General features: G+C 37.3%; 49 protein-coding genes and 11 tRNA genes (1 of these 60 running past the window's edge). 33 read left to right on the top strand and 27 right to left on the bottom strand.

All coding sequences use genetic code 11. The features are described 5' to 3' along the window. The 3 genes in view from CVT05_RS07950 to CVT05_RS07940 are tightly spaced (at most 12 nt apart) and all read left to right on the top strand, a layout consistent with a single transcriptional unit that may run on beyond the window. Nucleotides 1-4: the 3' portion of an OmpP1/FadL family transporter gene (locus tag CVT05_RS07950; RefSeq protein WP_107698408.1), read on the top strand. The gene continues 1226 nt to the left of window position 1, outside the view; 4 of the gene's 1230 nt are visible here — the last part of the coding sequence; its start codon lies beyond the left edge, outside the window; the stop codon is at nt 2-4. A 12-nt stretch (nt 5-16) separates the two neighbouring features. Then, the gene (locus CVT05_RS07945) at nt 17-1693 is read left to right on the top strand and encodes a fatty acid--CoA ligase (RefSeq protein ID WP_107698407.1); all 1677 of its coding nucleotides are present in this window, start codon (nt 17-19) and stop codon (nt 1691-1693) included. After that, nucleotides 1693-3426 (top strand): ATP-binding protein, encoded by a 1734-nt coding sequence (locus tag CVT05_RS07940; RefSeq protein WP_021090285.1) that lies wholly within the window; start codon nt 1693-1695, stop codon nt 3424-3426. Before CVT05_RS07945 ends, CVT05_RS07940 begins: the two co-directional genes overlap by 1 nt. Nucleotides 3427-4231: 805 nt before the next feature. Here the strand turns inward: CVT05_RS07940 and fliI are convergent. Both fliI and folE read right to left on the bottom strand, forming a co-directional pair. After that, nucleotides 4232-5524 carry a flagellar protein export ATPase FliI gene (fliI, locus tag CVT05_RS07930; RefSeq protein ID WP_413784146.1) on the bottom strand — a complete coding sequence of 431 codons (1293 nt, stop codon included), beginning with the start codon at nt 5522-5524 and terminating at the stop codon, nt 4232-4234. 11 nt (nt 5525-5535) lie between these two features. Beyond that, nucleotides 5536-6108 (bottom strand): GTP cyclohydrolase I FolE, encoded by a 573-nt coding sequence (gene folE / locus CVT05_RS07925; protein WP_087579435.1) that lies wholly within the window; start codon nt 6106-6108, stop codon nt 5536-5538. A 138-nt stretch (nt 6109-6246) separates the two neighbouring features. On the opposite strand from folE, the gene tig reads away from it, so the two are divergent. The 19 genes from tig (at nt 6247) to CVT05_RS07830 (ending at nt 15555) form a co-directional block, all read left to right on the top strand. Next, nucleotides 6247-7578: a trigger factor gene (gene tig, locus CVT05_RS07920; protein ID WP_107698404.1), complete on the top strand. Its 1332-nt coding sequence runs from the start codon at nt 6247-6249 to the stop codon at nt 7576-7578. Next, nucleotides 7578-8168, top strand: coding sequence for an ATP-dependent Clp endopeptidase proteolytic subunit ClpP (gene clpP / locus CVT05_RS07915; protein WP_054196008.1), 591 nt, complete (start codon nt 7578-7580; stop codon nt 8166-8168). Before tig ends, clpP begins: the two co-directional genes overlap by 1 nt. Before the next feature lie 8 nt (nt 8169-8176). Continuing rightward, entirely contained in the window at nt 8177-9199 is a 1023-nt protein-coding gene (locus CVT05_RS07910) for a GGDEF domain-containing protein (RefSeq protein ID WP_107698403.1), read from the top strand. A 14-nt stretch (nt 9200-9213) separates the two neighbouring features. After that, the gene (gene def, locus CVT05_RS07905) at nt 9214-9732 is read left to right on the top strand and encodes a peptide deformylase (RefSeq protein WP_103600693.1); all 519 of its coding nucleotides are present in this window, start codon (nt 9214-9216) and stop codon (nt 9730-9732) included. Next, nucleotides 9729-11234, top strand: coding sequence for a YifB family Mg chelatase-like AAA ATPase (locus CVT05_RS07900; RefSeq protein ID WP_107698402.1), 1506 nt, complete (start codon nt 9729-9731; stop codon nt 11232-11234). Before def ends, CVT05_RS07900 begins: the two co-directional genes overlap by 4 nt. A gap of 2 nt (nt 11235-11236) precedes the next feature. Continuing rightward, entirely contained in the window at nt 11237-12640 is a 1404-nt protein-coding gene (locus tag CVT05_RS07895) for an NAD(P)H-hydrate dehydratase (protein WP_107698401.1), read from the top strand. Continuing rightward, nucleotides 12622-13209 (top strand): phosphoribosylglycinamide formyltransferase, encoded by a 588-nt coding sequence (gene purN, locus CVT05_RS07890; RefSeq protein WP_107698400.1) that lies wholly within the window; start codon nt 12622-12624, stop codon nt 13207-13209. Before CVT05_RS07895 ends, purN begins: the two co-directional genes overlap by 19 nt. Next, nucleotides 13202-13924 (top strand): TerC family protein, encoded by a 723-nt coding sequence (locus tag CVT05_RS07885; RefSeq protein ID WP_107698399.1) that lies wholly within the window; start codon nt 13202-13204, stop codon nt 13922-13924. Before purN ends, CVT05_RS07885 begins: the two co-directional genes overlap by 8 nt. A 429-nt stretch (nt 13925-14353) precedes the next feature. Next, a tRNA-Pro gene (locus tag CVT05_RS07880) sits at nt 14354-14431 on the top strand. A gap of 9 nt (nt 14432-14440) precedes the next feature. Further along, nucleotides 14441-14517: transfer RNA gene (locus CVT05_RS07875), tRNA-His, on the top strand. A gap of 6 nt (nt 14518-14523) precedes the next feature. Beyond that, a tRNA-Arg gene (locus tag CVT05_RS07870) sits at nt 14524-14600 on the top strand. A gap of 15 nt (nt 14601-14615) precedes the next feature. Next, a tRNA-Arg gene (locus tag CVT05_RS07865) sits at nt 14616-14692 on the top strand. Nucleotides 14693-14707: 15 nt separating this feature from the next. Then, nucleotides 14708-14792, top strand: a tRNA-Leu gene (locus CVT05_RS07860). A 139-nt stretch (nt 14793-14931) separates the two neighbouring features. Then, nucleotides 14932-15007 (top strand) — tRNA-Lys (locus CVT05_RS07855). Between the two features lie 13 nt (nt 15008-15020). Then, nucleotides 15021-15096, top strand: a tRNA-Glu gene (locus CVT05_RS07850). A gap of 18 nt (nt 15097-15114) precedes the next feature. Further along, nucleotides 15115-15190: transfer RNA gene (locus CVT05_RS07845), tRNA-Val, on the top strand. Between the two features lie 8 nt (nt 15191-15198). Next, nucleotides 15199-15275: transfer RNA gene (locus CVT05_RS07840), tRNA-Asp, on the top strand. A gap of 121 nt (nt 15276-15396) precedes the next feature. Beyond that, nucleotides 15397-15472, top strand: a tRNA-Lys gene (locus CVT05_RS07835). Nucleotides 15473-15480: 8 nt separating this feature from the next. Further along, nucleotides 15481-15555: transfer RNA gene (locus CVT05_RS07830), tRNA-Glu, on the top strand. 581 nt (nt 15556-16136) lie between these two features. Here CVT05_RS07830 and CVT05_RS07820 read toward each other — a convergent pair. From CVT05_RS07820 to rpsU, 25 genes are all read right to left on the bottom strand, one after another. Continuing rightward, a complete protein-coding gene (locus CVT05_RS07820; RefSeq protein WP_107698448.1) occupies nt 16137-18512 on the bottom strand; it encodes a tetratricopeptide repeat protein in 2376 nt (791 codons plus the stop codon). A 22-nt stretch (nt 18513-18534) separates the two neighbouring features. Continuing rightward, nucleotides 18535-20025 (bottom strand): NADH-quinone oxidoreductase subunit NuoN, encoded by a 1491-nt coding sequence (gene nuoN / locus CVT05_RS07815; RefSeq protein ID WP_107698398.1) that lies wholly within the window; start codon nt 20023-20025, stop codon nt 18535-18537. Beyond that, entirely contained in the window at nt 20022-21533 is a 1512-nt protein-coding gene (locus CVT05_RS07810) for an NADH-quinone oxidoreductase subunit M (RefSeq protein ID WP_107698397.1), read from the bottom strand. The genes nuoN and CVT05_RS07810 overlap by 4 nt, the downstream gene beginning before the upstream one ends. Next, nucleotides 21533-23371 carry an NADH-quinone oxidoreductase subunit L gene (gene nuoL, locus CVT05_RS07805; protein WP_107698396.1) on the bottom strand — a complete coding sequence of 613 codons (1839 nt, stop codon included), beginning with the start codon at nt 23369-23371 and terminating at the stop codon, nt 21533-21535. The genes CVT05_RS07810 and nuoL overlap by 1 nt, the downstream gene beginning before the upstream one ends. Nucleotides 23372-23374: 3 nt before the next feature. Beyond that, a complete protein-coding gene (gene nuoK / locus CVT05_RS07800; protein ID WP_085657926.1) occupies nt 23375-23677 on the bottom strand; it encodes an NADH-quinone oxidoreductase subunit NuoK in 303 nt (100 codons plus the stop codon). Then, nucleotides 23674-24210 (bottom strand): NADH-quinone oxidoreductase subunit J, encoded by a 537-nt coding sequence (locus CVT05_RS07795; RefSeq protein ID WP_107698395.1) that lies wholly within the window; start codon nt 24208-24210, stop codon nt 23674-23676. Before CVT05_RS07795 ends, nuoK begins: the two co-directional genes overlap by 4 nt. Before the next feature lie 23 nt (nt 24211-24233). Continuing rightward, nucleotides 24234-24851 (bottom strand): NADH-quinone oxidoreductase subunit NuoI, encoded by a 618-nt coding sequence (gene nuoI / locus CVT05_RS07790; protein ID WP_107698394.1) that lies wholly within the window; start codon nt 24849-24851, stop codon nt 24234-24236. Nucleotides 24852-24859: 8 nt separating this feature from the next. After that, the gene (nuoH, locus tag CVT05_RS07785) at nt 24860-25855 is read right to left on the bottom strand and encodes an NADH-quinone oxidoreductase subunit NuoH (RefSeq protein WP_087585118.1); all 996 of its coding nucleotides are present in this window, start codon (nt 25853-25855) and stop codon (nt 24860-24862) included. Continuing rightward, nucleotides 25848-28148: an NADH-quinone oxidoreductase subunit G gene (locus tag CVT05_RS07780; protein ID WP_107698393.1), complete on the bottom strand. Its 2301-nt coding sequence runs from the start codon at nt 28146-28148 to the stop codon at nt 25848-25850. The genes nuoH and CVT05_RS07780 overlap by 8 nt, the downstream gene beginning before the upstream one ends. After that, nucleotides 28145-28855 (bottom strand): hypothetical protein, encoded by a 711-nt coding sequence (locus tag CVT05_RS07775; RefSeq protein WP_107698392.1) that lies wholly within the window; start codon nt 28853-28855, stop codon nt 28145-28147. The genes CVT05_RS07780 and CVT05_RS07775 overlap by 4 nt, the downstream gene beginning before the upstream one ends. Next, nucleotides 28852-29082, bottom strand: coding sequence for an NADH-ubiquinone oxidoreductase subunit E family protein (locus CVT05_RS07770; protein ID WP_107698391.1), 231 nt, complete (start codon nt 29080-29082; stop codon nt 28852-28854). Before CVT05_RS07770 ends, CVT05_RS07775 begins: the two co-directional genes overlap by 4 nt. After that, nucleotides 29079-30308: an NADH dehydrogenase (quinone) subunit D gene (gene nuoD / locus CVT05_RS07765; RefSeq protein WP_107698390.1), complete on the bottom strand. Its 1230-nt coding sequence runs from the start codon at nt 30306-30308 to the stop codon at nt 29079-29081. Before nuoD ends, CVT05_RS07770 begins: the two co-directional genes overlap by 4 nt. After that, nucleotides 30305-31063, bottom strand: a complete 759-nt coding sequence (locus CVT05_RS07760) for an NADH-quinone oxidoreductase subunit C (RefSeq protein ID WP_107698389.1) — start codon at nt 31061-31063, stop codon at nt 30305-30307. Before CVT05_RS07760 ends, nuoD begins: the two co-directional genes overlap by 4 nt. Next, nucleotides 31060-31572, bottom strand: a complete 513-nt coding sequence (locus CVT05_RS07755; protein WP_012001120.1) for a NuoB/complex I 20 kDa subunit family protein — start codon at nt 31570-31572, stop codon at nt 31060-31062. The genes CVT05_RS07760 and CVT05_RS07755 overlap by 4 nt, the downstream gene beginning before the upstream one ends. Further along, nucleotides 31554-31943 (bottom strand): NAD(P)H-quinone oxidoreductase subunit 3, encoded by a 390-nt coding sequence (locus CVT05_RS07750; protein WP_107698388.1) that lies wholly within the window; start codon nt 31941-31943, stop codon nt 31554-31556. The genes CVT05_RS07755 and CVT05_RS07750 overlap by 19 nt, the downstream gene beginning before the upstream one ends. A 106-nt stretch (nt 31944-32049) precedes the next feature. Then, nucleotides 32050-33684, bottom strand: a complete 1635-nt coding sequence (locus tag CVT05_RS07745; RefSeq protein WP_107698387.1) for a multidrug ABC transporter permease/ATP-binding protein — start codon at nt 33682-33684, stop codon at nt 32050-32052. Continuing rightward, the gene (locus tag CVT05_RS07740) at nt 33684-35048 is read right to left on the bottom strand and encodes a coproporphyrinogen III oxidase family protein (protein WP_107698386.1); all 1365 of its coding nucleotides are present in this window, start codon (nt 35046-35048) and stop codon (nt 33684-33686) included. Before CVT05_RS07740 ends, CVT05_RS07745 begins: the two co-directional genes overlap by 1 nt. A gap of 236 nt (nt 35049-35284) precedes the next feature. Beyond that, a complete protein-coding gene (locus CVT05_RS07735; protein WP_107698385.1) occupies nt 35285-36076 on the bottom strand; it encodes a YegJ family protein in 792 nt (263 codons plus the stop codon). Nucleotides 36077-36346: 270 nt separating this feature from the next. Then, nucleotides 36347-36844: a YajQ family cyclic di-GMP-binding protein gene (locus CVT05_RS07730; RefSeq protein ID WP_107698384.1), complete on the bottom strand. Its 498-nt coding sequence runs from the start codon at nt 36842-36844 to the stop codon at nt 36347-36349. Between the two features lie 16 nt (nt 36845-36860). Beyond that, nucleotides 36861-37619 carry a hypothetical protein gene (locus tag CVT05_RS07725; protein ID WP_107698383.1) on the bottom strand — a complete coding sequence of 253 codons (759 nt, stop codon included), beginning with the start codon at nt 37617-37619 and terminating at the stop codon, nt 36861-36863. Beyond that, on the bottom strand, nt 37619-38554 hold the full coding sequence (locus CVT05_RS07720) for a D-2-hydroxyacid dehydrogenase (RefSeq protein ID WP_107698382.1): 936 nt from the start codon (nt 38552-38554) through the stop codon (nt 37619-37621). The genes CVT05_RS07725 and CVT05_RS07720 overlap by 1 nt, the downstream gene beginning before the upstream one ends. A gap of 2 nt (nt 38555-38556) precedes the next feature. Beyond that, nucleotides 38557-39738 carry a glutathionylspermidine synthase family protein gene (locus CVT05_RS07715; protein ID WP_107698381.1) on the bottom strand — a complete coding sequence of 394 codons (1182 nt, stop codon included), beginning with the start codon at nt 39736-39738 and terminating at the stop codon, nt 38557-38559. 2 nt (nt 39739-39740) lie between these two features. Continuing rightward, nucleotides 39741-40358, bottom strand: a complete 618-nt coding sequence (locus tag CVT05_RS07710; RefSeq protein ID WP_107698380.1) for a UPF0323 family lipoprotein — start codon at nt 40356-40358, stop codon at nt 39741-39743. Next, complete coding sequence (locus CVT05_RS07705) at nt 40355-40987, bottom strand: DNA-binding protein (protein ID WP_107698379.1); 633 nt, start codon at nt 40985-40987, stop codon at nt 40355-40357. The genes CVT05_RS07710 and CVT05_RS07705 overlap by 4 nt, the downstream gene beginning before the upstream one ends. A gap of 103 nt (nt 40988-41090) precedes the next feature. After that, on the bottom strand, nt 41091-41303 hold the full coding sequence (gene rpsU / locus CVT05_RS07700; protein ID WP_009294994.1) for a 30S ribosomal protein S21: 213 nt from the start codon (nt 41301-41303) through the stop codon (nt 41091-41093). Between the two features lie 138 nt (nt 41304-41441). Here rpsU and ccoG point away from each other — a divergent pair, with 138 nt between their 5' ends. The 11 genes from ccoG to CVT05_RS07645 form a co-directional block, all read left to right on the top strand. After that, entirely contained in the window at nt 41442-42767 is a 1326-nt protein-coding gene (gene ccoG / locus CVT05_RS07695; RefSeq protein ID WP_107698378.1) for a cytochrome c oxidase accessory protein CcoG, read from the top strand. A gap of 30 nt (nt 42768-42797) precedes the next feature. Next, nucleotides 42798-43424 carry a TetR/AcrR family transcriptional regulator gene (locus CVT05_RS07690; protein WP_107698377.1) on the top strand — a complete coding sequence of 209 codons (627 nt, stop codon included), beginning with the start codon at nt 42798-42800 and terminating at the stop codon, nt 43422-43424. A gap of 108 nt (nt 43425-43532) precedes the next feature. After that, entirely contained in the window at nt 43533-44693 is a 1161-nt protein-coding gene (locus CVT05_RS07685; RefSeq protein ID WP_107698376.1) for an efflux RND transporter periplasmic adaptor subunit, read from the top strand. Between the two features lie 10 nt (nt 44694-44703). After that, the gene (locus CVT05_RS07680; RefSeq protein WP_107698375.1) at nt 44704-47829 is read left to right on the top strand and encodes an efflux RND transporter permease subunit; all 3126 of its coding nucleotides are present in this window, start codon (nt 44704-44706) and stop codon (nt 47827-47829) included. Next, nucleotides 47819-49201, top strand: a complete 1383-nt coding sequence (locus tag CVT05_RS07675; RefSeq protein WP_107698374.1) for an efflux transporter outer membrane subunit — start codon at nt 47819-47821, stop codon at nt 49199-49201. Before CVT05_RS07680 ends, CVT05_RS07675 begins: the two co-directional genes overlap by 11 nt. A gap of 16 nt (nt 49202-49217) precedes the next feature. After that, nucleotides 49218-49445, top strand: coding sequence for a hypothetical protein (locus CVT05_RS07670; protein ID WP_021090435.1), 228 nt, complete (start codon nt 49218-49220; stop codon nt 49443-49445). A 27-nt stretch (nt 49446-49472) separates the two neighbouring features. Continuing rightward, on the top strand, nt 49473-50198 hold the full coding sequence (locus CVT05_RS07665) for a tRNA 2-selenouridine synthase (RefSeq protein WP_234400582.1): 726 nt from the start codon (nt 49473-49475) through the stop codon (nt 50196-50198). Then, nucleotides 50199-50336 carry a diadenosine tetraphosphate hydrolase gene (locus CVT05_RS07660; RefSeq protein WP_085657902.1) on the top strand — a complete coding sequence of 46 codons (138 nt, stop codon included), beginning with the start codon at nt 50199-50201 and terminating at the stop codon, nt 50334-50336. It begins immediately after the preceding gene. A 106-nt stretch (nt 50337-50442) separates the two neighbouring features. After that, nucleotides 50443-51066: a tRNA 2-selenouridine synthase gene (locus CVT05_RS07655; RefSeq protein WP_107698373.1), complete on the top strand. Its 624-nt coding sequence runs from the start codon at nt 50443-50445 to the stop codon at nt 51064-51066. Then, entirely contained in the window at nt 51067-54612 is a 3546-nt protein-coding gene (locus CVT05_RS07650) for an Mbeg1-like protein (RefSeq protein WP_107698372.1), read from the top strand. 24 nt (nt 54613-54636) lie between these two features. Beyond that, a partial coding sequence (locus CVT05_RS07645) for a hypothetical protein (RefSeq protein WP_199906746.1) occupies nt 54637-57671 on the top strand: 3035 nt, incomplete at its 3' end.

Genomic DNA, 57671 nt, shown 5'->3' with positions numbered 1-57671 from the left:
TTAGTTAGGGTCAATAATGCGATACTCTTATAATAATTTTTATGAAATTTTAACCAAAGTAGCAAAGGAAAATCCAAATCAAGTAGTTCTTTTTGAAGAAAAAGAGAAGCTAAAATATCGCGAATTAAAGCAAAATGTCGATAAAGTGGCAGCTTATTTGCAACTTGCTGGAGTAAAATTTGGTGATAAAGTAGCTATGGCGGTTACAAACTCGAAAGAATTTATCATTTCATATTTGGCTATAACGGCTATTGGCGGTATCGCAGTGCCTATGAATACTTTTTTAAAAGCAAACGAGTTTGAATATATCATAAATGATTGCGGTGCAAAGGTGCTTTTTGCGTCTAGCTCGCTTGCAAAAGAGTTAATCGCATTAAATGAGCTTGAAATTTTAAGAAAGATAATCTGGATCGGAGCAATACCAAAGAAACTTCAAAGTGCCTCAAAAGATGAATATATAGACACTGACGAAGAGTATGGCGAGAGCGCGTATCTTACTTCAACGCCTCAAATTTCAAAAGAGGATATGAGTAAGGGCTATGAAAATAATGGCCTTGTTAAAAACATAAATTTTATAGAAACTCTAAATCATAAATACGCTCTTAGTATCACAAAGTATCCGGTAATAGATGATTTAATGCATATAATTTACACTTCAGGCACTACTGGCAAGCCAAAAGGCGCGATGATAAGCTATAAAAATATCTTTTCAAATTTAATTGGAGCTCATGATCGTTTCATAGTAAAAAAAAGTGATCGTTTCATAGTCTTTTTGCCGATGTTTCATAGTTTTACGCTAACTGCAATGGTGTTGCTTCCGATATTTGCGAGTGCATCTATGGTACTTGTAAAGTCGGTATTTCCATTTTCAAATGTACTAAAACAAACTTTGCTAAAGCGTGTAACTGTATTTTTAGGAATTCCAGCCATCTATACAGCTATCGGTAAGGCTAAAATTCCTTGGTATTTTAGATGGTTTAACCGCATAAGGCTATTTGTAAGTGGTGCGGCTCCGCTTGCAAAGCAGACGATAGATGACTTTAGAGTGAAATTTCCACGCGCGACACTTGTCGAGGGATATGGCCTTAGCGAATGCTCGCCAGTTGTAGCTGCAAATTTATATGATAAACAAAAGCTCTTAAGTGTAGGGCCTGTGCTTGATGGCTATGAGGTAAAGATCGTAAATGATGAGATGATGGAGCTTCCAGTTGGCCAGATCGGCGAGATCATTGTAAAGGGCGACTGCGTCATGCAAGGCTACTATGGTATGCCAAGCATCACTGATGAGACCATAATAAACGGCTGGTTAAAGACCGGAGATCTTGGAAAAGTCGATGAAGAGGGCTTTATCTATATCGTTGATCGTAAAAAAGACCTTATCATATCAAAGGGCATTAACATCTATCCGCGCGAGATCGAAGAGGTTATTTACAAACTTGAAGCAGTTGAAGCAACAGCGGTAATCGGCGTAAAAGACGTGCATGCCGATGAAGAGGTTGTGGCGTTTATTCAGGTAAAAGATGGCATGGATCTTGATGAAAAAACAGTAAGAGAGCATTTGAAGAAAAATTTAGCAAATTTCAAGATACCAAAGAGTATCTATTTTGCCGAAGAGTTGCCTAGAAATGCCACTGGTAAGGTGCTAAAACGTGTATTAAAAGAGCAAATAGAGCAGATGAAGGATAAATTTTAGTGAAATACTTGCTTGATTTTTTAAACCAGGATCTCAAAAAAAGCAAAATTTACGAGCTGATAAAGTGCGGCGACGAAGAGGGAGAAATTTTAAAATATCTAAGTAAAGCTTATGTGCAAGGAACAGCTAATATGAGTGTTTTTGAGCTACTTGGAGCAGTCTTTGGCACGCAAAATGATAAGCAGCTTTTGTATCTAAAATTTATAAAAAATTTGCTTGATAGTGGTTGGATTGTACAAAATTATAGTCTTTTTAAAATACCTGAGAGCACGCAAAGGGCTTCAGCTCAAGGGCTTCTTTCGTTGCTTCATTCTGAAATTTCTCTATCAGCCACATTTTTAAAAATTCTTGAAGATGGCAACGCTGACATAAATTTACCAGAGCTTGCGCCATATGAGGATCATTTGGAGTATTTAAAAGATCAGTTTTTAAAAGTAGAGCTTTACTCAAAGGCTGCTATTTTTGGCGATGGCTCAAGTGATGCAAAAAAGCGCATAAATGAACAAATTTCTGAGCTAACAAAGCGAATCAACGAGCGCGTAAAACTAAGCAAGATCAGCCTAAAGATAGAGCAAATTTTTAAAGAAAATTCGCTTGATGAAAAAGAGCAGATCATATTTTTAGCCCTTTTAAAAGAGGAATACGCGGGCGACTTTGAAAATGGTCGCGATCTAAACACGCTAGTTGGGCTAATAAGCAAAGATGAGCTTGAGCGCATCAAAAATCGCACTCTTTTAGAGGACGGCTCAAGGCTCATAGAGGGTGCGCTCATTGACTACGACGAGGTTTTAAACGCTTATGGCAATGTAAGCAAGAGCTTTTTTATAAATGAAGAAATTTTGCAAAGCATAATGCACCCAAAAAATGATAAAAATAGCAAAAAAATCAAGATCGAAAGCCTAGTAAAAGAGCAAGAAATTTTTGAGCTAATAGAGCCAGTAACTAGCCTAGAAGACGTCGTGCTAAACGAAAAGACAAAGCAGCTTTTAAGCACGATACTAAAGCAAGTCGATAAAAAAGTGCTTGCTAGACTTAGCAGCTGGGGCATAAAAACTAGAAAAAACATAGACGCTAAGATCATCTTTTACGGCGAGCCTGGCACTGGTAAGACGATGAGTGCCGTTGGGCTTGCAAAGAGCCTAAAGAAGCAAATTTTAAGCTTTGACTGTTCAAAAATTTTAAGCAAATATGTCGGCGAGAGCGAGCAAAATGTAAGGAAAATTTTTGATACTTACAAAGAAATTTGCAAAAAAAGTGGCAGCGAGCCGGTGCTCTTGCTAAATGAGGCCGATCAGTTCTTAAGCACGAGAGTGGAGAGCTCGAGCGGGGCTGAGAAGATGCATAATCAAATGCAAAATATCTTTTTAGAGCAGATCGAGCGCTTTGAGGGCGTGCTGATTGCTACGACAAATTTCTTACAAAGCCTTGATGTGGCGTTTTCTAGAAGATTTGACTACAAGATCGAGTTTAAAAAGCCTGATTATAACGGCAGGCTTGCCATTTGGCGTAAAATTTTGCCCGAAAATGCAAGCTTTGAAGATGGCTTTAGCGTTGAAAGGCTGGCTGAGTTTAACCTAAGTGGCGCTCAGATCGTCCTCGCGCTAAAAAATACTGCATTAAAAGTAGCTATAAAAGATGATGGGATTTTTACCTTTGAGGACTTCAAAACCACGATAGAGCGCGAGCTAAACTCAAGCTTTGGCGAGGATAAAAAGATGGGATTTGGCTCTTAAGCCTTCTCTCTTGATTTTATTGTTTGTATAAATTTAAACAAATATAAATAAACAAGAGCCTCTGACATTGGCGAGGAATCTGCTTTTATCTAATTAGAATTTATGCGTTTGCCGCCGCCAAAGTCAGGGAAAGTGTGAGCTAAACTTAAGCTTTGATGAGAAAAAATAGGTTTTAGCTCTTAATCTCTTCCAAATTTTACTATCTCATATAGCATATGCTTTTGTTGCGAGGCGAAGTTTAAAGGGCCAGAGATTACGATCTAAATGTAAAATTTTGCTTTCATAGTTAAATTTACGCAATGATTGCTACCAAAATTTACAGCAAAACAGATATCAGCGCATAATCACTTAGTATAAATTTAACTTGCTCACTTGTCTCAAATTCACTACTGCAGAGTTTGCAAATAAGTAATTTTTGTCAAAAAATCCCAAATTTTAGAATTTGCACACTCTGCGACCGCTGCTTGGAATGTATATTTGCAAGTTTGGTGCTTTAAAAAGAGCTTTCTTAACACTTTGTTATTTTGCGTAACACAAAATAGCCGTCTCACGAAGTCTAAAATAAAAAGCCTCATAAATTTCAAATTCTCTTTCACGATGTTTGTAGTAGCACTTTTTGAAATCAAAAAAGAGAAAATAGAAATTTATAGGTCCTTGAGCGCAATTTTTACATCCGAAGCAAAGAAGTAATGCGTGATCACTTTAGCAATTAGTATAAAAAATTGATTATATTTTTGGCAAGGCCTAAGAAGCTATAAAAATTTTAGTAGCGAAATTTGTCAAAAGGCTTGCAAATTTTAGAAATCTACTGATTGATCTTATCAAGCAGCTCTTCGACCTCTTCAAGCGCAAAGGTTTCTTCCGAGCTTTGTTTTAAGAAGCTCTCCATAAATTCTTTTTTTGAGATCGCAAGATCAAGCTCCTTGTCGCTACCCTTTTGATAAGCACCGATGCGAAGCAAGACCTCATTTTCTTTTAAAAGCGAGTAGAGGCGCTTAAATTTCATCGCATTTAACTTATGCTCTTTACTGATCACATCGCCCATAACACGCGAGGCCGAATTTTGGATATTGATAGGTGGGTAAATTCCAAAGTCTGTTAGCTCCCGGCTTAGTACTATGTGGCCGTCTAGGATAGAGCGGCTTTGGTCAGCTATCGGATCGCTCATGTCATCGCCTTCGACGAGCACTGTGAAAAATGCCGTGATGCTGCCCTTGCCCTCCTCTTTACCAGCACGCTCCATTAGCTGAGGCAAGAGTGTGAGCGAACTTGGTGGATAGCCTTTTGAGGTCGGTGGCTCGCCAAGTGCAAGGCCGATCTCACGCTGCGCCATCGCAAAACGTGTGACGCTATCCATGATGAAGAGCACGTCATTGCCTTGTTGTTTGAAGTATTCAGCTACGCTCATCGCACAAAATGCGCCGTATTTTCGCATGAGTGAGCTATCATCACTGGTTGCTACGATGATGACCGTGCCCTCTAAGTCGCCGCCCAGGTTTTTTTCGATAAATTCGGGCACCTCACGGCCACGCTCGCCTATTAAAGCGACTACTTTTATGGGGGCTAGCGTATTTTTTACGATCATGCCCATGAGCGTTGATTTGCCAACACCTGAACCTGCAAAAATTCCCAGCTTTTGCCCCTTGCCGCAAGTAAGCAGTCCATCTATCGTCTTTATACCAACGCTAAATGGCTCATTTATAAGCCCCCTTTTCATCGCATCTATCGGCGCTCTCATGATCGGCATGTACTCGGTTGTATCAATCGCGCCTTTACCATCTATGGGCTTCATAAATGGATCGACCACGCGGCCTAGCAAATTTGGCCCCACAGGTATGCTCATACCTTGATCGCTCTCATAGACGAAGTCGCCTATCCTAAAGCCCTCTACAAAGCCAAATGGGCTGATATAAGCGCCATCTGTCTTTATTTGCGTAACCATGCCAAGGCCATTTTTGCTCTTATCTTTTGCAACTATTCGCACGATGTCTCCGATGCTTGGACGAAGCCCAGTGATCTCGATAGTCGTAGCTGTGATTTTGGTTATGATGCCAAAGGTGTTTGAGAGTTTCATACCCTCTTTAAGCTTTAAATTTATATGCTCTAAGCTCAAAAATGCGTTTCCCTAGGAGAGTTTATAAGCGAGAAAAATTCTCGTCTTGTGTCCGCGTTTTTGATAAAGCAGCCCCTAAGTGCTGAGGTCGTCGTAGTTGAGTTTATCTTTTGCACACCCCTCATCTCAACGCACATATGTCTAGCCTCGACGACGACTCCAACGCCTTTTGGAGCGATTACGTCCTCAAGCGCTTTTGCGATCTGCTCAGTCATCTGCTCTTGAATTTGCAAGCGTCTTGCGTAGATATTTACCATGCGTGGAATTTTACTAAGGCCAACGACCTTGCCATTTGGGATGTACGCCACATGCACACGGCCGATAATAGGCAACAAATGGTGCTCGCAAAGACTGTAAAATTCGATGTTTCGCATGAGAACCATTTCATTATTTGAGCTAGTAAAAAGTGCATCGCCAAGTACCTCTTTTGGGTCTTGCTCGTATCCGCTAGTTAGAAATTTAAAAGCTTTATAAACACGCTCAGGAGTTTTTAAAAGTCCCTCTCTGTTTGGATCTTCGCCTATTATCGTTAGCATGTTTTTAACCGAATTTTCAAAACTCTCTTGCATAAAATTTTCTCCATAATTTTATTGCCAGATTCTACGTTAAAACGCCTTTTATATCTATAAAAATTTACAAATTTACAATGAAATAAGGAAAATTCTGCTATATTTTGGGCTAAAAATTTGTATTCATAAAGGAATTAGATGGAAATCAAAACAAAAGCTCTAGATAGCGTAAATACCTTAGCAAGCACGACTATAAGTGCGGATGCTATAAAATCTAGCGTAGAGAAACTAGCAAAAAAAGCAGCAAAAACTATGAAAGTAGATGGCTTTAGACAAGGCCATGTGCCAGTTGCTATTGTGCTAAAACGCTACGAGAAAGAGCTAACAAACGACGCTGAACAAGATGTCTTAAGAGATGTTGTTGATGAGGCTATAAAACAAGCAGGCAAGAAAAACGATGACCTTATCGGCGAGCCTATCGTTTCAAAATTTGACAGAAAAGATGGCAAGATCGACGTTGAGCTAACAGTTTCATTTAAACCAAGTGTCGATGTGAGCGGCTATGAGAGTTTAATACCTGAGTTTTCAAACCCACGTGTTTTGAAAAAAGATATCGATGAGAAAAAAACCGAACTTTTAAAAATGATAGCTCCACTTGAAAAAATTGATGGCAAAAGAGGCCTAAAAGTTGGCGACTTTGCTAAATTTGACTTTGAAGGCTTTGTTGATGGCGTTGCATTTGATGGTGGCAAGGCCGAAAACTATGTGCTTGAGATCGGTTCAAATCAATTTATCCCAGGCTTTGAAGATGGTATGGTAGGCATAAAAGCTGGTGGTGAAAAAGATATCGAGGTTAAATTCCCAGAAAACTATGGCGCTGCACATTTAGCTGGTAAAGACGCTATTTTTAAAGTCAAACTTCATGAAATTCAAGAGAGAAAAATTCCTGAAAAACTAGATGAAGAGATGCTAAAAACTTTACTTCCAAATGAAGAAAAACCAACTGAAGAGCTACTTGATGAGCGCATAAAAGAGCAAATTCGCCAAGAGAAAATTTATAAACTCATAAACGAAGAGCTAAAACCAAAATTTGCTGAAGCTGCAGTTGAGAAATTTAAATTTGATGTACCAAAAAATATTGTCGAGCAAGAGATCGATATGCAGTTTAGAAACGCATGGAGCTCATTTACTCCAGATGATATGAAAAAATTTAGAGATGACAAAGATGCTCTTTCTAAAAAACGTGATGAGTTTAGAAAAGACGCTGAAAATAGCGTTCGTTTAACTTTCATTATCGATGAGCTAGCTCGTGTAAGAGGCGTAAAAGTAAGCGATCAAGAGGTCGTTCAAGCTATCTATTTTGAGGCGTATAGAAGCGGTCAAGATCCAAAAGCACACCTTGAGATGTACCGCAACCAAGGCATGCTTCCAGCTATAAAGATGTCAATGATCGAAGAGAAGCTATTTAGCGAGCTTTTCAACAAAGAAAAAGACGAAAAAAAAGCAAATAAAAAAGAGAAGGCCGAGTAATGAGCTATTACGTTCCTGTCGTAGTTGAAAGAACTAGTAGAGGTGAGCGAAGCTATGATATATATTCCCGTCTTTTAAAAGACAGGATCGTTATGCTAAGTGGCGAGATAGAAGATGGCATGGCCGCTTCTATAGTCGCTCAGCTTCTATTTTTAGAGGCTGAAGATCCGGATAAAGATATCTATCTGTACATAAACTCGCCAGGTGGCGTGATAACAAGTGGCTTTAGTATCTATGACACGATGAACTACATAAAGCCAGATGTTTGTACGATATGTATCGGTCAAGCAGCTAGTATGGGTGCATTTTTGCTAAGCTGTGGTGCACCAGGTAAAAGATATGCGTTGCCAAATTCTCGCATCATGATACACCAACCACTCGGCGGTGCTAGAGGACAAGCGACTGATATCGAGATACAGGCTCGTGAAATTTTGCGTATGAAAGAGATTTTAAATGGAATTTTGGCCAAAAATACAGGTCAAAAGCTAAGTAAGATCGTAAAAGACACTGAACGCGACTTCTTTATGAGTTCAGCTGAAGCCAAAGAGTACGGACTTGTTGATAAAATTTTGGAGAAAAGTTTTAAATAAGGCCCAAAGTGATAAAGATAGATAATGCACCAGACCCTAAGAAAAAAGCGGTTGAGGTAAAACATATTCTAGAAAAAGAAAAGGTAGATATCTACAGATTTTCAGAAAATGTTTTGCATGAATTAAGCGACGATAATGTTCCATCTACGCCAAATAATTACTCTATTTATTTTGAGAAAATGCTTGATGGACAGCCTGATGAATTTAGAAAAGAGATCGGTGATATTATAGTCGCAAATTCTGAAATTTCAGTGCCTACAAATGGTAATATCTCTATTGAAAAAGAGATAAAGCAAGGATTTATCCAAATAAAAAGTATGCTTCAAGCCGTGGTGCTAATCTATAAAAATTTAGGCATCATGAGAGGCCTAGTGCAAAAGCGTATGGATGCACTCAAAAATAATACAAATATCCTAGCTCTTCAAAATGTTTTAAGCGCATTTAATCATGACCTAATAAAATTAAACAGCCTTATGGATAAGCATCTTGATGTCATTAAAGTAAGCTATGACGAAGTAGCTAAAATGCTTAAATCTATTGAAGAGCAGTCGATTTATGATACGACATATGACGTTTATAATAAAAAATTTTTAGTAGCCACAGTGCAAAGTGAAGTAGAAGCCGTTAAAAGATATGGCTATAACGCATCGTTTTTACTAGTAAGAGCAAAAGATAGATTTACAAATCGTGTTAAAAATTTAAAAGAGCGAAACAATATGTATAAAGCTATATCACAGCTTCTTTTAAGAACTTCTAGAAGAAGCGATATAGTAGCTCATTACGGTGATGGCTGTTTTGCTATGGTTATGAAATATACTGATGAAAATGGCACAAGACAAGCCGGTAGCAGAATTTTAAATATGCTTTCATCTATACCTTGGAAGATAGATGGTGAAGAGTGCAAGCTTGATATCCAAGTGGTTTCAAGCATGATAACAAAAACAAGAAGTGCTGAAGAATTAATCTCTTACTCGTTAGATCAACTAATACTAACACAAGATGATGAGCAGCCTATATTTTTGGGTGAATAAGTAGGAGTTTGGGCTTGATCTTAGAGGTTTTATCTTATCCAAATAAAAAACTTTATGAAGTCTCAAAAGAGGTTAAAATTTTTGATGAGGAACTTCACAAACTACTTGATGATATGTATGATACGATGATTGCGAAAGAGGGCATCGGCCTTGCTGCTATTCAGATAGGTGTCGCAAAAAGAATTTTTATTATAAATCTAGCCAATGACGAGGGCGTGCAAGATAAAGAAAATTTAATCGAAATCATAAACCCAAAATTTGAACTACGTGAGGGTGAGTGTGTCTATCAAGAGGGCTGCCTTAGTGTGCCCGGATATTATGAAGATGTAAAAAGAAATGAAGTTGTGGCCATCAAATATCAAGACCGCTTTGGCAAAGAGCAAAGCTTAAAGGCTGATGGGCTTTTAGCTATCGCTATCCAGCATGAAAATGATCATTTAGATGGACATCTTTTTATAGAAAAAATCGGCTTTAATAAACGCAAAAAATTTGATAAGGAATACAAAAAGCAAAAAAAAGAAAAAGCTTCATGAAGTCTTTAAGATGTGCTACTTACGGCGATGGGCTAAAGATAATTGACGTTGAGTCTATCTTCTCTCGCGGGCTTCCTGGTTTTAGTATTGTTGGGCTTGCAAGCACAAGCATCAAAGAGAGTACAGAACGCGTAAAAGCAGCACTTCTAGCACTTGATTTTTCTTTTCCAGCACAAAAGATAACCATAAATTTATCCCCTTCAGATCTGCCAAAAAGTGGCTCACATTTTGACCTAGCTATTGCTCTTCTTATAGCTCTTCAAAAGGCAAAAAGCTTAGAGAAAATTTTTGTCTTTGGCGAGCTTGGGCTTGATGGAAGCGTAAAAAGCACAGCAAATTTATTCTCGATCCTTCTTTTTTTAAGCACGCAGGTAAAAAACGTAAAAGTCTTAGTACCAAAAGAGATAGCACAAAAAGCTTCTATGATCCCAAATTTAGAGATTTATGCGGTTAGTGCTCTAGAGGAAGCGATTAGATTTTTTAATGACGCAGAATTTGCAAAAAGCATACGTTTTACCGCCACACACGAGCTATTTTCAAATGTGATAGAAATTTCTGGCAAAAGATATGTTCCAAATTTAAATTTCGAGCTTGATTTTAAGGACGTTTTGGGTCAAGAAAGAGCCAAAAGAGCCTGCGTCATCGCAGCCGTTGGCATGCACAATATTTTATTTGAAGGCAGCCCAGGTAGCGGCAAAAGCATGTGCGCAAAACGTCTCGTTTATATCATGGCGCCACAAAGCCTAGAGGAGGTTTTAAAATCAGCTGCTTACCGCTCGTTAAATCTTCAAGATAGCGAATTTACAAGTATTAGAGCTTTTCGCTCGCCACATCACACCTCGACTAAAAGTTCAATATTTGGTGGCGGCTCAAATGTCGCAAAGATCGGCGAAATCGCACTTGCAAATGGTGGAGTGCTATTTTTTGACGAATTTCCACACTTTTCAAAGCAGGTGATTGAAAGCCTAAGAGAGCCACTAGAGGACAATCAAATCCACATCGCAAGAGTGAATTCAAAAGTGACTTATGAGACTAAGTTTATCTTCGTAGCCGCTCAAAATCCATGTCCTTGTGGAAATTTATTCTCTCGCAATCTAAATTGCCAATGCAGTGAAAATGAGATAAAAAACTACAAATCAAGAATTTCAGCTCCAGTGCTTGACCGCATAGACCTAAAAGTAGCGATGGACGAGAGTTCGCCAAGTGATAAGGCGAGTTTGAGCTCACAGCAGATGAGCGATATGGTTTTAAAAGCCTTTATCTTTCAAAAAAAGCGCGATCAAGATGAGCTAAATGGCAAGCTAAATGACGCACAAGTAGAAAAATTTTGTCTATTAGATAATGAAGCAAGAGAAATTTTACAAAAGGCAGCATCTAGGTACAATCTTTCTCAAAGAGGCATAAAAAGGACACTTAGAGTGGCTAGAAGTATCGCTGACCTTGATGAGAGTGAGCAAATTTTAAAGCCCCACATCTTAGAGGCGCTTAGTTTTAGGGCATAAAGATGAAAAATTTATATTTAGATACAAGAATTTTAGACGAGCGAGCGAGCAAGAAATTTGGCCTTAGTGAAGAGCTTTTAATGGAAAACGCTGCCGCTGGCATAGCAAATTTCATCCGTAAGAAATTTAAAAAAGGCGAGAGGGTGCTTGGCATTTGCGGTGGTGGAAATAATGGCGCAGACGTACTTTGCGCGTTAAGAATGCTTGAGGGTGAGTTTGAATGTGAATTTATCCTAGCTAGCCAAAGCTTAAAGCCACTAGCCACCAAACAGCTTGAAAGGGCTAAATTTGCTGGCGTGCGAGAGAGCAAAGATGTAGAAAGTAACTTAAATATCGCAAAGTGCGTCATAGACGGGCTCTTTGGCTCTGGTTTAAATAGAAATTTAGACAAAAAGCACATAGAGCTTATCTCAAAGATAAACAAAAGCTCTGTCTATACCATCGCTTGCGATATGCCAAGTGGACTAAGTAGTGATGGCAAGGTGCTAGGTGCTTGCGTAAAAGCAGATACTACAATCACGATGGGAGCTAGAAAGCTTGGGCTTTATAGCGACGCGGCAAAGGACTTTGTTGGCAAGATAAAGGTCGCTGATCTTGGCATAAGCGCGCAAAACTACGAATGTGAGAGCGACTATCACTTGCTTGAAAAGTGCGACCTTGTGCTTCCAAATAGAAAAAATCAGTGCGTAAATAAGGGCGACTTTGGCCACGCATTTATCATATCTGGCGAGCACATAGGAGCTAGCAGACTTTGCGCAAAAGCAGCATTTGCCTTTGGGACTGGGCTAGTTAGCGTGATAGGCGAGCAAGGTTTAAATTTACCAACGCATATCATGCAAGCTAGCAAGATAAGTGAAAAAATGAACGCTGGAGCCCTTGGCATGGGGCTTGGCAAAAGGGGCGTAGAAGAGCTTGAGGTGCAAAATTTAAAAGGCAAAAAGCTTGTGCTTGACGCTGATATCTTTTACAGCCCAAAAGTGCTTGACCTGCTAAGCAAAAACTGCGTCTTGACGCCTCATCCAAAGGAGTTTTGCTCGCTTTTAAAAATTTGCAAAATAGCCGATATAGATGTGCAAACTTTGCAAGAAAACAGATACGCTTACGCGAGGGCTTGGAGCGAGAAATTTAAGGCTGTGCTTGTGCTAAAAGGGGCAAACACCATAATCGCCAAAGATGGGCAAATTTACGTCATGCCTTATGGCAAAAACACGCTTGCAAAAGGCGGCAGTGGCGACGTGCTAAGCGGTCTTGTGCTAGCACTTTTGGCTCAAGGCTACGAGCCACTTCGTGCTGCTATCTCAGCCACTTTAGCTCACGCGCTTAGTCTTAAAAATTTTGATAAAAACAGCTACGCGCTCGAGCCAACAGACATCATCAAAGGAGTAAAATGCTTACGAAAAAGATAGCCGTGCTTTTTAGCGGTAGTGGCTCAAATTTAGAAGCGATACTTAAAAAAGTTCATAATCAAATTTTTAATGGCATAAAAATCGAAGTTTGCCTTTGTATCTGCAACAAGCCTGGTGCATTTGGCATCGAGCGAGCTAAGAAATTTGGACTTGAAACGCTCGTCATAGAGAGCGCTAAATTTAAAAACCGTGAGGAATTTGACGCTGTTTTGGTGGAGCAAATTTTAAAAAGTGGGGCAGATCTAACAGTGCTTGCAGGCTTCATGAGGATACTAACGCCAGTTTTTACGGCGCAGATAAAAGCCATAAACCTTCACCCATCTATCCTGCCACTTTTTAAGGGCGCGCATGCGATAAAGGAGAGCTTTGAGAGCGACATGATGATAGGCGGTGTGAGCGTGCATTATGTGAGCGAGGAGCTTGACGGAGGTAAACTCATCGCACAAAGAGCGTTTGAAAGAGAAGATGGTATGAGCTTGGAGGATTGGGAGAGCAAAATCCATGCGATAGAGCATGAAATTTTGCCTGATAGCATAATAAAAATTTTAACAAAGGAAGCAAATGTTTGAATGGTTTAGTTCGCCAGAAGCGTGGATATCGCTACTTACGTTAACTGGCTTAGAGATAGTTTTAGGCATAGATAACATTATATTTATCGCTATTTTGGTAGGTAAGTTACCTCCAGAGCAGCGCGGCAGTGGTAGGATTGTTGGCTTAGGGCTAGCTATGGTGACTAGAATTTTACTTTTACTTTCATTGTTTTGGATCATGAAGCTAACAAAGCCACTCTTTACTATCGCAGAATTTAGCATAAGCGGCCGAGATTTGGTGCTTATACTAGGCGGTCTATTTTTACTTGTAAAATCAACCCTTGAAATACATTCTAGTGTTTCTGGTGAAAGCGAAGAGTATAAAAATAGCAAAAAATCACATGCAAATTTCTTGATTATCGTAAGCGAGATAGCTGTTTTGGATATTGTTTTTTCACTTGATAGTGTTATCACAGCTGTCGGAATGGCTGAGCATATAGAGATAATGATCATAGCTGTTATTTTAGCAGTTGGCGTAATGATGATAGCGTCAAAAGGTATTTCTAATTTCGTAGATAATAACCCGACTATAAAAATTTTAGCACTTGCATTTTTGGTGCTTGTGGGCATGACGCTCGTTGCTGAAGGATTAAGATTTCATATTCCAAAGGGGTATATCTATTTTGCGATGGCATTTTCATTGGCAGTGGAAAGTATAAATATTTATGCTAAAAAGAAAGTGTTAGCTAAATAATATTTTTACGATGATGAAAAAGCTAATGACATGATGGATAAAATGTTAATCAAAAAATTTTAGCCCGAAAAGATAAATCTGTTGAAATTTGAAGGTAAAATTTTGATAAGCATAAAATGCATAATAGATAGTAGATCGATGTTTGTTTTGTTGTAATATCAGTGTAAAATATTCGTGTCAAGCTACTTAAAAATCCGTGAAATAAAGGACATACTTTATAGCTAGGTAGTAAAATAGAGAAGTATAAAAAGCTTGCGTGTGTAAAAAATTAAGTATTTGGCGAAGTATTAATTAATATTTTTGATTGAATTATCTTTTATATATAATTTCTATTAATTTAAGTGTTTTTTAATTGACTTTATAAAAAAAACAAGTTAGAATACGACTTTTTAATGAGGTAGTGGCATAAACTTACAAACACGACTCAGGCGGGGTGTAGCGCAGTCTGGTTAGCGCATCTGGTTTGGGACCAGAGGGCCGAAGGTTCGAATCCTTTCACCCCGACCATGTTAAATGGTGAGTGTAGCTCAGTCGGTTAGAGCATCAGATTGTGGTCCTGAGGGTCGTGGGTTCGATTCCCATCACTCACCCCATTTTGGGCGCTCGTAGCTCAATTGGATAGAGCGACAGACTTCGGATCTGTAGGTTATGGGTTCGACTCCTATCGGGCGCGCCACTTAAAATACTTTATGCGCTCATAGCTCAGCTGGATAGAGCAACGGCCTTCTAAGCCGTAGGCCTCAGGTTCGAATCCTGATGGGCGTACCACTTTATTATTGTTGTGCGGATGTGGTGAAATTGGCAGACACGCCAGACTTAGGATCTGGTGCCCCACGGCGTGAAGGTTCAAGTCCTTTCATCCGCACCATTCTTTTTTATAATTTGAGATAAACTTATATTATTAAAAATTAAAGTTAGCCTTTATTGTAAAGTACTGGATACTTTTTCTTGTTTCTTGACATGTGATAATGTTTTTTTGTATAATCTCAATTCTTTTTTAAGCAAATGTCTTGCTAGCTCAGTTGGTAGAGCATCTCACTTTTAATGAGGGGGCCGTTGGTTCGAATCCAACGCAGGACACCATTTTTGGGTTTATGACCCTTTCGTCTAGTGGCTCAGGACTCTACTTTCTCTGTGTAGAAACAGAGGTTCAAATCCTCTAAGGGTCGCCAGATGTTTTTTAAATTTTAGGTCGCTTAGCTCAGTTGGTAGAGCGCCACCCTTACAAGGTGGATGTCATAAGTTCGAGTCTTATAGCGACCACCATTTTAGGTGCAGCGGTAGTTCAGTTGGTTAGAATGCCGCCCTGTCACGGCGGAGGTCGCGGGTTCGAGCCCCGTCCGCTGCGCCATCCATTAAACCTTAGGTTAAGGTTGTGTCTAATAAAGCACCCATTATTGAGTGTCAAATTAAATTTTAAGATTATAAGTTCTAAGATAACACTTTAAGATTTATTATTACTATTTAATCTTGCCTCGTTAGCTCAGTTGGTAGAGCATATCACTCTTAATGATGGGGTCGTAGGTTCGAGGCCTACACGGGGCACCATCCATTTTGGCCCATTCGTCTAGCGGTTAGGACACCAGCCTCTCACGTTGGTAACACGAGTTCGAGTCTCGTATGGGTCACCATTTTTCTAATCCTTTTTATTTTTTAATTTGTTACGCAGAATTTTTATAGAAATTTCTTAAAAATGTATACTTATTTGCTTGGCAAATTGATACTAAAAACGTAAAAATCAATTTTTATAATATTGTGCTTAATGAGTGTGTATTAAGCGATAAATTCTAGAAGTTAGCTTGTAGTAAGCTAAAAAATCTTTATAAATATAATAAAAGTACATCATAGAAACATGATTACAGAGCATTGCAAATTATTTTTGCTTTGATCTATTGGACAAAAAACTTATAAGCATTTTTAATTTTTAAGCTTATAAAACATAAAACAGCTATATTTGGTAATAAAATGGCCAATTCTCTTGTTTGTGAGAAAGGTGCTTAAAATTTTTAAGATCATACCAGCCAGGATCCATGCGTAAAAATATATTAAAGCTTACGATAAAATATAGCTCTTTTATAATATAAAGAGCATTTGGTGGCAATGTAAAAATATTAAAGACGCAATTATAAAGAAAGCTCAACTTAAATAGCAAAAATAAAGGTTAAAATTTAAGCTCAAATATAAAACTAGCAAACAAGCTATCTTTTTGTATTTAGTTTTTGCCTATCATGTCAAGCTTAGCTTTGCAAGCATCTTTATACGGGCTTACAAAATTTGAATCAGAGCACTCATTTAAATAAGGTCTAGCCAACTTAAACTGTTTTTGCCTTATATAGATTTCGCTTATCAGATTTAAAGCATGTAAGCGATCTTCTGGCTCAAGCTTCATATTTAGTATAAATTTCGTCTCGTCAAGCGCCTCATCTAGGTTATCTGTCTTTAGTGAAGCTTCTGAATAGTTAAAATTTATCTTTGGTGAAAATGTATTTATCTTGGCTTTTGTTTGTAGTTCAAGAGCTTTTTTGGCATACGTTGTAGCTATGGTGTAGTCATTACTTTTCATCGCATAGTCGCTTATAGCTGTATATGCTTCGATAATCTTAAAGTCTTGGCCTCTTAGCTGCTCAATAGCGCTAATGGTTGAGATCGCCTCCGTAAAGCGTTTTAATGCAAGCAATGAGTAAAACCTGTCAAAAAGAGATGGTGTTGGATCTGAGTATTCGACTGATGAGCCAAGTGAAAGCGCGTCATTTGCGGCAATGATCGCATGCTCATAGTCTTTGTTTTTATATAAAATTTTGCTCAAATTTACCAGCCATTCGACTCTATCTTCTAAATTTTCATCCTTTGCATGAGCTTTTGCCAGCTCAAGTGCATCGTTGTAGCGGGCCGTTCTGTAATAGCAGTTAAAGAGCTTAAATTGCGGTAATGAGATTTTGTTTATATCGTAGTTTTCAAGTAAATTTATAACAGCCGTGCAATCATCTTTTATAAAATACTCTTTTGTAAGCTCTAGCGCAGCCTCATTTATCAGCTCCATTGCCTTACTCAAATTTTCATCTTTTGCCATGGTTTTGTAAGATAGTGCATCGGAGAATTTACGCTCTTTAATATCCAGCTCAAGCTCGCTTATTAGAGCCTTTTGACTAATATTTGTCCCAGCATATTTTTCAATTAACTCTTTATATCTAGCATGAAGTGCAGTAGCATTTTTATCTTTTTCTTCAAAGAATAACCCATCTTTTGCCTTGGTGACTTCATCGATATAATTACCATATTTAAACTCTGTCTCATATCTATTTAAGTATTCGTATGCTTTTTTTTCATCTTTTGTTTTGGCTAGATTTAGTGCTAAATTTTTTAAAGCAACTTCATAAAAATCTTTCGTCCTATCGCTATTATTTATCAAAATTTCATAAATTTTAGCAGCCACATCAGGCATATCTTTACTTGCAAATGTAGTTGCAAGATTCATCGACTTTGTTGGGTTATTCATAAAAAATTTTTCATTCGCATTTGCGATTTTTAGTATAAATTTCTTTGCTTCATCAAATTTTTCTTTATCGATATTTGCATCAGCTAGGCTTAGTGCCGCTCTACTTGCAAGGTCGATGTCGTTTGTGGAGTAAAGCACTTTTTCATAGTCTTTTAGCGCCTCTTTTTGTCTGCCTATTTTATAGAGATAATCAGCGTAATCAAGCGCTGCAAGTTTCGTAAATTTTGAGTTTGCATGCTCTTCGTTTAAAATATCAAGCATATATTTTGCATCACTTGCGATGCTATCTTTTAGGTAGGCTCTAGCGATTAGATATAGCACCTCTGGATAGTTTTCATCAGATGGGAATTTTCTGATCCAAGCCCTACCTTCACTTACGATATCTTTTGGCTCGATCTCTTCAAACTCATTTTTTGTCTCAAAAATTTTATCAAGAGCCCTTAGACGAAATAGTAAAAATTCACTTGAAAAAAGGCTATTTGGATGCCTCTTTATCGCTGTTTGAGTATCTTTTACTACATTTTCATAAGCGCCCTTTTCGTAAGCTCTTTTTATATTTATGTAGATGTCTATGTCGTTGCTATCAAGCCCAGCGATAGGCGCTTTGTTAAGATCGAGCGCTCCGATACTAGGATTTAGCATATCTTTAAAATCAGGTTTAAAATTTAGCCCAGACTTTCTCTTACTATTTTCACTGAGCGAAGTATCTATAATTATGCTAAAGTGTTTTGAAATGGTTGTTTTTGGGCTATCTTGCACGTTTTGGCTGTTATAAAGCTCAGTTTTTATATTTAGCAGTTTTGATGGTGCTTTTGGCATTATGACGATAAAAAGCTTGCCATCTTGCTTTTTATATTTTATATCCATTAATGGCAGTGTCGTATCTTCAATTTTGGGCAAAATTTCATCATCAAGCATGCAGACATAGCGTTTGGTGTCGTAAGCTAAAATTTGCTCCACGCATTCAAATGCTTGCTCATCGCTTAGCTGAAGAACGCTATAAGGTTTATCACCATTTGCGCCGCTATTTAGGCTAAGATTAAAAGCGGTTAGATAAAGCGGAAAAAATAAAATAATTAAGAGCTTTTTCATGCCGCAATTATAGTTAAATTTTCTAAAATCCTGAAGCAAAGACAAAATGCTCAATAAATTCCAAAATCGCTCCAGAAAATAAAAACGAAAAGGCCGTTCCAGCTACTGCAATGCCAACAATTACTTTTAGCGCCATAGAGATATTTGCAGTGTAGAGATTTTTATCTTTTACGATCGGCTCTTTTAAAAACATAAAGACGATTAGCTTTAAATAGTAATAAATCGCAATGGCAGAATTTATCATGATTATAACGCTAAGCACGACGTAATCAGACTTTATGAGCGATGAGATAAGCACCATCTTGCCCCAAAAGACGCTAAAAGGCGGAATGCCAGCAAGGGCGATCATAAAAATTCCCATTATCACAGCGTAGCTTGGTAAAATTTTTATAAGCCCTGAAAATTTCTCAAATGGGTGCTTAAAGCGCTTGTCCCAGCAGACCACATCGTCGCACCTTGCCACCCAGAGCATAGAAAATGCGCCCAAATTTGCAAACAAAAACATGATCCAGTAGAAAAACAAGGCGACATTTGCCTCGTGAGAATTTGCCACAAGCGCGCAAAGCACGATACCAGCGTGAGCTATGGAGCTAAAGGCGAGCATCCTTTTTACGTCTTTTTGAACTAGCGCCATGATGTTTGCAAGGCTCATCGTAAGCACGGCGATGATGTAGAGCATATCTTTTATCCATGAAATTTGTGAGCCTTCAAGCATCGCAAAAATTCTTAACGCGACGATAAAAGCTGCCACCTTTGGTACGATCGACATATAGCCAGCAAGTGGGGCATTTGAGCCCTCGTAAACGTCTGGTATCCATGTGTGAAAAGGTATGAGTGAGAGCTTAAAGCCAATGGCAGAGGCGATGAAAACGCAGCCAAGTAAGATGATTAAGTTTTGATTTAGGCTAAGATCTTTTATGACAACGCCGATACGAGCGATATCTATTGAGTTTGTAGCTAGATAAAACATCGCTATCGCCATCGCCAAAAAGCCAGCCGAGAGCGAGCCCATAGCAAAGTATTTAATGGCAGCTTCTACGCTTTTTGCCTTATTATGAAGGGCGATTAGGGTGTAGAGGCAAAGCGAGCTGATCTCAAGGCCTAAAAAGATGATGAGTAAGTTATTTGAGCTCACCATAAATAAAAATCCAGCGATCATAAACAAAAATAGAGCGTAATACTCATAAATTTTGTACTCAAAATACTCTTTTGTACTAAGTGCGAGTGGGATAAAAAGGGCTGAGGCGATTAGGATGATGACTTGAGAGATGACCGAAATGCCATCGACTAAAAGCATATCCCAAAAGCTAAGGCTAAGACCGTTAAAATCAAGTATTAGACCCAAATTTACAAATATTGCGATGATACAAAATACGCAGTAGAAATTTCTTGAAAGGTCTTTTTTTATGGTGCCAACGATTAAGATAAAAAGCGCAAAGATTATCATACTAAGCATCGGAGCAACCGAAGATAAAGAAATTTCTTTTAGATCTAAAAAGGCTATTTCGTTCATAGTTTGCTCCCACCATTTAAAGATGAAATTTTATCCTTTGTGTCGCTATCTAACGCTCTAGTTTGCATTTTATTTATTATATTTTGCATGCTTGGCTCAAGTGGCTTTAGGATCAAATTTGGTGCGATGCCAAGAATGATTATGAGCAAGCAAAGTGGCACAAGAGCGGCTAACTCTTTAAAATTTAGATCTTTTAGACTTAAATTTTTCTCCTTGCACTCGCCAAAAAAGACCCTCTTATAAAGCACTAGCATATAAACAGCGCCCACGATGATGCTAAAGCCACCAAGTAGCGCAAAGAGCTTGTTTAGCTTAAATACGCCAAGTAGACTCAAAAACTCGCCCACAAAGCCAATCGTTAGTGGCAGGCCGATACTTGCAAGCGTTGCTATAAAAAATATAAGCGCATACTTTGGCATCACCTTGGCAAGGCCGCCAAATTCGCAAATTTCTTTTGTGTGAGCCCTCTCATAGATTACGCCAACTAACAAAAATAGCGCGCCACTAACGATGCCGTGGCTTATCATTAAAAATATTGAGCCGCCAAGGCCTATTAAATTTAGTGAAAAGATGCCAAGCATGATGACACCCATGTGTGAAATGGAGCTATAAGCGATCACTTGCTTCATATCGCTTTGCGCATAGGCAACAAGGGCTGCGTAGATGATCATGATGATGGCTATAATGCAGACAAAGCCGCTTAAAAGCAGGCTCGCATCTGGAAAAAGTGGGAGCGAAAATCTCACAAAGCCGTAAGTGCCCATCTTTAAAAGTACGCTAGCAAGTAGCACAGAGCCGATAGTCGGAGCCTGTCCGTGCGCGTAAGGTAGCCACGTGTGAAATGGAAATAGCGGAGTTTTCACGCCAAAAGCAAAGAAAAATGCTAAAAATAGCCAAATTTGAGCATTTTGACCAATACCAAGCTTGTACCAATCAAGCAAGTTAAAGCTAAAGACGCCGCTTTTTTGATAGCACAGATAGCCGATAAAAATTATCGCTACTAGCATAAAGACAGAGCCTAAAAATGTGTAGATGAAAAATTTAATCGCAGCGTAAATTCTATTTTTGCTACCAAATGCGCCGATGATATAAAGAAGCGGTATGAGACTAAGCTCCCAAAAGCTATAAAACAAGATCATATCAAGCGCGCTAAAGACGCCCATCATCGTGCTCTCTAAAAATAGCACGCTAATAACAAGGTGCTTTAAATTTCCATCATCGCTAAGGGCTGCGATAGAGATGAAACTCATAAATGCGCTAAGGACTATAAGCACAAGAGAGATGGTGTCGATGCCCACAAAATAGCTGATATTTAGGCTCGGTATGAGTGGGACTTGATGCGTTAAAACAAAGTAGTAGCCTTTAAAATCAACATTAAAACAAATAAAAAGCGTTAGCAAAAGCTCGATTAAAGCGATGCTTGCTCCATAAAATTTTATGCTTTTATTTTCTATCAAAAAGCCAAGTATTGCGCTTATTGCTGGGAAAAATATGATGACACTTAGCATTATTTGGCTCCGTTTAATAAAAATATAAAGCTTAAAAGCAAGACAAATCCTGCGACCATAAACCTAAGCATGATGCTTAGATCGCCACTTTGCATTTTATTTGCAAGATATGCAAATTTATTTAGCACCATTGCGACTAGATCGACACTACGATCGATTATTATCTCGTCAAATTTCTTACAAATTTGAGAGATAAAAGCGTAGCCATTTATAAAAAATTTCTCATAAAATTTTGGGATAAAGTAGGCATTTTGTAAAATCTTATAAGCTCTGCTCTCGCAAATATTCTCTTTAAAAATTTCTCTTTTATAGGCAAATATAGCAAAGCCAGCACTTGCTAGCACTAGGCTAAGTGTTAAAACGAGCAAGAAAATTTCACTACCGTGAGATAAATTTAGTGGAAAATCTTTTAAACTTTTTTCTAAAAACTCACTAAAGTTGCTCCAAAAAAAGCCACTTATGACTGAGAGAATTCCAAGTACGCCCATGCCAGCTAGCATATAGTTTTTAGCTTCATGCACGTGTTTCTCGCTCTTTGGCTTTGTAAAAAAGACGAGCATAACAAGCCTAAAGCTATAAAATGCCGTAAGCACCGCACCAAAGAGTAAAATGATCCATAAAAATTTATTTTCACTAAAGGCAACCTCTAAAATTTTATCTTTAGAGAAAAAGCCAGCAAATGGATAAAATCCTGCCAGCGCGCAGCTTGCGATGATAGAAAGGAGCGCAGTTGGCTTCATAAATTTATAAAGTCCGCCCATTTTTTTGATATTTAGCTCGTCATTCATCGCGTGCATAACGTTGCCAGCGCATAAAAATAGAAGCGACTTGAAAAATGCGTGCGTGACAAGGTGAAAAAGTGCGATCTTATAAGCGCCAAGTCCAGCTGCTACAAACATATATCCAAGCTGCGAAAGTGTCGAGTAGGCGATAATCTTTTTAAGGTCGTTATGCACAAGCGCAATGCTAGCTGCAAATATCGCTACAAATGTGCCAAGGTAAGCGATAAAGTGCGACATTTCAGGCGCGTTTATAAAGATAAAATTTGCACGTATGACTAGATAGACGCCAGCTGTTACCATGGTCGCTGCGTGAATGAGTGCAGAGACCGGAGTTGGCCCCTCCATGGCGTTTGCAAGCCAGGTGTGAAATGGAAACTGAGCGCTTTTACCCATGGCGCCTATAAAAAGAAGTGTTGCAATGATGCCTAAATTTAGCCCAGAAAAGTCGCTTCTAGCGTTAAAAACCTCACTAAATTTAAGTGAGCCAAAGCTATAAAATATATAAAAAATACCAATAAGCATGGCCAGATCAGCAACCCTATTCATTATAAATGCTTCGTTTGCAGCGACGTTTGCACTAGGCTTTTTATACCAAAAGCCAATGAGTAGCCAAGAGCAAAGTCCAACACCCTCCCAGCCGATAAAGAGCCCTATAAAGTTATCGCTTGAGACAAGGACGTTCATACAAAAGACAAAGAGCCCAAGATAACTAAAAAAGCGGTTAAAGCTCGCATCATCTTTCATATAGCCAACTGAGTAGATATGCACGATGCTTGCGACCACGCCAACAGTGCTAAGCATAACAAGGCTAATGGCGTCAAGATAGAAGCCAAAATTTAAACCCAGACCGCCAAAATTTATAAATTCTTTTAGTGATAAATTTAGCGGTTCATCTATGCCAAGGCTAGCTGTTAGCATGAGTGAAGCGGTTGTGCTAATTATCATTAAAAGTGAGCAAAAGATACCAAGTAAAAAATTTTTACTACTATGTGAAAAAAGTCCAGAAACGATAAAACTAAGAAGCGGGAAAAATAGTGAAATGCAAAATAAAGTCATCTCTTAGCCTTTCATATTTGTCATCGAATCTAGGCTAATGCTGCCAGTCTTTTTATACCAAAGCACGAGCAGGCCAAGCCCCACAGCGACCTCGCTAGCAGCGATAGCAACTATAAAAAATGCAACTATTTGCCCGGTTAGATCAAAGTGGTATTTTGAAATGGCAGCAAGTGCGATATTTGCCGAGTTTAGTAAAATTTCACTTGAGAAAAATAGCATGATCAAATTTCTTCTTCGCATTATGCCAATTAGCCCTATGACAAAGACCAGACTTGCAAGGATGAGGTAGTGAGTAAGCCCTATCATAGCATCTCCTCAAGGCTGCTTTGCGCGTTCATATCTTTATGTATCAAGATGATGCCAGCCACCATCGCCACAAGTAACATGATGGCGCACATCTCAAAGGCTAGCAGATACTTGCTAAAGAGCAAAATTCCAACCGCTTCGATGTTGCCAAGCTCGCTAGTAATGGGACTTAATCCATCAAATTTTGCACCATAAATAGGAGCTAAAAATATAAATATCAAAAGAAGCGCTATAAAGCTACTTAAAAAATAGATAGTGATCTTTGCTTTTTTGCTACTTTTTGGCTCGCACTCTTTACTGCTATCAAAAAACATCATCGCAAATGCATATAAAACGACCACAGCACCTGTGTATACGATGATCTGCACTACGCCTAGAAATTCTGCTCCAAGTAAGAAAAATATAGCCGAGATAAAAACCATGCCAGCAGCTAGCGCAGAGACTGCATTTAGTGCGTTTTTACAAAATACACTAAAAGAAAAACTAGCTAAAACCAAGGCGCTAAAAAGATAAAATGCAAAGCTCTCATACATCTTTTGCCCTTTTAAAATTTATACTACTCATCACTTTTTGTCTCATTTTCATTTTCGCTTATAAATGCATTTGGTGTCTTTTTGATTAAGCTATCAGCATTTTTAGGAAGCGCTCCGTATCCTTCAAACTCGCTTTGATCTTTTAAAAATTTATCTTTTGTCAAAAACTCATCTTTTGTGCCAAATATAATCCTGCTCTCGCTAGCAACTTCGTACTCTTGCCCGCAGACTATCGCAAGCTCAGGGCAAACATCAGCGCAAAATCCACAATACACGCATCTACTTAAATTTATCGAGTAGCTTGCGACCTTTTTGCGGCCATCTTCGCCAAGTGAAGTTTTCATCGAAATGCAGTTGCTAACGCAAATTTTCTCACATAGCCCGCATCCAATGCAACGTTCATTTTCACTTTCAACAAATTTTAAAAGCTTGTGAATGCCCCTATATCTAGCATTTAGCTCCATCTTTTGCATAGGGTATTTTAAAGTATGTGACTTGCTAAAGAGCATCTGCTTTATCGTGACTTTTAGTCCGATCAAAAGATCAGGCTTAAATGTGATAGCGATGAAGTGCTTAAATTTATCAAACGCACTCTTTGGCTTTAACTTTTCATCTATTAAAATATATTTTTTCTCACTCATTTTTCGCCTTAGATTAGTAGCATAAAGCCAGTGATTACGATATTTAAAATTCCAAGCGGAAGCAAAATTTTCCAGCAAAATGCACTTAACTGATCAACTCTTAAATGTGCCCATGAAGCCCTTACCCAAAGAAAAAAGAAAAAGACAATGCTTGATTTTAAGATGATCATCAAAGCACCTGGGATAAATAAAAATTCGTTAAATCCGCCTAAAAATAAAATCGTAATGATGATGCTAGCAGCGATCATATTTGTGTATTCGCCGATGAAAAACATCGCCCATCTCATGCCGCTATACTCGGTGCCATAGCCTGCTACTATCTCTGTTTCGTTTTCTGTTAAGCAAAATGGAGTTCTGTTGCACTCCACGAAGCTTGCTATTAAAAAGAGTAAAAAGGCAAGGGGCTGCTTGAATATAAGCCAGCCAAAAATTCCTTTTTGATAGTTGTTTATATCCACAAGTGAGAGTGAGCTAGTTACCATTACGACGCTTAAAAGAGCCATGCCAGCGACTATTTCGAAACTAAGAAGTGAGACTACTGCGCGAGCTGCGCTAATTAGTGCAAATTTATTATAGCTAGCAAGACCTGCTGCAAGTGGAGAGAAGACGCAAACCGAAGCAACACCAGCGATGTATAAAATACCAACATTTATATCTGAGAGAATCGGACGTAATGTATGTCCAAAAATTTCAAACTCAGGCAAAAACGGCACAGGTGCAAGTGCTGCAAATGCAGCAATAGCTGATATTAGTGGAGCTATTAAAAAGATAAATTTATTCGTATTTGCTGGTACGATGTCCTCTTTTGTAAAGAGTTTTATCATGTCAGCTACTATCTGTAAAATTCCAGCAGGTCCCACCATATCAGGTCCTACGCGGCGCTGCATGTAGGCTAATACCTTTCTCTCAGCGTAAGTTGCTAGTCCTGCAAGGCTTGCCATGACGGCTAAGATGACGACTGCTTTAACGATAGTGCTTAGCACAAAAAATAGTGTTTCACTCATCTTTTGCCTTTACGATTTTAACTGCGGCGTAGCTTTTGCCATTAAATATAACCTCCACATCAAGCTTATCGTCATAATCACCTAAATATGCACCAACTCCGCCAAGCTCACTATCAAGCTCCACGCAGATGGCAAGCTTATGCCCATCTTTTTCTAAAATAATCGCTTCATTTTGTGAAATTTCAAATTTAGCCATAAATTCGCTACTTGCATAAAGCTTCGCTCTTTTGGCTGTTTGTGTGGCATAGTTTGCAAAAAATGATGGCAAATTTATAGGATTTGCAAGATTTATAAGTCCCTCATCGTCTTTTGAATTTATACTCTTGCTATCTTTTAAAAGTGGCTCTATATCATCATTTGGTATAAAATTTGAAATTTCAAGCTTGTAGCCTCTGTGACTTGTGCCGTCGTTTGCGTAAAAATTTTCTAAATCATCAAATTTAATGCCTTTATAACCCTTTTCTTTTGGTAAATTTGGCGTGTAATCAATCGTATCTTTAGCCATTAGCCCAAGTGCGTTTGCGATATCGTTTAGAAAATAACCTTTGTGCGGTATCGCCACATTTGTTGGCACTAAGGCATTATTTATGCTTGTAAATGTGCCTTCTTGCTGATTTAGTGCGCTAGCATCGATATCGCCTTCAAAAATGCTAAATTTATAATCACCATTTTCGTTATAGCCAAGCGTCTTGCCAGGCTTTTTCTCGCTTGTAAGAGTGCAAATTTTAGCAACGCCAAGTGAGTTTGTGCGTGGTGGTATTAGCATCACACGAAAAGGCGTAGCTCTTGCGATCACTCCAGTAAGTGCTGCTAGTAAATTCGCATTTTCATCCGTGTAAAAATCGCTTCCTAAAATGAGCGTAAATTTGCTTTTGCCCTCGCTTAAAGCTGGTACATCTAAGCCAAAATTTTTATCAAAATTTTCAAGTTTTGATGTAAGTGCGCTAGGTAAATTTTCACCCCAGTTTTTAAGTATAAAAAGTAAAATTTGCTCTAATTTTCCAGCTTCATGCGTTGCATAGATAAAATTTTTAGAATATTTTTTAACGATCTCATCAGCTATGTGATGAAAGTAAATTCCAGCTGCTTTATTCATTTTTAAAGCATTATTTAACTTAAAGCTTGTCACTGGGCTTTCGTGTCTTAAGAAACTGCCAGCAGTGATGATAAAATCGCTATTTTTAATATCTTCATAGTCTGCGTTATACGAGCTAAGCCCGCTAAATTCGCTAAATTTATTTAAAAATTTTTGATAATTTAGCGCTTCATTGTTTATTAAATTTAGATCAAATTTCTCTCTTAAACGCTCTAAAATAAGGGCCTCTTCGTTCGTGATGAAGCTATTAAATTTTATATTTTTGATCGCGCCATTTTTAATATTTAAAACAATCTCTTCAAATTTTTCTTCATTTTTACAGGCAAGCTCGTTGTGAAAGTCATAGCCAAACCTAGCTGCTCCACTTATTTCGCCAAATGTAAAATCATTGCTGACGCGGTAAATTTGCTTACTTCTATCGCTAGTGCTCTTTTCTTTTACGTCATAGTAAATTAGCTCACAGTCGCTTTGATGTGGATTTGCTGCTGGGATAGGGTTTAGCTCCCAGATATTTGTGCTATATTGAAAATGCGAACTAATAAGCGCTCCAGTAGGGCAAACGCTAATACACTCACCGCAAAATGAGCAGTCAAGACTCTCGCCCACGCTTGGGCCTATTAAGCTTTTTTGCATTTTGCTAAAAACAGCATAGGCATCTTTTGGCATACTCTCTTTTAGCTCTTTTGGCACTTCAACGCCCCTTGGTACGGTCTTTAGTGCACTCTCTCCGATCCTATCCTTACAAACAGTGACACATCTTTCGCAGACTATGCAAAGAGCTGGATCATAGTTGATTAGCCCCCATTTTTTATGCGGTTTATGCGTATCGGCGATGGCAAATTTTTGCTCATTAACTTTTAGATGTGTGGTTAAATTTTGTAGTTCACATTCGCCACTTTTGTCACAAACACCACATTGAATCGGATGATTTACGCAGTAAGTCTGCATGATCGCATTTCGCTCGGCAGCGATTTCTGGCGTGTTTGTATAAATTTGCATATCCTCTTTTGCTTTGGCATTGCAGCTATAAACTATTTTGCCGTTTGCCTCGACCATGCAAAGCCTACAAGCAAGAGTTGGTGAGCAGCCGCTAAGATAGCAAAGAGCTGGGATATAAATTCCATTTGCCCTTGCAATATTTAGGATGCTCTCGCCCTCATCTGCTTCTAAAATTTGATCATTTATGCTTATTTTCATTTACTAACTACTACTTGCTTAAATGCGTATCCATCAAATTCTTTTGCGCCAAGTATCGCAACTGTGCCTTTTAACGAATGGTCTAGTTTAAATTTTGCCTTCACGCTAAAATCTTTTGCTTTAAGCTCTAGCATATCGCCATCTTTTGCCTTTGCTACGATGCCAAATTGCACGCCACCTACGATCTCATCACTTGCATTTTTGTTTAGATAAACGACCGCTCCGTCAAAATTTTCAAGCTCTTTTAGCTCGTCTATTTTGTGATAATCATTAAATTCTTTCCTGTAATCACCAGCCAAAACGACATCTTTGCCTAAAATTTCAAGTAACCAAAAGATCGCATCTTTATCTGGATGAGTAAAAAATGAATCATCAATAACGATGTTTTTAACGTCCTTTATCCACTCGCCAAGCTCTTCAAATTCCTCTTCACCAACATTGCACTCGCCGCTTATCAGTCCATCATCAAGCTCGCTAAAAAACTCATCGCAAGATAAATTTGCGTATTTGCAAAGAAGAGCTAAGACGTAGCTTATTGAGCCTATTTCGCAGCGGATTAAATTTTCGCCGCCAAGCTCGCTATCTTCGATGCAAGAAATGTATTTAAACTCGTGCTCTTTTATCTTTTTTGCTAAATTTTTATCACTCAAGCTTAGTAAATTTGCAATGCTTAAGCTTTTGCCTGCTATTAAATCATTAAATCTCATATCTTGCCCTTTTTTATGGTTAATACCCAATCAACTTGGTTAAATTTAAGCGAGTTCATCACTTCGCAGTTTAGATTATAGGCTAAATTTATAGCCTTTGCCACGCCGCTAAAATCGCCTATCTCAAATAAAAATATAATCACTTCGCCAGCCTCGCTAGCCTTTATCTGCTGTCCAAGAGTGCTCAAAAACTCACTCTTTAAGTGCCTAAGATCGACCCTTCTCATCTATCGACCTCGCCTAAGATGATATTTGTGCTACCAATTATCGTAGCGACATCAGCGACGTACTGACCTACTAATAAATCTTCGTAAATGGCGCAGTGCCAAAAGCTAGGTGTACGAATTTTTAGGCGATATGGGCTTGCACTACCATCTGAGTTTATATAAATTCCAAGCTCGCCCTTTGGCGATTCGCTAGCAAAATAAATTTCACCTTTTGGAGGCTTTAGCCCCTGAGTTATCAGCACAAAATGCTGCATCAAAGAGTAGTTTTGGCTCATTATCTGCTCTTTTGAGGCGCTCACATACTCTGGCGCGTCGGCGATGATAGCGGGGCTACTTGTCTGATACTTGCTAACGCACTGCTTTAAAATTTTCACACACTCGCGCATCTCTTTCATATAAAGTAGATATCTCGCGTAGCAGTCGCCCTTGGTGGCGTAAGGCACGTCAAATTCTAACTCGTCGTAGATGAGATAAGACTCTTCTTTTCTTATATCACGTGCGATCCCGCTTGCTCTTAGCATGACGCCAGAGCAGCCGCTACTAAGGGCTAGCTCTTTGCTAATTACGCCCACATCAACAAGTCTTGCTTGCCAAATTCTATTTTCACTTAGCAGATCTTCATAAAGCGTGATGTCGCTTGGAAATTTCTCGCAAAATTTAAGCAGCTCCTCGCACCAGCCATCAGGCAGATCAAGCGGCACACCACCGATCCTTATCGAGCTATGTGTTAGCCTTGCGCCGCAGCATTTTTCTATTAGATCAAGGACGTATTCACGCTCTCTAAATGCGTATAAAAAGACGCTCATCGCCCCCACGTCAAGGGCATGCGTAGCTAAAAATAAAAGGTGTGAACTGATGCGGTTTAGCTCCAAAAGCATCACTCTAATGATCTGCGCACGGCGAGGAACTTCGATACCGCAAAGCTTCTCCACAGCCGCGCAAAATGCGTAGTTATTCGCACTTGAGGCGATGTAATCAACCCTATCAGTCACTGGGATAAATTCCTGATAGGTCATATTTTCAGCCATTTTTTCAACGCCTCGGTGCATGAAGCCAACCTCTGGCATGGCACGCACGACCTTTTCGCCATCAAGCCCAAGCACAAGCTTTAACTGACCATGTGCGCTTGGGTGCTGTGGGCCAAAATTTAGTATCATCTTGCCGTCATTTTGCTCAAATTCTAAATTTTCAAAAAATGGTTTTAAGCGGTTTGGTGACTGGCTCAAGGTCTTTCCTTTACTATCTGGCTCTGACTAAATTTAGCCTTTTTGACAAATTTTACGCCGCCATCTTCTTGATACTCGTACTCCTCGCTAAATACTCTTGAAAATCCAAAGGTATCTTTCTCTTCAATATAAGCTGGATCGCGGTTCTCTTCGCCGATTTGCTCTCTAAACTCGCTTCCAAAAATTTTATCCACCTCGTACCATTTGGCAGCCTCGTCGCCAGTTAGCGGATAGCTCTTTAAGAGCGGGTGCGAGTGCCAGTCATCAGGCATGATGAGGCGCTTTAAATTTGGATGATCTTTAATGAGAACGCCGCTTAGATCATACATCTCGCGCTCAGCCCAGTTCGCGCTTTTATAAAGCTCGCAAACGCTTTTTAGCATTTCATCTTTTTTTACAAAGCATTTTACGCGAGCGCGTCTATTTTTACTCATGCTAAGAAGCTGATAAAAGACTTCGTATCCACCTTTTTGATTTATGAAATCAAGCGCTGCGAGCTCGCTAAGCTGTTCGTAACCAAAAGATTTTAATATTTCAAGAGCTTTAAAATTTTCACTAGAATTTACATAAATTACAAGCTGATCAAACTCCACATAGCTAGATAAAATTTCTACTCCACTTTGCTCTAAAATAGCGAGTTCTTCATCAAATTTAGAATCTTTTACTTCATCTTTTGGCGTCTGCTTTTCTATGTAAAATTTCTCTTTGTAATACTGCTTTTTTTGCAGATCATTCTTTGGCTTATACTCTCTCATATCTCAAGCTTCCTTGGCTTTTGCGCCCTAAATGCACTTTGTTTTCTTATCTTTTTTTGAAGCATCATAAGCGCGTATTGAAGTGTCTCTGGACGTGGGGCACAGCCTGGGATGTAGATATCAACTGGTATTATGCGATCGACACCTTGAACGGTTGAATAAGTGTTAAACATGCCGCCAGTGTTTGCGCAGCTACCCATCGAGATGACCCACTTTGGCTCAGGCATCTGGTCGTAAAGACGCCTTGTAAACTCAGCATGTTTTTTAGTTAGCGTGCCAGCTATGATCATCACCTCTGAGTGTCTTGGACTGGCGCGAAATATAGTGCCAAATCTATCAAAGTCATATCTGCTAGCGCCACTTGCCATCATCTCTATTGCACAGCAAGCAAGCCCGTAGCTAAGTGCCCAAAGCGAATTGCTCCTGCCCCATTGAACTAGCTTATCAACGGTTGTTAAAACGACTGGTAAGCCGCCATTTGCAGCGTAGTTTATCTGATGCTTTGCCATTTAAAGACTCCTTTTTGCCAAGCATAAGCAAAGCCGATAAGTAAAATCGCCACAAAAAGCAGCATTTCGATAAATCCAAATACTCCAAGTAGTCTAAAATCCACCGCCCATGGATACATAAAAATAACCTCAACGTCAAATAAAATAAATAAAATTCCATAAAAAAAATAGTGGATATTTATCTTGTTTGGTTGTTTTACTGTGGTTGGGCCACACTCGTAAAAGCCAAGCTTTAGTCGCTGTGTGTTTCGATTGGCTAGTTTTTTGCTTATTTTTGAGGATAAGAATGTTATCAAGCCAAATGAACAAGTCGCTAGTAAAAGTATGATAAATGCACCAAAATAGGTGCTTTCAAGCTCTGAATGTGACATACTTTGCCTTCTTTTAATTTTCAAGATTCTACTAAAATTAAATTTATTTGACCTTGAAATGGCTCAAGACTAGGGGAACTATTGTGATTTTGTGTAAAAATTTCGCTTATTTTATCTTCTCAACCGCATCTTTTGCAGCGCTTATTCGCTCGCTCTCATCAAGCTCTTTTACAAAGCCATCTTTTACCAAAATGATCCTAGTCGCCATGTCAAAGTAGCTATCGTCATGGCTTACGGCGATGATGCTGATGCCCTTGCTTTGCAAAAACGGCAAAATTTCTTTGTAAAATTTACGCTTAAATAGCGGATCTTGATCGGCCGCCCACTCATCAAGGATGAGGATAGACCTGTGCTCTAAGATGGCTATTAGTAGGCTTAGACGCTTTCTCTGACCAGTTGAGAGCTGCGTGGTACTAAGCTTATTATCAACCACGCTTACTTTTTTATCGATCTCAAGCAGGGCTAAAAGCTCGTCTATATCGCTTTGGCTGGCAAAGCCATTATGAGAGAGTGTCTGTGAAAATAGATAAAAATCAGCAAAAATAGCACTTATCTTTGCCTGATAGCTTTGTAAATTTGATTCATCTATCTTTGTGCTATCAAGGTAAATTTCGCCACTACTTGGGCGGATAAGGCCGCAAAGTAAATTTATAAGCGTACTTTTTCCACTGCCATTTTTACCGATGATAAATGTTATCTCGCCACGTTTGATCTCTAGATTTACATCATTTAGGCTAAATTTGCCGTGGTTGTAGTTGAAATTTATATCCTTTAGTCCGATATTTTGCCACTCATCGCTTAGACTATCATCAAATTTAAAGCCTTCTTTAAATTCATTTAAATTTAAGCTCATGATCTTCTCTAAGCTCACCTTTGCGCTAAGTGCGGCTGGTATGGAGCCAACCATACTCATAAAAGAGCCTCTTAAAAATAGTATCGTTAGGCTTATACTAAGTGCCGTTTGCAGGCTCGCCCAGCCAAATGCCACGCACAAAAATACGCAAAGTCCGACCGCACCAAGGAGCATTACGTTTGTAAAATTATCACTTAATGCGTGATAAATATCGGCCTTTACCATATTTTGGCGTTTTTTATCGCCTGTAAAATTTAACTCATCAAAGCAGACACTTGCCCTTGCCCTGTTTAAACTAAGCTCTCTATGCCCCTCTACGATATCGTCGTAGTGCTTTTGTAGTGCGTCATCTTGAACTCTAGAATGCTTAAAATAAAGATGAATTTTTTTCATAAAAAGTGTATTTATAAAAAGAGTCGCACCGATCCAAATGGACAAAAAGATAAAAATTTTTGGAGCGATTACACAAAGGTAGATGCTAGCGCAGACGATAAAAACTAGGCTTTGTATAAAGCCAGTAGCGCTCATAAAGGCAAATGTGATCGTTTTTATGTCATTGTTTAGACTAGCTATGATCTTTGCCTTGCCGATCTCGTTTATCACGCTATTTGGTGTGTCTAAAATTTGTTTTACACTTTGATATCTTAGCTCGTAGATAAATTTATGCCCAAAATTTGTAAGCGATATATTTGCTGCGATGGCGCTTACAAAAAATAAGAGCAAAACCACTATAAATTTAACCGCTATAAAGGCGTCAAATTCTTTTAAACTTACAAGCTCATTGTTTATAAATGAAAGGGTCCAGACACCAAGTCCGCTAAATATGAGCGTTAATAACACTATTTTAGAAATTTGGTAGATATTTTTTTTGATTAAATTTGCAAGCATTACATTGCAGCTCGTGGCTGAATGATATTTGGCTCATACTTTTGTTCAGTATTTTCGCTCATTATACGAAGCACCTTGCTTCGTTTTATCTTAGCGTCATCTTTAAATATCGCACGCACTTTGTCCATGCCAGCGTAAAAATCACGCATAAGCACGATGCAAATATATTTGCCAAAAAATGTCGGCTTAATAATGCCATTTTCTTCGTATATCGCATTTACAAGCTTAAGTAAGCTAAGCTCCATAAATAAGGCCTTGTTAATGTTTGTGTTATTTTCATCGTTATATCTTTTAATATCAACTCCGCCATCAAAAAGCCTTGTTAAAAACGTGTATTTAAGTCTCTCTTTCTTGCTAAAACCACATTTTGCGATGACTGGGCTTTGCCTATTTTTTATCCTTTTGCCGTATTCAAGTAGATTAAACGCATTTATTACAAGCTCACCATTAAGAAAGCTAAATGCTCCGCTACCAACGCCCACGTACTCTAAATTTGAGCCTACATATTCGTCGCGAAGATCGGCATTTTTTTCATTTGAAAACGCCCAAGCATTGCTTTGTTTGTAGTTGCTTTTGCTAAATTCTTCAGTGATTATCTCATAAAATTCACGCTCATTATCTACGTTTGAAACGCCAAGCGAGCGAGCTATATTCTCTCTTGTTAGCTCTGATTTCATAAGTGGATAGAAGGTGATCTGCTGCGGAGAAATCGATTTTGCAGTATTTATGTCGTTTATGAGCTGCTCTTTTGTTTGATTTGGCAGGTTAAAGATGAGATCCAGGCTAATGACTGGGATCTTACCAAGAGCAAGCTCAAGCTTTCTTTTTACCTCCTTGGCTGAGCCGAATTTTTCGTATCTGCCAACTCTTTTTAACGTTTCATCATCAAAGCTTTGTACGCCAACGCTTAGTCGATCAATTAATCCATCAAATCTAGCTAAACTCTCGGGTGAGATATGATTTGGATCGCTTTCTGCCGAAATTTCATCTATACTAAAAAGCTCTTTTGCAAGCTTAAGCGTTTTCTCAAGCTCAGGCTCATTTATAAGCGTCGTGCCACCACCAACATAAAGTGAATCAAAGTCAAATCCAGCCTCTTTAACCTGCCTCATCTCCTCACGTAAATTTTCAAAGTAAATTTTTGCAAGCTCTTGTTCATAGTGGTACTTATGAAACGAGCAATATGGGCAGAATGTGTGACAAAATGGTACATGCGCGTAGAGCATATACTTTTTGTCTTTTTTGGGAGTTTTGGTGTAGGTTGTGGTTAAAATGTCTATATTAAATTCATTATATAGTGATCTTTGAATAGAATTATGAGCGTAATTTACGGCAAAATTCTCGACAATATTTTTAAAGATCATAACTAATCGCCTTAAATAAGTTTGGTTTTAAATTTATGTGTTAGGATAGCTAACTTTTAATAAATTTAGCCTTGTGTTAAAGAAATTTTTAGCTTAGCCAGATAAATTTGGCCTATAAATTTTAATTTTTTGAATTCTCAAATTTCACGTATCGATCAAATTTTAATCCCAAAACTTAAAGAATTTATTCCCCAGTCTTTGTATTTAATGTATCCTAGTCTAATTTACAAATTTAACTAGCTAAGCACCTTTACGATTTGCTCCCAACCCATTTGCTTGGCAAATTCAGCAGCCGTTTTGCCACTTTTTGTGTGGGCGTTTTTATCAGCGCCGTTTTCTAGTAAAAGATTTACAAGATTTAAATTTCCTGCGATCGCCTCGTGGTGAAGCTGCGTATAGCCAAATTCATCGGCGTCCGTGACCATACTTGGATACTCTTTTATGTACTGCTCCACCTGTTCATGCGTATTTTTGCTCATCGGATGCTCTATCAAATTTTCAGGGTGCTCCTTTTGCTCGTAAACTACCAAAATATCGTTAAAATCGCCAAAATCAAGCCCCCACGCTTTATCGTGCTCTTTTAGCTCTTTCTTTTGCATGCGTGAACGCATCGCCTGCACGCTAAATCCGCCGTATGCGCGTCCATCTATCGCAAATAGCCAGTCGCTCATCTCATCTATCTTCACGCTTACTTGATCGCCTACTTTAACGTTTTGCACGGCGTCAGGCTCGTTTACGAGTGTTCCATATATCGTTTCGCCGTCAAATTCCACATCGTCTATCCACATGTGCTCGCCAACTTCTTCGCCATTTACGACATCTAAGAAGCAAATTTTTACCATTGCATAGTCAAGCATAGGTACGATCCTGCGGCGCTCCCAGTAAACCTCACGCCAAAAATATCTAAAGCTCTCTTTGGCCTGCTCAAACGCATGCTGCATATAGTCTTCGTCGCTACTTACAAAATAGATCGGCATTTGCTTGCCAAGATCGATTTGTTTACCGAGAATTTTCTTAAAAAAGCTCATTTTTTGTCCTTCTTTTTTAGATAGATCAAAATTGAATGCAAAATGATAAGGTAAATTTCACCCATAAATTCGACAAATTTTAAATACAAAAATTATGCGAAATTTCGCATGATTTAGCCCAAAATCCTATAAAATTTTAAATATAAAAGTCACGCAACTATTTCGCAAAATTAGGCTAGGCGATTTAAATTTTTGTGATGGAAGTTACCGAGCGGGTAATGACCGAGCAAAAATTTGAATCAACAACGCATAATGAAGCGAAAATGTGCGCTATTTTAGGTTTTTAAAACTGATCGGAAGTTCTAAATTTAACCCCCTCACCAGCTTTATACACTCCTGCAGATCATCTATGCTCTTACTTGTCACTCTGATCTCCTCGCCCCTGATCTGTGCGCTCACCTTGATCTTTGAGTCTTTGATCGCTTTGGTGATCTTTTTTGAGTTTTCGCCATCAAGCGTGTCGTTTAGCTTTAGCGTCGCCTTTAAATTTCCGCCACTTGCCAGCTCTCTTTTTGTCTCTGTGATCGCTACTGGTGGTATGTTGCGCTTGATGAGCTTTGAGATCACAATGTCTTTTAGCGCATCGATCTTGTTATCGCTTGAGCTAAGAAGCGTGATAAATTTCTCTTTTTCATTTAGCTCGACTTCGGCCGCAAGCCCCTTAAAATCATATCTCGCAGCGATCTCTTTTTTAGCTGTCTCAAGAGCGTTTTTAACCTCCATCATATCGACCTCGGCACTTATATCAAAGCTATGTTCGGTTGCCATTTTTATCCTTTCAAATTTATTTAAATAGCCCTTTGATCTTCTCAAAAATCGACTTTTTGCCAGTCTCTTCTTGATTTATCGCCTCGCCAATCTGCTGCACTGCGATCTGTGCGTAGATAATAGCACCCTTTGGATCGCAGTTAAAGAGATTTGAATATGAGCTTGATTTGTTTAGATCAAGTGGATTTGGCTCCACGACCTCAGTGGCCTCGAGCAGGCCTATTTCTAGCTCGCATGCGTAGTTTAGCGCATCTAAAAATGCAGGTAAATTTTGAGCGTAAAAGCCATCAATTGCCTCTTTTATCTCGCCACCTGCTTCATAGTCAGCCTTTAGTTTAGCTACGTTTTTAGCGTTTACATAAGCGCCACAGCAGTAGTTTTCGGTGATCTCATTGTAAATTTCGCCACTAAATTTATCCAAAAACTCGCTTGGTAAAATTTCTCGCCAGTTGCTGATATAGTTTTTAAATTTCTCATTTTGTCGGGCCAAAGAGCTTAGTGCTGTGCCCCGAGTGTAGAAATATTTTCTAAAAAATCCTTGAGTAACAGCGATACAAAAGCCATGAGTTTTGTTAAAAATTTCATCGTCTTTATACTGCAGTGCAGCACTTAGTGTATCTTTGTACTTTTGCGCGTAAAATTCCTCTACGCCAGCCTTGCTAGCAAGTGCTAAAACCTCGTCAAATTTACCAGCCCTTGCAAGCTCAAGTGCTTCAAAATACCACTTTGAAATTTCATCTTCGCTAATGGCGTGATAGCTTATATCATAGCCCATTACTTGCTCTCATTGATGAAATTTTCGATGTTTGCGACGATCTTTGTTATGAGTGTCTTTCTAGCTTCCAGGCTGCCCCATGCTACGTGCGGTGTGATGAGTAGATTTTCTTTGTTTTTTACATTTAAAAATGGGCTATTTTTGCTCATTGGCTCGCTTTCTAAAACATCGGTGCCAAAGCGTAAATTTCTCTCATTTATCGCCTTTGCCATCGCCGCTTCATCCACTATACCACCACGTCCTAAATTTAGCACTATCGCATCATCTTTTAGTAAATTTATCTCGTTTGCGCCAAGTAAATTTCTAGTCTTTTCATTTAGTGGTGCATGGATGCTGATGATGTCGCTACTTCTTAGTAGCTCCTCTAAACTTTTTTGCTTAAATTCGCTATTTTTATTTGCTCCGCTTGTCGAGTAGTAGCTCACATTTGCGCCAAATGCACGCGCCACTGCCGCCACGCCACGACCTATCTCGCCAAGTCCGATGATGCCAAATTCTTTGCCAGCGATCTCGCTGATATCTGCGCCAAGATAGGTAAAAATTTCACTCTTCACCCACTCTCCGCTTTTAACGTATTCGTCATAAAATTTGATGTGATTTGTTAGCTCAAAAAGCATCGCAAACGTGTGTTGCACGACGCTTGCGGTTGAGTAGCCAGCGACGTTTTTAACAGCTATGTTTTTAGCTTTTGCGTGCTCTAGATCGACATTATTCATACCAGTTGCGCTTATACAAATGAGCTTTAAATTTGTCGCCTCCATCACGGCTTTGTCGATGATGACCTTGTTTGTGATGACCACATCAACGCCCTTTAGACGAGGCACGATCTCTTCGCTTTTTGTTTTTTGATAGCTGATAAACTCGCCAAATTTCTTAAAAACACTAAGATCTACGTTCTCTCCCAGCGTGGCCGCGTCTAAACAAACGATTTTCATCTTTAGTCCTTAATGAAATGTCCTACAAATTTAGAGTAGTTATCTAAAATTTTGCCGCCCTTTCTATATCCAAGCGCACACGCTTCATAAGCGTAAAATACGCCTGCTTGGTAGTTATCGCCTCTCTCGTCTTGATTAAACTCGTAAAATTCTTGATAAATGGCTTTATTTGAGTCGTATTCGCCGTCATTACTTGCTATTTGCGCACCGTTTTCATCGTGTATTGAGACGTTTGCGCCCTCTCTTCCAAATACTGGCTTTTTCACATATTTTTTACCCTTTAGCGGCCCGTTTGAGGTCTCAAGTAAGAGCGGGTGATTTGGATATAGATCCCAAAGAATTTTTAAAATTCCCTTGCTTTGGAAAAGTAGCGTGTAGGCGGGATTTATGATGATGGCTTTTTGGTTTTTGATGATATTTGAAAGTATAAGTGCTAGCTCGCCTTCATCGATCGCTATGCTCTCCCAAGGCACAAGCTTAAACCAGTATTCAAAATTTTCATCGCCTTTAAAAATGCCCTCGTCATCGTTAAAAACGACCTCATCAACGTAGGCAAAGTCGGTTTTAAAGCCGGCTTCTTTTGCGATGTATTGTAGTAATTTTACGGTTTGCTCGTCCTCGATACTGCCAGCAATTGAGCTAAAGAGTATCCCCCAGCCCTCGTAAACATCTTCGAAATTTACATTATCGTCGCCAAGCGTGATAAGGCGTTTAAAATTTTGTTTTAGAGCTTCGTAAAGGTTATTAAATTGCTCTGCTTCATCCATATGATTTAGCTTTAGCATCGCCCACTGGATGATCGCCGTCTCAAAGACTGCCGTTGGCGTGTCAGCGTTAAACTCAATGAGCTTTATAGGCTTACCATCAAGTCCGCCCGCTAGATCAAACCTGCCATAAAGGTGCCAATGAACGTCATTTTCCCAGCTGTTTTTTATGCTATCTACTAGGTTAAATGGTATGCCTATCTCGTGAAAAAGGTTGTTGTCGATCACGTGCTGAGCGGCATTTACATACATATCGTAAAGCTCGTTTGCCGCTTCGTAGTATGCATTTGCCTCTTTTTCGCTTACTTGCACGATCTCATCAGCGGTATATGAGCTATTATCGTTATCTGTGTGCCATGCAAAGCCTATTTTCTCCATAAATTCGTTGTTTAACGGGGTGATTTTTCTTAAATTTACCATTTTTAGCCTCCAAAACTTGATGAGCTAGAGCTTGACTTTGAGCCACCACCGAAAAATCCACTCTTTCCGCCACTGCTTCTTGCAGCAGAATTTGCCACCTTTTGCTTGTTAAAGCTATCCACGCTTCTTGTGTAGGCACTTGGATTTTTATATGTGCTTTGGCGATTTGCTTGGAAATTTTGATTGCCAAAGAGCTTGCTGCCTATCCAGCTACCAAGTATTGCGCCGGCTGCTGAAGCAAGGATCGTCTCGCCAAGACTTAGTTCGCCGCTACTTAGCTGTGCGTCGCTAGTTCTTGTCAAATTTGAAGTGTTGTTATCGATCTTTGCGTTTGCTTGCGCTAGAAGTTTGTCGATCTCATCTTTACTTAGCACACGCTCAGTGCCGTTCATATCTTTTAGCACGACCCTAGTTTCGGTGCTTGGGTACTCTTCTAAAATTTTATAAACGCCAGGTGCACTCTCTTCGATGATGACAAAAGCGCCGTTTTTTTGCGCAACTTCATTTAGTGCGTTTTCATCACCGCCATTGTTACTGCCACAACCAGCAAGGCCAGCCATAACGATCGCACCAAATCCGCCTACCGCAGCATAAGTAGCTATCTTTTTAATGTGTTTCATATCTCTCCTATCAACTCTTTTAAATTTTTATGTCTTCTAACAAGTATCACACCTCGTTTAAATTTTATAAATTTTGAGTGGTGTATCGCTTTTATTATCTTTTCACTGATTTTTTTTGTTGCCTTTGGCTTTAGATTTAGCTCCTTTAAAAATTCACTTAAATTTATCCATTTTGACTCATTTTCTATTTCGGCCTCTATCGCTTCATTATTTGGCATATCGTCATTTTTTTGTGCTAAAAGCGGCCTTTGCATAGCATTTAGAAACTGCATGAGCTTTTCATCTCTATCTTTATAAATTTGCAAAATTTCATTTTTTCGCTCGATTAGCATCTGCTCTTTTTCTTTAAAAAGCCTATCTTTATCGGCTTGCAAGTTTAAATTTAAGCTCTTTAACTCGCTTAACTCATTTAGCAAATAATTTACAAACTCATCATTTTGGGATTTAGTTTTTGTGCTTTTTGGAGCGGATTTTGTGGCTTTTTCGCTACTTGGTTTCTCGTCAAGGATGACAAATTTAGTACCATTTTCGATGACTGTTTTTAACGAGCCTCGGCGGATTCTATTATAGACTGCTTCTTTTGTTATGCCTAAAATTTCTGCAGCTTCATTTACAGCTAGTTTTTGCATCGGATTTCCGTTTAAAATAAAATAAAAAAATTGCTTTGATTATAAAAAAATAAGGCTAAAAGAAGAGTTAAACAAAGAGAGCAAAGCCCTCTTTGTCTTGGTTTTAGAGTCTTGACTCGTAGCGTCTAAGCATATAAAGACGTTTAAGCATTTTCTTACGAGCTGCAATTTTTTGTTTTTTGCGGATCTCAGTTTTAGGCTCAAAGAAGCGTCTAGCTCTTGCTTCAGTTACTACTAAGTTACGGTCAGTTTGTTTCTTAAACTTTCTGTAACCCTCGTCAAATGACTCGTTAGGATGTACCTTAATACCAGGCAACGTCCTCACCACCTTTCAGATTAAAATAAGCCGTGAGTATAGTTTAATTTTCATAAATTTAAGCTTTTAACTATTTTTTTTTAAAACTCTTTTAATGCCATAAGCTTTATAATCATAAAATTTCAAAAAAGGCTTATTATGTCAAAGGATTTTCATCTTAGCTACGCCAAGAGGCGTTACATTTTTTTTGCCTGTATCACGCTATTTGTCTTTGTTTTGCCATTTATCAGGATAAATGACGCGCAGCTATTTTTGCTAAGTTTTGACAAAAGTAGAGTTGATCTATTTTTTACAAAATTTGATATGCAAGAGCTTTACTTGTTGCCATTTTTGTTTATTATTTTGTTCTTAAGTATATTTTTCTTAACGACACTTGCAGGGCGCGTTTGGTGCGGCTGGAGCTGTCCGCAAACTATTTTTAGAACGATATTTCGTGACCTTTTGCAAACTAAAATCTTAAAGATCAGGAAAAATATCCAAAATAAACAAAATGAGCCAAAAGGACAAATTTTAAAGCGTGCTTTAGCAGTAGGGATTTGGTGTGTTTTAGCTCTTGTTATTTCGGCAAATTTTTTATGGTATTTTGTACCACCGCTTGATTTTTTTGCTTATTTAAAAGAGCCAAGCGAACATGGAGTTTTGCTTGCATTTTGGCTTGTTATAGCTATTTGGTTAGTTTATGATGTCATCATTTTAAAAGAAAATTTTTGTATCTATGTCTGTCCTTACGCTAGGGTGCAATCAGTGATGTTTGATAACGACACTATCCAAGTTATTTACAACCAAAAAAGAGGTGGCATAATCTATAATGGACAAGAGAAATTTAAAAAGCCAAAAGAAGAGGGTGCGCTATGTACTGGCTGCGAGGCATGCGTGAGGATATGCCCAACGCACATTGATATAAGAAAAGGTATGCAGCTTGAATGTATAAATTGTCTAGAGTGTAGCGATGCTTGTGCTAAAGTGATGAAGCATTTTGATGAAAGCTCGCTTATTGAGTGGAGAAGTATAAACTCTATAAAAGAGCAAAAAAGAGTCAAAATTTTACGCTTTAGAACGGTTGCTTATCTCGTCATTTTGGGCATTGTCTTAACAGCTGGGGTATTGATGAGTGGCAAAAAAGAAAGTATGCTTTTAAACATAAATAGAACAAGTGAGCTTTATAAAATTTTAGACAAAAATGAAGTCGAAAATTCTTACGTATTTTTGGTGCAAAATACACAAAATAAAGAGCATGCCTTTTACTTTGAAGTAGATGATAAGAATATAGAAATTTCTCGTCCAAATAAGCCATTTATATTAAAAGCTGGCGCAAAACAGCGAGTAATCGTCACATTAAAATCAAAAAATGAAAATTTAAGCGATAAAGATCTTTTAAAACATATAAATATAAAAGCCTATGCCACTGACGAGCCAGCTATCAGCGTGCAAAGGCAAAGTACTTTTATCTATCCTAAAAGATGATAAAATGGCAAAAATTTAATAGGAAGCAATATGGCGATCTCAGAAAAGGGTAAAAAAAGATACAAACTTATCGTAAAAACAGCACTTGAGCTATTTTTAGAAAAAGGATACGAAAAGACAAGTTTAAGTGACATAGTAGCGATAAGTGGCGGATCGCTTTCTAGCATTTATACATTTTTTGAGAACAAAGAGGGGCTTTTTGAGGCGATCATCGAGCAAGAGATAGATAGCCTTATAAAAGAGATCGATGAGAAGATAGATCTTAAAATTTCTCACAGCTTGGAGGAGTTTTTAACCAAATTTGCAACTATAATATTTTCTATCGTTTGTAGCAAAAGGCACATCTCTCTTGGCAAAATAATGATGAGTGAGGGTTCTAAAAATGGTGGCAAGCTTGGTAAGACGTTTTTGGATCAAATTTTAAAAAAGATCGATCTTGTGCTTATAAATTTCTTTGAAAGAGATGAGGTAAAAGCCAAACTTGATTCAAAATTTTCAGCCAAATTTGCTGCAAAGTACTTTATACAAAGCGTTATAGGAGCTTATTACTATGATTCGCTTTTGATAAATGAAGAACCAAAGCTTAGTGAAAGAGAGCGTAAAAAGCATATTGGCTTGTGTGTTGAGTTGTTTTTGAATGGAGTTAGTAAAAAATAAAATTGACTTTTTATTTGTTTTCTAATAGAATCGAGAACTTTAAATTTTTGTAACAATTATTATAAAAACTAAATATGATATTAAAATTTAAAATTAAGAGAGGTTTTTATGGCAAATTTTAAGAGTGCTCTTGTGCTTTCGGTTGCAGTTTTATTTCTAAGTGGTTGTTTTGAAAATAAAGAGAATAAAGCAGCAACAGGTCGCCAGATGCCACTATCTCATGTGGATATTTTTACCGCACAAAAAACAGACATACCTATCAGTTTCGATTACACCGCAACGGTTGCAAGTAGTCAAGATGTTATTATCTATCCAAAAGTTGGCGGAACTATCATAAAGCAGTTTTTCAAACCAGGAAGTAAAGTAAAAGCGGGCGATAAGTTATTTTTGATAGATCCAGAAAAATATCAAGCTAGCTTTGACTCACTTGATGCTTCTGTTGGCGTAGCAAATGCAAATTTAAAAAATGCCGAGACCGAGTTTAAAAGAATTTCTACCCTTTATAAGAAAAATGCAGTATCTCAAAAAGACTACGACGCAGCCGTTGCAGCTTATGACATTGCAAATGCGAATTTAGTAAGCGCAAAAGCAAATTTAAAAAATGCAAAAATCGATCTAGGATACACGACTATTACAGCGCCATTTGACGGTGTAGTGGGTGATAATCAAGTAGATGTTGGCTCGCTTGTCATAGCAAACCAAACAAAGCTTGTAAGACTTACAAAAATAAATCCTATTGAAGCAGAATTTTATATCGCTGATGTGGATAATCTAACTAGAAAGACAAATTTGGATAACGGCTCGTGGCAACAGCTAAATAGTGACGCTGTGTTAAGTGTCAATGGCGAAAATTTTAATGGTAAAGTAAATTTTATAGATAGTGTTGTAAATACCGCAACTGGCAGCGTTTTGGCAAAGGCTAGCTTTGATAACAGCGAGGGTAAAATTTTACCAGGCGCGTTTGGTCATATAAAGATGAGCGGCTTTGTTCAAAAAAATGCCTTTAACATCCCACAAGTTGCCCTTCAACAAAGCGCTACAAACTCTTATGTTTTAGTCGTAAAAGATGGCAAAGTAAGTCAAAAAAATGTAAAAACAGGATATCAAACAAAAAATATGGTAGCAATAACTGAAGGTCTTGAAGATGGCGATAAGATAATCGTTAATAACTTCATTAAAATCGGAGTTGGTGCACCAGTTGAAACTGATAAAGACCTAAGTGCGGAATTTATAAACGGCAAAGATGTAAATGCTACAAGTAGCAAGTAAAGGCAGATAGATGTTTTCAAGATTTTTCATAAACCGCCCGATATTTGCAACTGTTATATCTATCATCATAGTTATAGCAGGTCTTATGGGTATCAAGGGGCTTCCTATAGAGGAGTATCCAAGTCTTACTCCACCTACTGTCTCTGTAAGTGCGACATATAGCGGTGCTGATGCACAGACTATCGCCGACTCAGTCGCAAGTGCGATCGAAGATCAGATAAACGGCGTTGAAAATATGCTATATATGCAAAGCACCTCAAGCTCTGCTGGTACGATGAATATAAGTGTATATTTTAAGATCGGCTCATCGTCAAAACAAGCTACGATCGATGTAAATAACCGCGTACAAGCAGCTCTTTCAAGATTGCCTCAAGAAGTGCAAAGCATGGGTGTAACGGTGCGTGAAAGAAGTGGCTCGATCCTTCAAGTAGTTGGCTTTACAAATCCAAATATGGATTTGATAGAGCTATATAACTATGTAAATTTAAATATTGCTGATGAGATAAAAAGGGTTAGTGGTATCGGTGATACAGTATTGATAGGTACTAAAGAGTATTCTATGAGAATTTGGCTAAAGCCAGATAGACTAGCTCATTTTAAACTAACTCCAAGCGACGTCATTTCTCAAGTAAAAATTCAAAACTCACAATACGCTGCTGGCAAGATAGGCGAACAGCCATCGGATGGTGGTAATCCTTATGTCTATTCTGTTCGTACCGATGGACGTCTTAAAAATGCAGCCCAGTTTGGCGATATAATAATTAAAAGTTCCGATGGATCAGTGTTGAAGCTAAAAGATGTAGCTACCATAGAGCTTGGAGCAGCTAGCTATGCTAACGATGCGATGTTAAACGGCAAACCGGCTATTCCTCTTTTGCTATTTTTACAAAACGATGCGAATGCTCTTGCTACCGCAAATGCTGTAAAAGAAAAGCTTAACGAGCTAAAGAAAACTTATCCTGTTGGCCTAGAGCACACCATAGCTTACAATCCAACAGAATTTATAGATGTTTCAATTGATGAGGTTATAAAAACTTTCATTGAAGCGATGATACTTGTCTTAATCGTAATGTACTTTTTCTTAAAAAGTTTTCAGGCGACTATCATTCCGATGCTTGCTGTACCAGTCTCTATAATAGGTACATTTGGTGGACTTTATGTGATGGGCTTTAGTATAAATTTGATCACGCTTTTTGCCCTGATCCTAGCCATCGGTATCGTCGTAGATGACGCTATTATCGTCATAGAAAATGTCGAGAGAATTTTACATGAAGATAAAGAGATCAGCGTAAAAGACGCGACTTTTAAGGCGATGGAGGAGGTACAAACTCCAGTTATCTCTATCGTGCTCGTACTTTGTGCGGTTTTCGTACCAGTCTCTTTCATGGAGGGTTTTGTTGGCGTTATACAAAAGCAATTTGCGTTGACACTTGTTGTTTCTGTTTGTATCTCAGGCTTTGTCGCTCTTACTCTTACGCCAGCACTTTGTGCGGTTATGCTTAAGAAACAAGAGAGCAAGCCATTTTGGATAGTTCAGAAATTTAACGACTTCTTTGACTTTAGCACCAGACTCTTTACGGCCGGAGTGGCTAAAATTTTAAGGCACATTATTATTAGCTTTATTGTAATTGGTATTTTAGGATTTGCCACTTATAAGCTATTTGATGCTGTGCCAAAAGGACTTGTGCCTTCAGAAGACAAGGGTGCTTTAATGGTTATCACCTCACTTCCACCTTCAACAAATATGCTAAAGACAAAAGAAGAAGTAGTCTCAATTAGCAACGCCATTTTAAGCAATCCAAATGTTGAGTTCACTATGGCTTTTGCAGGTTATGACATACTAGCTAGCTCGCTTAGGGAAAATTCAGCCGTTAGCTTTATAAAGCTAAAAGATTGGAGTGAGAGAAAAGGCGCTAACAATGGAGCTGATACATTAGCTGGCCAGTTTAACGGTATGCTTTGGAGCTCAAAAAACTCAATGACATTCGTTGTAAATTTACCGCCTATTATGGGTCTATCAATGACTGGTGGCTTTGAGATGTATCTACAAAATAAAAGCGGTAAGAGTTACAACGAGATAGAAGCAGATGCTAGAAAAGTATCAGCAATAGCCAATGCAAGGCCTGAACTAACAAATGTCAGAACTACGCTTGAGACAAATTATCGTCAGTTTAAGATAACAGTTGATAAAGAAAAAGCTAAATTATTTGGCGTAAGTGAGAGCGAAATTTTTAGCACAATAGCGGCTACTTTTGGCTCTTACTACATAAATGACTTCAATCTTGCTGGTAAATCTTACCGAGTATATGCAAGAGCTGAGGAAAGTTTTAGAAATAATCCTGAAGATCTAAGAAAAATTTTCGTCCGCTCAAACGATGGCGGCATGGTGCCACTAAATTCAGTAGCAACACTTACAAGAACGATTGGACCTGATATCGTTGATAGATTTAACCTCTTTCCATCAGCTAAGATCATGGGCGATCCAAAACCTGGCTATACATCAGGTGATGCGATCAGAGCGATCCAAGAGGTCGTAAATGACACGCTAAGTAGCGAGGACTACGCTATAAGCTGGGCGGGAACGGCGTATCAAGAGGTAAATTCTCAAGGAACAGGCACGGTTGCTTTTATCTTTGGTATGATTTTTGTCTTTTTGATCCTTGCAGCTCAGTACGAAAGATGGCTCATTCCGCTTGCGGTTATCACAGCCGTGCCATTTGCGGTATTTGGCTCGTTGCTAGCTGTTTGGATAAGAGGCCTAACAAACGACATCTACTTTGAGATCGGACTCTTGTTGCTTATCGGTCTAGCGGCTAAAAACGCCATTTTGATCGTAGAATTTGCTATGCAAGAGCGTGATAGTGGTAAGAGTATCTTTGACTCAGCGATAAATGCGGCAAAACTTCGTTTTAGACCTATAGTAATGACTTCAATCGCATTTACACTTGGCGTATTTCCTATGGTTATAAGCGCAGGTGCTGGTGCAGCTTCTCGCCACTCACTAGGAACTGGCGTGGTTGGTGGTATGATCGCTTCTACGACGATAGCTATATTTTTCGTGCCAATGTTTTATTATTTGCTTGAAAATTTAAATGAAAAATACTGGAAAAAGGGAGCAAAAAAAGATGAAAAATAAGGCGTTTATACTTATAATGGCGGCGTTTTTAGCTGGTTGCTCATTTCGTCCAGATATGCCAAATGTAGATACAAATTTCACATCTACTTACACTTATGAGACAAGTGATATAAGAGATCTTTGGTGGAGAGAATTTAAAGATGAAAATTTAAATTCTCTAGTAGAAAATGCACTCGATAAAAATACAAATTTACGTGTTGCTTATTTAAATTTAGAGAAAGCAAAAGCAAGCCTTGGCGTAGCTGAGGCAGATTTGCTTCCTGGTATAAATTTAAATATAGGCTACGAAAAAGCAAAAAGTAGTGGCGAAACATATACTAAGCAACCACAAACTCGTTATAGAAAATCAGATATAAATTTAGGGCTAAACTACGAGATAGACCTTTGGGGTAGAGTAAGAAATAATGTAGCAGCAGCTGAAGAAAGCCTAAATGCAACCAAATTTGACTACGATAGCGCGAGGCTAAGTATCAGCTCAAGTGTTGCAAAAAGCTACTTTGCGTTAGTTTCATTAAATATGCAAGAAGCTGTGCTAAGAGAGACTTTAAAAACCTATGAAGACACGCTAGTGCTTCGCAAAACACAGCTTGATCTTGGAAGCATAAATGAGATGACTTATTTGCAAAGTAAGGCAGCAGTAGAAAGCGCTAAGACCAATCTTACTTCTATATTAAATGCAAAGTCAAAAGCTATCACTTCACTAGCCATCTTGACTGGTAAAAGTAATAATGAAATTTTAGGTGGAGCTATTGCTAGCTCACAAAATTTACCAGCTTCTCCAGAGATAAGTGCTGGCATTAGCTCTGAAATTTTGCTAAGAAGAAGCGATGTGGCAAAGGCACTGGCTGATCTAAAATCTACAAATGCACTTGTCGGTGCGGCAAAGGCCGAGTATTTTCCTACGATTTCACTTACTGGGCTTTTTGGCTTTTCAAGTATTGATTTTGAAAATATCTTTGTTGGAAATGCCAATACATGGAGCATAGGCGGCTCTTTAGCACAGAAAATTTTTGATTTTGGTAGGACAAAAAATAATGTAGCAGTGGCTAAAACAAATGAACAAATTGCCGCTGTTAATTATGAAGCAGCGGTAAAATCGGCTCTTGGTGAAGTAAGAGATGCGCTTATTTCAAGGCAAAATGCAAAAATTTCTTTGGAACAAGTGAAAAATTTGCTAAAATCCCAACAAAGAATTTACTCGCTTGCTAAAGAGCAATATGATGCTGGCTACATTGGACATTTAGAGCTTCTTGATGCGGAGAGAAATTTGCTTCAAGCAAAATTACAAGATGTCTCGGCAAAGCTTGATGAGGTTGATAGTGTAGTCGAAGTTTATAGAGCTTTTGGTGGCGGCTTTAAGTTGGAAAAATAATTAAAAAGGAGAGAAATTGGGAACTAAGATATTAAATTTCTTGTTTTCTTGGGGTTTTTTCGTTTTTGCTATCGCTCTTGGCGTAGCATTATGGTTTGCAATAAATTACGTTGATACATTTAGGCTTGAGTCAAGCTTTTATGATATCGGCGAGATATTTATGATGGCGGCTGTTTTTTGTATTGCCTTTTATGTGATCGCAGCAATATTTGTTATTCCTATTAGAGCGATCAAAAAATCTTAATCTTTCATCTAAGGACAAAATCCTTAGATGAACTCCTTGACTTCATTATGTAAAATTCTTAGATTTTTGATTATTTATTTTAAAAATTTATTTATGAAATTTACCGCATTTATATTACTACTTCTAACAAGTATATTTTTAATAGCTTGCTCAGCTAATCAAGCAAATAAAAAGATAAGTAACTCTGAACTAGAAAACTTAGCCAAACAATATGGTGGAGTATATATATTTAATCAAAAATTTGTTGATGAGATAGAGAGACAAGAACAAATAAGAGATAATAAAAGAAAAGAAATTTTAGAGAGAATAAAGACAATACCTAATAAAAATGAAAGAAATCAAAAAATGAGAGAAATTTTAAAAACAGAGTTTTACGATAATCCAAAAATGGATCAAACCCTCTCAAATAGTAAAAGATATTATGAAAATTCAACAGATTATGAAAACCAAACCAAAAAGAAGATAAAGATTCCAGCAGAATATAAAGAAAAGGTTATAAATTTTATAGGTATAGATAATTACAACAAATATAAACCAGGTTTTGATCTAGGTTATTTTTGTATAGATCAAGAAGGCAATATTGAAGTAATAGATATGACAGTTGATTACTATATTGTAAAAACAGACTATGGACTATTTGGTGACGAAGGAAGAGGATTTAGCTTTAAACAAAATAGATATGTAAATATAAGCGGTGGAAACAAATTCATTCTAACAAACAACAAATTCATAAAAGCAAACAAGGACAAGTAAGTGCAAACTAAAAAATCAAATAAAGAGCTAATAAATTGCTTTAAGGACTATATTGATATAGCTGATGCAAGTTATGCAATGCTTCATAATGTATTTGAGAATGAAAGAAATGGACTTGATGAGCTTTATGATAAATGAAGTAAATTTTAATAAACCCCAAACAGCACATAATAAATTAATAATATTATAAATACAATAACAATAAAATATCCAAACTAAAATTTCAAACATAAAAGGATAACCAATGAAATTTCTAGCTATAACACTCTTACTTCTAACAAGTATATTTTTAATAGCTTGCTCAGCTAATCAAGCAAATAAAAAGATAAGTAACTCTGAACTAGAAAACTTAGCCAAACAATATGGTGGAGTATATATATATGATGAGAAATTTGAGAAAGAGATAGAGAGAAGAGAAAAAGAAAGAAGCGATTATATGGATGATTTCTTTAAAAATAATAAAAGAAATTTTAAAAGATCTGACCTAGAAATCATGGATCAAAAATTCCCTCAAACCCTCTCAAATGGTAAAAAATATTATACTAGTTGGCTAGATTATGAAAGAGATACTGGTAAAAAAGCAGAAATCCCTGAAAAGTATATAAGTAAAATAAAAGAGCTTATGGGCAATGATAACTATAAAAAGTCACCAAATAGACCAATATTAGTAGGCTTCTATGAAGATAATAATCAAATAGTACCTATTGAATTATCAATGTCTTATACATACTATAAAACTAAATATGGACTATTTGGTGATGAGGGAATGGGAATTAGATTTAAAGATGAAGAGAGAATTTTTATACCAGGTGGAAACAAATTCATTCTAATAAACAACAAATTCATAAAAGCAAACAAGGACAAGTAAGTGCAAACTAAAAAATCAAATAAAGAGCTAATAAATTGCTTTAAGGACTATATTGATATAGCTGATGCAAGTTATGCAATGCTTCATAATGTATTTGAGAATGAAAGAAATGGACTTGATGAGCTTTATGATAAATTTGGTAAAGATAATGTCCCTGAAAACATTGTAAATTCTTATAGAGAAGATGAAAAGAAAAAGCCTATTTGGAGATATGCGGATGATATTACCAAGGGAGACACAATAGAGGAGCTTTCTGAGAAAGCAAAGAACAACGGTAAAAAATTTGGTGAGCCTACTGCTTATGCTCTTTGTATTGAAGCTAGATTTATGGCAGATAAATTTGTAAGAGATCCCAATGGTGAAGAAAATGAAAAACCAAAAAAATTAGAAAATAATGTTAAAAGATTTATTACAACTCCAACTGATAAAAATGGTAATAAAGCTAATCCTAAAATTTTCTACGCCCCTGAATCCCTCTCTCCTCGCACAAAACTATTTGTCAATCGCTATGAGCTAGTAAAGCACATACCTAATCAAAAGTCAGGTTTTAGCTCAACTATATTTTATGACACGCTTAAGTCAAACTATATCATAGGCTTTAGAGGAACAGAGATGAAAATAAACGATCTCTTAGATGATGCCTTTATGGCTATCACATCAAGAGCGCTTATGCAAATATCTGCCTTAAAATCACTTCAGTCTTCTATGCAAGAAGCAATAAATTCTCATAGTCAAAACTTAAGTGGTTTAGATAACACTGCCAAAGATATCATCCTATCAGGTCACTCATTAGGAGGTCATCTAGCTCAAATATATGCAGTAACCTTTAAAGATAGCGGAGTAAAAGAACTTTATACTTATAACGCTCCAGGAATTTATGGTGGTATATTAGCTTCAGCTTTTACTTGGAGCTTAAGGCTTCTTAGCTTTGTGGCTAAAGCCATAGCAAAAGGTGCAAGATGGATAGCAAGAGTCATAGACAAAGATGGCTTTATAGGAAAGATGGTAGGCTCAGTTTTTAACAAGATAAAAGGTATGTTTGGCTTTAAAGATGATAAGAGCAGTGTAGATGAATACGTAGATGTAGTTAAAAATAATAAACAAGCTCAAAAGACTCTTGCAGATAAAAAGGTGAGCTCTAATATAAATAAAGCTAGCAAAGAAAAAGATATAGACATAGAGATACATCACGTAGAGAGCGTTAAACAAAGTATCAATAGAGATGAAGATAGCTTTTCGAAAGATGTAGCTGTTTTGATAGAACCTACCTTTTCGGTCATATCTGATCTAGGCTATAAGCTAGGCATAGATACAACTGGCGAAGTAAAGTATGAAAATACCGAGAATAGACACTTGGTGAATATATTAATTAGATCTCACTTTTTAAAAGAGAGCGTTTTGGTTTTATATATGTTGTGCTATCTTTTAGAAAACAAAGAAAATGAAGCAAAAATAGAAGGCAAAGATATAGCTGAAGCACTTGATTATCTAAATGAATATATCCAGTCGCTTAAATTTAAACTAAAATGCATAAGATCGAAGTTAAATTTGGATGTAAATATAGATGATATAAGCGATGCTTCTATGCTAGATACGCCTTTATATATTTTTTATGCTTATTTAAATCTCTTTTATGAATATGGCAAATTTAGTGATGAAAATTTTAAGCAAGATATGGTCGGGTATATAATAGAAAATTTAGGCAGCAACATAGATAAAAATAGCAACAAAGAAGCACATCTAGTAAAGATACTAGATATAGATGATCTAGATAAACTAGATGCGACAAAGATAGTAAGTGATGCTAGAGCTGGTGATATAGATATGCTAGTGGCTATTTGTGCTTTGAATTTATTTGTATTTGAAAAAAAGATAGATGTAAATGAGCTTGGTAAATATTTCTCTTATAGTAAAAACATCTATAAAAATATAACGATACTACGAGATAATAGAGTGGATATAGCGGAGGCTAGCATCTTCGTAAAAGATAGAATAGATATGCTAAAGAGCATAATAAATCTAAAATATGCGGATCTAGCAAAGCTAAAAGAAAATGAAAATTTTTTAGCTAGCATAGACTCTAAGGACATAAGCTCTAGCGATGAAGCCATAGTAATAGCTAATAATAAATCTGCTCAAAATAACGACGATGTGGCTTACAACAATAAAGTAGCAACCGATGATATAAAAGCTCTTATGAATGAGAGCGTAGGAAGTATCTTTTATAAAAACAACGATACCCTTAGTGTAAGTGCAGTAGATAAAAGTATAGTCGATGTTGAGGTATTAAAGGAGATATTTAAGCTAGATAGCAAAAATATGAATCAAAGAATATATCTAAACTCTGCTCTTTTATCTAAAGCCAATGAAGAGGAGGATTATCCACTTTATTTTAAAGACGAAAAATATAACAGTGATGAGAATATACCTCTAAATTTTACTCATCAGCCAAGAGATGAGGATAAAGATATAGGAAGGCTAAATGTTGCTTATAGAAATTCTCAAGCAAATATATTAAATTATTCACTATTAAATAAGAGTCTAAATATCGATCTAAAACCAATGAGCAAAAAGACTAAAGAGGCTCTTTCAAATTTAAATCAAAGGCAAAATTTACAAAAAGATAATCAATCTAAAGAAATTTCATCTACTGCGACTTCATGCCCTATCATAGAGGATGACACTATCATTTGCCCACATGGCGGTCATGTGATCTTAAAAAGTAGGGCAGGTAGGAGCATAAGATCAGACGATCAAGGCGTGATACTTGATGTTGATTTTATAAACTCGCCGATAGTAGGCTGCTCAGCTAGGATCCCATGCGTCATAGTAGCTTATGTGCCAAGATCGGCACTTAGTCTAAAAAGCATGAATGATCACTACGCTGTAATGCAGGATCTAGTGCCAAACTGCCTAAGCAACACTGGCTCTTCGCTAAGGTGTATAAAAAAAGAGAATAAACTAAAACTAGAGCATAGTTTAGGTAATCCTATGTTTGAGAATAATAACCTTGCCGTACAAAATCCAAATTTAAACAAGCCATTGATTAGACTTCATATAAAAGCTTTTGCCTCTCAAATAGATAATCTTTTGGTAACTACCTATTATCTATTTGATAAAAAATTTGAAGATAAAAATGGCTTCAGCAAGATCAAACTCAATTTAGACGAGGGAAGAGACGTAGAGGATAAGAATTTAAAGGCTCTTTTAGCGGATAATTATGATGATAAGCGTTATGACATCAAAGAATTTAAACTAAGATATGGAGTGGATAAGCTGAATTTGATATTTGTAGTTCCAAAGAATTTTAGCTCTCTTGATAAAGAGAACTACAAAAAGGCAAATAGCCCGGAAAGTGGGGTAGGCTTTTTTGCCAGTTTAGATGAATTTAATAGTTCTAATATAGAAAAGAATAGACATACTTACACTTATGTTTTTATGTCTCCAACTGGAGCTAAAAGCATAGAGCTTGAGATAGCTAAAGGGCTAGATAGTGGCTATACAAATGATATAAACACAACTAGCTTTGTAATGCTTGTTAGTTGATAAATTTAAAGAGAGGGATCGTTCTTGAGATTAGATAATACAAAAATTATTAGAAGCATAGAAGAACTACTTTTTGAGGTCGGCGTAAATGGAGAAGGATATAAAAATATAACCTTTTATTGCCGTGATTTAAACCATTTTTATAATACAAATATATTAAACGGAGATGCCTTATATAATAAGATATTTACAAGGCTATATGATCAAAAAAAGGCGGGCAAAAATGTTAGCATAAAGACTTATAAATATTTTGATAAGTTTAGTTTATTTAAGAATGAGCGTGGTTTTGAAAGAACCGATGAAATAAAAGTCGCAAACAGTAGTATGAAATTGGAGGTGCTTAGTCAAGAAAAGGATATCATTGAAGAGTTTACTAAAGAACTAGTAAATCTTGCAAATATTTTTAGAGAACAAGGCAATATGGTTAAAAATTTTGAAGAAGCATCTAGTGAACTAGTTAGCAACTATAAAAAAATAGATCGAAACATTAACTCCTTATCGGATAGGCTAAGGGATGAGCTAATAAAAAAAGCAACCATAATATTAAATCATGAAAATTTTGATAAAGAAGAAGAGAGTATAGAAGCAATCAAAGACGGTTTTGAGGAAATCAAAGAGAACCTTAAAAAGGCTTCAGAGGATGGCAAGATTTATATGGCAAAAGAGATAGTTAAATTCTTTTTTAGTCTTATTGATATAACTGATTTAAGGGCTACATTTAAGCCACTAACACTACTGCTTGCCGTGCCAGATGCACTTTCTGCCACTAAAAATATAGGTGAATTTCTTCAAAAAAGAGGATTTTATGCCTTTTCTAGTCCGGTTATGAGCTTACTAGCTACTAAGTTTGGTTTTACATTAGGGTTATTAAATACAGTATCGTTTAACAATATTCTGGTTTTTACAAATGATGATCAAAATAGTGGGGCATTTATAGATTTTTCAGGGTTTGATATAACAGCCACTAAGACGAAAAGTAATTACGATGAGTATATTGGAATTTGCTCTAATTTTTCATTAGAGGGTGATGAAAAAAGCCTATTTGAAGCAAAGATAAGCAAATATGAAAATATAGATAAAAAAAATAATATATCAATATGTAAAAATGATAAGGATAATGCTGAAGAGAGTCTACTTAAGAGGATAGAAGAGTGTGTGATCGCAAATAGAGCAAATTTTGTCTATATGCAGTATCCATTTTTCAATTCTTTAAAATTTGCGAATCTTTTAAGGGATAAATCCTTAACTACAAAGGACGATACTCACAATACAAATAACAGTAGCGGTACCTCTAAAAACTATCTCATTATTTCAAATGCCCCTATGAGAGAAAATGCAAAACTAAATGAGCACCTTTTGCAAAACGTATTAAACTATAAGATAATGGACAGTCTAAATAGGGTGGATAACAAGAAAGTGACTGACCCTAAGCAGCTAAAAGCCACGAAAGACTATAGTCAGTACTCCATACAAGTAGATGCTCAAAATGATGAAGACCTATATTTATTAAGTCTAAGCCCATTTACAAGGGTTAGCAGAGAGAAAATCAAGAAATTTGAAAGTTATATTTCAGACAATTTTATATTTAACAAACCAATGGGCAAAGAAATTTTTAATGGCTCGGAATGTTTCATTAAATTTACGCAAGCCAATACCTATTTAAGTCATATAGATAAGTACTTTAAAAATGCCAAAGACATGGAAGAGATAATTAAAAGAGAAGAAGAATTTTTAGAGGCAAACATAGAGGAATTCAAAATCTTCTTTTTAAATTTGAATTCAAATACGGAACAAGATCGTATTATTTATGCTTTAGGTAAGCCAACTTCAATACCAATCGATGATAGAGGCATGATGCAATTATTGTCAGAGGAGTCTAATGGCGCATTTATAATAGAAACAGAATACTATTATCCAGCCACAAAAGTATTCTTATTAGTGATGGGATATTTTATATTAAGACAAATATTTGATAATTCCTTAATCAAACCAGAGTCTTATCTTGGGAGTGAGGCCATAAATTTATATGGCGAAACATTTCTAGTTTTATCCAAAAACACCTATTATCTAAAAGAAGATGAAACAAAAATACCCATATATTTCTTTAAAAAAGAAAAAGAGGCGAAAGCAGGACAAAAGGATGCCATCTGCATAGAGGAGATAGTGGACTCAATAGAAAAAAGTCATGTGGCTGATGACGATCATATATTAGATGATGATACATATAGTGAGTTAAAAAAGATACTTGAAGAACCAACAACTCTAGACATATATGATATGAGCGATGAGGAATTTGCAAGTAAATTCAAAAAAGAAAATTCTTTAAGTGACGAAGAATATAAAGAACTTGAAAAGAAACTTAGTAATCCTAATAATATAGATACGAGTAGTATAGAGGATGAGAAATTTAAAAAATATATAAAGCAGATAAATGACGATGAGTATAAGGATATGATAGATTTTTCATTAAAGTCTATAATGAACGATATATTATCCGATATATTTCCATTTTATGGTTTTTTTATAGATAAATGCGGTGAGACTGTATGGAAAAGCGTCATAAGGACAATGTTTTATGTAGGCAAAGACGCTACTCCTCTTAATGTTGCCAAAGGTATATTTATGGCAACAGGTGGAGAGCTTAGATTGGCTACGCTAATAAAAGAAAAGCCTATTTTTAAGTTAATTAGTGCAAGTGATAAAAAAAATTTTAACCTTCTAAGTAGGCGTGAATTTTTTAGGATGCAAAAGCTAATAAGCAATGATTACCTTTTTTCATATTTTGATCGAAAGGCAAAAGCAAAAGGTAGAGATCAACTAAAACATCAAGAAAAATTAGCAAAAGACTATAAAGATATCACAAAAAAACTTATAACATTAAGAATAGGTACAGAATTTGTAAAAAATGCTGGAAAGGCAACAGTATCTAATATAACAAGAGCTGGACTTAAATTTTTAGTAGATAGTGCCTATAGCTCATCTTACGAACACCAAAAAAGATCTTATGAACTAATACTTCATAAGTATTTCACAAATAAATTTGATGAAACTTATGCTGT

The organism is Campylobacter concisus, assembly GCF_003049705.1.
In the GTDB taxonomy this organism is placed as follows: Bacteria; Campylobacterota; Campylobacteria; order Campylobacterales; family Campylobacteraceae; genus Campylobacter_A; species Campylobacter_A concisus_AR.
Note: the sequence above shows the minus strand (reverse complement) of the source record. Positions and strands in the feature narration are given on the sequence as shown.

What these genes read in the sequence shown, in the direction of transcription:
- CVT05_RS07945 (WP_107698407.1), top strand. Translation starts at nt 17, where the DNA reads ATGCGATACTCTTATAATAATTTTTATGAAATTTTAACCAAAGTAGCA.
- folE (WP_087579435.1), bottom strand. Translation starts at nt 6,108, where the DNA reads ATGCAAGAGAGTTTTGAAAATTCGGTTAAAAACATGCTAACGATAATA.
- tig (WP_107698404.1), top strand. Translation starts at nt 6,247, where the DNA reads ATGGAAATCAAAACAAAAGCTCTAGATAGCGTAAATACCTTAGCAAGC.
- clpP (WP_054196008.1), top strand. Translation starts at nt 7,578, where the DNA reads ATGAGCTATTACGTTCCTGTCGTAGTTGAAAGAACTAGTAGAGGTGAG.
- CVT05_RS07900 (WP_107698402.1), top strand. Translation starts at nt 9,729, where the DNA reads ATGAAGTCTTTAAGATGTGCTACTTACGGCGATGGGCTAAAGATAATT.
- CVT05_RS07895 (WP_107698401.1), top strand. Translation starts at nt 11,237, where the DNA reads ATGAAAAATTTATATTTAGATACAAGAATTTTAGACGAGCGAGCGAGC.
- purN (WP_107698400.1), top strand. Translation starts at nt 12,622, where the DNA reads ATGCTTACGAAAAAGATAGCCGTGCTTTTTAGCGGTAGTGGCTCAAAT.
- CVT05_RS07885 (WP_107698399.1), top strand. Translation starts at nt 13,202, where the DNA reads ATGTTTGAATGGTTTAGTTCGCCAGAAGCGTGGATATCGCTACTTACG.
- CVT05_RS07820 (WP_107698448.1), bottom strand. Translation starts at nt 18,512, where the DNA reads ATGAAAAAGCTCTTAATTATTTTATTTTTTCCGCTTTATCTAACCGCT.
- nuoN (WP_107698398.1), bottom strand. Translation starts at nt 20,025, where the DNA reads ATGAACGAAATAGCCTTTTTAGATCTAAAAGAAATTTCTTTATCTTCG.
- CVT05_RS07810 (WP_107698397.1), bottom strand. Translation starts at nt 21,533, where the DNA reads ATGCTAAGTGTCATCATATTTTTCCCAGCAATAAGCGCAATACTTGGC.
- nuoL (WP_107698396.1), bottom strand. Translation starts at nt 23,371, where the DNA reads ATGACTTTATTTTGCATTTCACTATTTTTCCCGCTTCTTAGTTTTATC.
- nuoK (WP_085657926.1), bottom strand. Translation starts at nt 23,677, where the DNA reads ATGATAGGGCTTACTCACTACCTCATCCTTGCAAGTCTGGTCTTTGTC.
- CVT05_RS07795 (WP_107698395.1), bottom strand. Translation starts at nt 24,210, where the DNA reads ATGTATGAGAGCTTTGCATTTTATCTTTTTAGCGCCTTGGTTTTAGCT.
- nuoI (WP_107698394.1), bottom strand. Translation starts at nt 24,851, where the DNA reads ATGAGTGAGAAAAAATATATTTTAATAGATGAAAAGTTAAAGCCAAAG.
- nuoH (WP_087585118.1), bottom strand. Translation starts at nt 25,855, where the DNA reads ATGAGTGAAACACTATTTTTTGTGCTAAGCACTATCGTTAAAGCAGTC.
- CVT05_RS07780 (WP_107698393.1), bottom strand. Translation starts at nt 28,148, where the DNA reads ATGAAAATAAGCATAAATGATCAAATTTTAGAAGCAGATGAGGGCGAG.
- CVT05_RS07775 (WP_107698392.1), bottom strand. Translation starts at nt 28,855, where the DNA reads ATGAGATTTAATGATTTAATAGCAGGCAAAAGCTTAAGCATTGCAAAT.
- CVT05_RS07770 (WP_107698391.1), bottom strand. Translation starts at nt 29,082, where the DNA reads ATGAGAAGGGTCGATCTTAGGCACTTAAAGAGTGAGTTTTTGAGCACT.
- CVT05_RS07760 (WP_107698389.1), bottom strand. Translation starts at nt 31,063, where the DNA reads ATGAGAGAGTATAAGCCAAAGAATGATCTGCAAAAAAAGCAGTATTAC.
- CVT05_RS07755 (WP_012001120.1), bottom strand. Translation starts at nt 31,572, where the DNA reads ATGGCAAAGCATCAGATAAACTACGCTGCAAATGGCGGCTTACCAGTC.
- CVT05_RS07750 (WP_107698388.1), bottom strand. Translation starts at nt 31,943, where the DNA reads ATGTCACATTCAGAGCTTGAAAGCACCTATTTTGGTGCATTTATCATA.
- CVT05_RS07745 (WP_107698387.1), bottom strand. Translation starts at nt 33,684, where the DNA reads ATGCTTGCAAATTTAATCAAAAAAAATATCTACCAAATTTCTAAAATA.
- CVT05_RS07740 (WP_107698386.1), bottom strand. Translation starts at nt 35,048, where the DNA reads ATGATCTTTAAAAATATTGTCGAGAATTTTGCCGTAAATTACGCTCAT.
- CVT05_RS07735 (WP_107698385.1), bottom strand. Translation starts at nt 36,076, where the DNA reads ATGAGCTTTTTTAAGAAAATTCTCGGTAAACAAATCGATCTTGGCAAG.
- CVT05_RS07730 (WP_107698384.1), bottom strand. Translation starts at nt 36,844, where the DNA reads ATGGCAACCGAACATAGCTTTGATATAAGTGCCGAGGTCGATATGATG.
- CVT05_RS07725 (WP_107698383.1), bottom strand. Translation starts at nt 37,619, where the DNA reads ATGGGCTATGATATAAGCTATCACGCCATTAGCGAAGATGAAATTTCA.
- CVT05_RS07720 (WP_107698382.1), bottom strand. Translation starts at nt 38,554, where the DNA reads ATGAAAATCGTTTGTTTAGACGCGGCCACGCTGGGAGAGAACGTAGAT.
- CVT05_RS07715 (WP_107698381.1), bottom strand. Translation starts at nt 39,738, where the DNA reads ATGGTAAATTTAAGAAAAATCACCCCGTTAAACAACGAATTTATGGAG.
- CVT05_RS07710 (WP_107698380.1), bottom strand. Translation starts at nt 40,358, where the DNA reads ATGAAACACATTAAAAAGATAGCTACTTATGCTGCGGTAGGCGGATTT.
- CVT05_RS07705 (WP_107698379.1), bottom strand. Translation starts at nt 40,987, where the DNA reads ATGCAAAAACTAGCTGTAAATGAAGCTGCAGAAATTTTAGGCATAACA.
- ccoG (WP_107698378.1), top strand. Translation starts at nt 41,442, where the DNA reads ATGTCAAAGGATTTTCATCTTAGCTACGCCAAGAGGCGTTACATTTTT.
- CVT05_RS07690 (WP_107698377.1), top strand. Translation starts at nt 42,798, where the DNA reads ATGGCGATCTCAGAAAAGGGTAAAAAAAGATACAAACTTATCGTAAAA.
- CVT05_RS07685 (WP_107698376.1), top strand. Translation starts at nt 43,533, where the DNA reads ATGGCAAATTTTAAGAGTGCTCTTGTGCTTTCGGTTGCAGTTTTATTT.
- CVT05_RS07680 (WP_107698375.1), top strand. Translation starts at nt 44,704, where the DNA reads ATGTTTTCAAGATTTTTCATAAACCGCCCGATATTTGCAACTGTTATA.
- CVT05_RS07675 (WP_107698374.1), top strand. Translation starts at nt 47,819, where the DNA reads ATGAAAAATAAGGCGTTTATACTTATAATGGCGGCGTTTTTAGCTGGT.
- CVT05_RS07665 (WP_234400582.1), top strand. Translation starts at nt 49,473, where the DNA reads ATGAACTCCTTGACTTCATTATGTAAAATTCTTAGATTTTTGATTATT.
- CVT05_RS07655 (WP_107698373.1), top strand. Translation starts at nt 50,443, where the DNA reads ATGAAATTTCTAGCTATAACACTCTTACTTCTAACAAGTATATTTTTA.